Source organism: Paenibacillus sp. FSL K6-2859 (assembly GCF_038008265.1).
In the GTDB taxonomy this organism is placed as follows: domain Bacteria; phylum Bacillota; class Bacilli; order Paenibacillales; family Paenibacillaceae; genus Paenibacillus_AQ; species Paenibacillus_AQ nitricinens.
Genome location: NZ_JBBOYU010000001.1, coordinates 1,384,115 through 1,441,510, shown reverse-complemented (window position 1 = coordinate 1,441,510; position 57,396 = coordinate 1,384,115). Strand labels below are relative to the sequence as shown.

Genomic DNA, 57,396 nt, shown 5'->3' with positions numbered 1-57,396 from the left:
AGCCGCATTTCCGGAAAAAGTCCGGAAATGCGGCTTCGTAATGATATAAGTAAAAAATCGAAAAGATCTAGCGTTTACCAGGATCGTAAGGCTGACCTAATGCCTTAGGAGCAGCGGAACGACCTACAGCAGCTACAAGCACAATGACTGTCAATACATAAGGGATCATAAAGATGAACTCTTGTGGGATATCTTTTGACCACTCAAACAATTGAACATAGTTACGAATCGCTTGGGAGAATCCGAAGAATACCGCAGCACCAAAGGCACCGAGCGGATTCCATTTACCAAAGATCATCGCTGCAATCGCGATAAAACCTTGACCAGAAATCGTATTATGGCCAAAAGTTCCGGTTGTAGTTAGAGTGATTGTAGCGCCACCGATACCAGCCATCAATCCACTAAGCATTACACCGATATATCTCATCCGGTTAACCTTGACACCTAGGGTGTCTGCAGCACTAGGATGCTCACCTACTGCACGTAAACGCAGTCCAAATGGCGTTTTAAACAAAACAAAATAAATAACGATAACCAGCACGATGGCTAGATAAGTGGTCGGATAGGAATTGAATATCCCTTCACCGATCACTGGAATCTTGGAGAGTCCAGGAATTGCAACTTTGTTAAATCCATCGATTAGCGGAGTTTCAGCAGATCCATCAAATAGCAGCTTTACCATGTAAAGCGTACTACCTGCGGCTAAAAAGTTAATAACCGTACCACTGATCGTCTGATCTGATTTAAAGGTAATAGATGCAACCGCATGAATCAGTGAACCAAGTACTCCGACGGCCATAGCACATAGTACGCCAATCCAAGGAGCCCAGTCACCCATCCCAGCATCTTGAGCATAATAACCACCTACTGCTGCTGCAAAGGCACCAAACATCATCAAACCTTCAAGTCCAATATTTACGACACCGGAGCGTTCAGAGAAGATGCCGCCAAGTGAGGCAAAAATAAGCGCTGTGGAAAAAACAAGCGTTGTATTAAGCAGTTGACCTAACGTCTGCAGATCCATCTATAACACCTTCTCTTTCTTGCGCTTGAAGTAAAAGGGCTTAAGCACCCAGCGTACAATCCCTTGTGCCGCAATAAAGAATATGATTGAACCTATAACGATACGAATAAGCTCCGGAGGAACATCTGCAGCAAAACTCATTCCCGCAGAACCATAAGTCAACGTACCATAGAGAATCGCAGCTAGAACAACACCAAGTGGATGTGTTAAACCAAGAAGAGCTACTGCGATACCATCAAATCCATATCCTGGTGATGCCGCGAACACAGATTGATAATGGAATACACCCAGTACCTCTCCTGCTCCAGCCAACCCTGCAAACACTCCGCTTATGAACATTGCTTTTACAACGTTACGGCCAACATTCATACCTGCGTACTCGGCAGCATGAGGATTGTAACCAACAGCACGCATTTCATATCCTTGCTTAGTCTTCCATAAGTAGACATAGAAGAATACTGCTGCAGCAAGGGCGATAGCTGTTCCCCAGTGCAGACGTGCATTGTCAAATAACGAATTCAAGAATGTCATGGAAAGAGAAGCTGGAATATCCTCGGAACGATTCTGTCCCGGAAGTAATAGAAATGCTCTTACAATATAATTCGACAAGTATAGAGCAACCCAGTTTAACATGATTGTGGTAATAACTTCATTAATCCCACGTTTAGCCTTCAAATAGCCGGCGATACCAGCCCACAGACCTCCACATAACCCAGCTATAATAACAGCAAGCGGAACTAAGATGAATCCTGGCAAGGCTGCAAATTTAATACCCACCACGGTCGCAGCCGTCATACCAATCATCACTTGTCCATCTGCTCCGATATTAAACATCCCTGAACGAAATGCAAAGGCTACGGCTAAACCAGTGAGCATTAATGGCGTCATTTCGCGCACGGCTTCACCAAAGTTGTATAAGTTACCAAATACACGTGAGAACAGTGCGGAGTAAGCAGTTATCGGATCATAACCACCCATAAGCATAACTATTGCTCCCACAAGAAAACCAAGTACGATGGCGACAAGAGGAACGATATAGCTGTCAGTTGTGAAGATTTTTTTGAACTTATTCAACTGCCTTACCTCCCCGCTTCAAGCTGCCTGCCATCATAAGACCCAGTTCCTGGTCATTCGTATCCTGCGGGAACACTTCACCGACAATTTTGCCTTCATAGATAACAGCAATTCTGTCTGATACATTCATAATCTCGTCCAATTCAAACGAAATGAGCAATACAGCTTTTCCTTGGTCACGCTGTGCAATGAGCTGCTTTTGAACAAACTCGATAGCCCCAACATCTAGACCGCGTGTTGGTTGTGCTGCAATAAGTAATGTCGGATCTTTATCTATTTCCCGAGCAATAATCGCTTTCTGTTGATTTCCGCCGGATAAAGAACGTGCTTTGGTCTGAATTGAAGGTGTACGCACATCAAACTGCTCCACAAGACCTTCAGCATACTTATCAATGACATCATTTTGCATAAAGCCGTTTTTGTTATATGGACTCTTATAGTAAGTTTCCAGAACCATATTCTCACTTACTGAGAAGTCAAGCACCAAACCATGCTTATGACGGTCTTCTGGAATATGAGACACATTCATCTCCGTAATCTTGCGCGGGGATAAATTAGCAATCTCGTTCCCGGACACCTGAATAGAACCAGAATCAATTTTACGCAGACCCGTAATGGCCTGAATCAGTTCACTCTGTCCATTGCCATCTACACCGGCTATTCCGAGAATTTCTCCGGCTTTCACATCAAAGCTAAGACCGTCGAGCACCGAGACACCATCTTTACTCTTACTGTTCACATCCTTCAGCTCGAGTACAGTTTCACCAACCTCAGGGGCCTTCTTAGCTACCTTGAAGGTTACGCCGCGTCCAACCATCTTCTCAGCCAGTTCATTCGGATTAGTATCTGCGGTATTTACGGTATCGATTACTTTTCCTCGTCTAATAATGGTGACCCGATCAGATATTTGCATAATTTCTTTAAGCTTATGCGTAATCAGAATAATCGATTTTCCCTCTGCAACAAGCCGCTTCATAATCGCCATCAATTCCGTAATTTCTTGAGGCGTAAGTACTGCAGTCGGCTCATCAAATATGAGAATATCCGCTCCGCGGTACAGGGTCTTCATAATTTCTACCCTTTGTTGCATACCAACAGAAATGTCATGAATAACGGCATTTGGATTCACTTGCAGGCCATATTGCTCCGATAGCTTCCGAACCTGTTCCGCAGCGGATTTATAGTCAATTTTAAGACCTTTCTTCGGCTCCATCCCAAGAACAATATTCTCGGTAACCGTAAAAGGCTCCACGAGCTTGAAATGCTGATGCACCATACCAATACCAAGCTCGATCGCTTTATTGGGATTATCAATTACAACCGGTTTCCCGTCGATTTCAATACTTCCTTCATCCGGTTGATACAATCCAAAAACGATATTCATTAGGGTTGATTTACCTGCACCATTCTCACCAAGCAGTGCAAGAATCTCACCCTTCTTTAACGTCAAACTAATGGAATCGTTAGCAACAATACCGGGAAATCGTTTTGTGATTTGCTTCAACTCTACGACAGGAGCCGCAGCACTCATGGAATCACCCTCATCACAGAATATATAACTACCATGTAGACACGGATGTACCGCCCTTTTCAAGACGGTATAACTGTGTCTAACTTATCATAACCAGTGCTTTAACAAGGAATAAGGCCAGCACATAACCGGCCTTATTCCTTATTGCTTATTTCTTATTGTGATCCGATAAATAAAAGGGAGATCTTACTCGGTAGGAACTGTAATTGTTCCATCAATGATTTGTTTTTTGAAATCTTCAACTTTAGCCAAAATCTCTTCAGAAACGTTAACTTTAGATGTATCAGAGATACCTACACCATTGTCTTTCAAACCAAGAACAGTTGTAGTACCACCTTTGAAAGTACCATCGATTACTTCTTTGGAAACCTTCTTAACAGCTTCGTCAACGCGTTTGATCATAGAAGTCAAAGTTACGTCTGTACCAAATTCAATGGATTGGTCTTTGTCTACACCGATAACCCATACTTTAGCACCGCCAGCTTTGTTACGGGATTTAGCTTCGTTGAAGACGCCATTTCCTGTTGCACCAGCAGCAGGGAAGATGATGTCATTACCATCGTTATACAATGTAGCTGCAAGGGATTTACCAGTATCCGGTTTGTCGTATGCACCTGCATAAGTAATAGTAACTTTTGCATCAGGTTTAACTGCCGCAACACCAGCTTTGAATCCTACTTCAAAACGTTTGATTACCGGGCTTTCCATACCGCCAATAAAAGCTACTTTGTTAGTTTTTGTAGTCAAACCAGCAACCACACCAACCAAGAAGGAACCTTCATTCTCAGAGAAAGTAACGGATGCTACGTTAGGAGCCTCTACTACGCTATCGATAATTGCCAAGTTAGCGTTGGCGTTCTCACCAGCAACTTTCTTAATTGCGTCGCCAAGATCAAAACCAATACCCCAAGTCAAGTTATAGCCATCCTTAACGAATTGGTTAAGGTTTGGCTCATAGTCAGCATTGGATTTACTTTGCAAATATTTAACGGAAGAACCTGTTTCTTTTTCAAGAGCTTGTAGTGCTTCCCATGCGGATTGGTTAAACGATTTATCGTTTACGCCACCGATGTCAGTAACCATACCAAATTTGAAATCAGATTTTGCGGCATTTGTTCCGCCATTTGTTCCTGCATTCGTCTCGCCATTTGCAGCATTCTTAGCGTTGTTGTTTCCACAACCAGCCAAAACAACTGTTAATGCCAGCATCATTACAAGAGATAGTTTGAAGACTTTTTTCATTGAATGTGATCCCCCTTAAAATATTGGATGTCATCTGTGTTCTACTTGGACATTCCATAGATCAAATTATAACTGCAATAAAATCTAAAATCCAGTCCATAAATGACCTCAGGTCAATAATTATTTGTACTTTTTCGTAAGTAACCGCTTTCCATGACACGACGTGTTATCATCATGTTTGAATGATGTTAGAAAACCTTATTTATCTTTGTATAGTATTCCAACACAATACAAATATTATTGCACACTTATGTGTTTTCTATTATTATGATTGCTTAGTATTTGCATTGAAAGGAAGTTATCAGATATGACCGATGAAAAAAATCCACAAACGATGCCGGCTTTTAAATATTGCCGTGAATCCCGCGTTTTCAAAACCGGACGTGTTTTCCCTAATGATGTTAATAATCACAAGACATTATTTGGCGGCAAGCTCATGAGCGGCATTGACGAAGTAGCCTCCATCTCCGCTATGCGCCATTGCCGTGCCAATGTCGTCACAGCCTCTACAGACTCTGTTGACTTCTTAAGACCCATTCGACCTACAGACTCCGTATGCTTCGAATCCTTTGTTTCTTGGACTGGGCGTACAAGCATAGAGGTATTTGTAAAGATCATTTCAGAAAATTTATACACTGGTGAGCGCGCCGTCGCCGCCACTTCATTTCTCACCTTTGTCGCAGTCGAGGAGGATGGCACTCCAACTCCGGTTCCTGCCATTATCCCAGAGACCGACGAAGAAAAACTGATCAACGAATCAGCAAATGAACGTTCTGAGTTGCGCAAAGTGAGAAGAACCATCAGTAAAAAACTTGCTGCTGAGCTCAATACAATAAAATACTGGGAATAACTCTGCCTAAAGCAGAGTTTTATTCTCATTTTTATTGCGGCAGAGAATTCTCTCGCCATGCTTCACACTTCATACCACACAAAAAAGCACCGCTGCATGGGCAACCCGCAGGCGGTGCTTTTCTATTATGTCACAACACTTACGCGTTGATTTTCTCTTTAGCAATACCAGCCAAGGAGTTGAAAGCGTTAAGATCATTTACAGCCAGATCAGCCAGCATCTTACGGTTAACTTCTACACCAGCCAATTTCAGGCCGTATACAAGTTTGCTGTAAGAAAGACCGTTCAAACGAGCTGCTGCATTAATACGAACGATCCACAGTCTGCGGAAGTTACGTTTAGTTTGACGACGGTCGCGGTAAGCGTAAACCATCGATTTCATTACTTGTTCTTTAGCTGTTTTAAAAATGCGGTGTTTAGAACCGAAATAACCTTTTGCCAATTTCAACACTTTTTTATGTCTACGACGAACTACAAATCCGCCCTTAACTCTTGCCATATTAATAAACCTCCCAAAAATGTGTGATAAACTATTTCAAGTTAGCCAATCCTTGTTTCAAACGTCTTACATCCCCAGGGGCCATTACTGGATTACCGTTCAGAACGCGCTTAGCGCGTTTAGATTTGTGGGACAGCAAGTGGTTTTTGTGAGCTTTGTAACGTGTTACTTTACCAGTTCCGGTAATTTTAAAGCGGCCTTTCAGGCTGCTATGTGTTTTCATCTTAGGCATGGTGTTTCCTCCTTGAATATTATGCGGCGCCAAATTGCAGATAAGCAAGTGACTCCATATTTATTGGGCTTTAGGAGCCAAAATCATAATCATGCTGCGGCCTTCCAGCTTAGGCTGGCGCTCAACAACAGAAATATCAGCCACTTCGTTTTTAACACGCTCGAGGATTTTCTGGCCGATATTCGCATGAGTAATCTCACGTCCGCGGAAACGTACGGAGCACTTCACTTTATCGCCTTCACCCAAGAACTTGATCACATTGCGGAACTTGGTTTGATAATCATGTTCCTCAATGTTAGCACGGAACCAGACTTCCTTGATATCAACGATCTTCTGGTTCTTACGCGCTTCCTTCTCTTTCTTCTGCGTTTCATAACGGAACTTGCCGTAATCCATGATGCGGCATACCGGCGGCTTAGCCTGCGGTGCTACATTGACTAAATCTAGATTAAGATCGATCGCCATTTGCAACGCTTCGCGGATCGGTTTAATTCCGATTTGTTCGCCTTCCGCACCAACCAACCGTACCTCTTTGGCCCGAATTTCATCATTGATCATATGTTCCTTACTGATAACTCTCCACCTCCGGATCTTTTTAACAACTTTACTGCCATACTCCATAAAAAAGGGGTGCCGGTAACACCCGACACCCCGTGTTTGATCAACGTTCATGAACATTAACATTCATAAAGCATTGAGATCAAAACCAGCCGGCGAATATGCCAGTCAGGTGAGAAGCAGGTGCTTCTTCTTGCAATCCCTATGATTTGCGTACTTGAATACTATACACCACTCCAAACGGAGTGTCAATTCTTTTATTCAACATTCTGAAATGTCTTAAACCTGCTTGCTTTGCACTTCTTCAAGTCTTACGACACGCGTATGCTTGGTATGGCTCCACTGCTTGTTGTTCTGCGTGAAGAACGCATAGAACGTAATAGGATACCAAGAGATCAGGTAAATTGGGAAGAACACCAGATAAGCGTACACCTTCTTAAATTTAACCTTCTCCAAAGCCATCGCGATCCCAAAGGTCACCAGATTCAAACCGATCGCAAGGAAACCGAGCCAAACTGGCAAGCTTCCGTAAATATTAGCGATATTCGGGCCGTTAAAGAGAGCCATATCTACCCACATTACCGCCGTCATCAAGAAAGTGAGCAAAACAATGTACACATTTGCTCCGTAAAGAGCAAGGTCAAACTTCGTTAAGCTACGTTCTTTAATACTTTGCCAAAGTAATGGGAAAAAATAACGACGAGCTACAGTGAAGTGTCCTTGCATCCAGCGCAGACGCTGTCTTGAAGAGGCCTTGAAAGTTAGAGGCTTCTCATCAAATACCTTTGCGTCATAGTTGAACTTAGGATATACACCATGTGATGCACTGCGCATCGTAAACTCCAGATCCTCAACCAAGCTTGTAGCTCCCCAGCCCATCTCTTTAAGGAGATTGGTCTCGAAACACATTCCTGTTCCGCCAAGGAAGTTCGCCATATTCAAATTATGGCGTGAAAGTTGCCACAAACGGTTAATATACCAATACGAGACACCATACGCTGCAGTAATCCAGGAATCTTCTGGATTCTTGGTATCAATATAACCTTGAATAACACGCGCTCCTGAACAAAGATCATTATTCATCTCCATTAGGAATTCAGTATGTGCCAGGTTATCGGCATCAAACATTACAACTGCGTCATATTGACGCGGCATGCTCCAAAGCTCCTTGAGCATCCATTCAATGGCATAACCTTTACCACGTAGATTCGGGTTCGTACGGACACAAGCATTCATTCCGTGCTCTCGAACAATACGAGCTGTACCATCTGTACAATTGTCACAAATTACAAATACGTCAAACAGTTCTGAAGGATAGTTAAGCTGCTTCAGGTTCTCCATTAACGCGCCGACGACTTCTTCCTCGTTATGTGCAGCAACAAGTACTGCAAATGTTTTTTCTGGCTTATACTTTGTCTTTGTCTTTTTCTTGTGCAGACCAAATAACGAAAAGGTAAACTGATATACTGCGATTGCTGCCAAAATCACTTGGAGCGTAACAAACAGTGCGTCTGTCATGACCTTTTGATGCCCCCTTTTTTCACTCTCGGTGTTCTTTTTTTTTCTCTCTAGTTTGCTTGACGTTCCTTCTGACCCTTTTGTTGCATCCCTTAACAATAGACCAAGAGTATTCTTATTCTAGGCAGACTTCACAATTTTTATATGTGTTGTTTAAAAGAATTGTATGGATTCCATTATTTCGGATCCTTATTTATCTCTTACCCTTTTAAACATGTTTAGTCCGCTTGAATCATTGTAAGGCGTTAGCGGCTCTAAGTCAAAACTAGCAAATTTCTAGCAAAACTGAGCTTTTCCTTGAAATGGACTACCTTTAAAAAGTATGATTAAGACAGATCTAATGCAAAAGAACGGACTGCTCATAAGCACCTGTTATCGGTAGCCGACTGGCGGAGGGACAAGATATGAGACATTTATTCATGAAGCTACATCTCTGGGAGCGGCACCTTTTTAAGTGGATCAACGGACGAATGCATAATCGTTTTCTGAACTTTTGGCTCTTCTATCTCACTCATTTGGGTGGAGCTACAAGCACAATTGTTATCAACATATTGATATGGGTACTTGCTCCTCAGCCATGGAGAACCGCTAGCCTGCAAGCAATGACGGCTCTAGCTGTTAGCCATTTGCCAGTTGCTGTCGCCAAGAAACTGTATCCACGCATGCGGCCTTATCTGGCGTTACCGGATACGAACACATTTCGTAATCCATTAAAGGATCATTCTTTTCCTTCTGGTCATACTACAGCTATCTTTGCTTCAACGGTCCCATATATGGTAGCATTTCCTGCCTTGACCGTTATTCTGCTGCCACTGGCCTGTATTGTCGGGTTTTCACGCATTTATCTGGGATTACATTATCCATCCGATGTCTTTGCAGGCTTAGTGATCGGAACCAGTGTTGCAGCGGGCACCATAGCCTTATGGATCTGAAGTATATATGGTTAAACCGGGAAAACCTTTGAGAATAGGTGAATCAAAATTGCAAAAAAAAAGAATTTTAATACTTTCAGAAGGCTTTGGAGCAGGACATACTCAAGCAGCTTATGCGCTGTCGAGCAGTTTGCGCCAACTGTCACCTAATTTACAAACGAAGGTGCTAGAACTTGGGAACTTCCTAAATCCCAAAATGGCCCCCATTATTCTGTCCGCTTACCGTAAGACGGTAACGACTCAGCCAAAGCTGATGGGGTATGTCTATCGTCACCAAAAATCATTTAATCGTCTTACCACGCTTGCCCTGCATCGTATATTTTATACGCATACCAAAAATGTTGTTATGCAGTTGAAGCCTGACGTTATTGTCTGCACACACTTCATTCCGGGTGCTGTAGTATCTCGTCTTAAGCGAGTGGATCCCACCCTAAAGGTGCCACTCGTAACTGTTATAACGGATTATGACGCACATGCCAGCTGGATCAGTCCAGAGGTAGACCGTTATCTGGTATCAACACCAGAGGTTAAATCCAAATTGCGTATGCGAAACATTCCTGCTGCGAAAATTCAGGTTACAGGGATACCCGTACATCCCAACTTTTGGCAGCACCCTGGAAAGCAGGAGATTCGACAGCAATTCAATCTCAAGGATATGCCAACAGTACTAGTCATGGGCGGCGGCTGGGGGATCATGAACGATCAGGTTGTAAATGCCTGTCTGGCGGAATGGCGTGAGAAGATTCAGATTGTTTTCTGTCTCGGCAAGAATGAAGAGCTGCTTCAGGAAATGAAAGAAGACTCACGTTATAATCATCCTAATATTTCCTTGATCGGTTTTACGCGTGAGATTGACAAGCTGATGGAGGTGTCCGATCTGCTCGTCACAAAACCGGGTGGAATGACCTGCAGTGAAGGGCTCGCTAAAGGAATACCGATGCTTTTCTATAACCCTCTGCCCGGGCAGGAGGAGGAAAATTGCCGTTATTTTACCGCAGCAGGTTTCGGAGAGCCGATTGAGTCTTTAGACGTAGTCATAATGTGGATGGAGCGTCTCTTAAACAACTACGAGGATGTGCAGAATAAGCGAAAACTTCATCTCGAGGAAATCGCCCGTTACCACCCATTGCAATGTGCTCAGAGCATTATCGAATTATTGGAATAGTTAACAAAATAAAGCAGCAGCCTCCAAACCACTTGGAGGCTGCTACTTTATTATTGAAGCATGTCTTTAGGAGCAGTGCTTTGTAACTACAACCGGTATTTGTCCAAACGGGTAGCTTGATACTGCTTGAGCGCTTCCGCACCTACAATGGCCTCACAACGATGGATATTCACGCCGCGTCCGACAAATTTCGTCTCGTATTCTGTCATAATATGATCCTCATTTATGATCCCGTCCGCATGTAGGTCTAACGAGATATTTTTCATCTGTAAACCAAAGTCCGCAAATGCATTTAATGAGAATTCAAATAGGCTTCGGGAATCTGTTTTCAAATGAATTTCACCTAAGTCGCTTAGCAGCCCCCGATATTTGTCAAGAAAACGCGGGTGAGTCAAACGACGACGAGCATGCTTACTCTTCGGCCACGGATCACTAAAGTTAAGATAAATTCGTTCCAGTTCTCCTGGAGTAAATACTTCCTCTGCATAATCAATATTGGCGAGTGCCAATTTCAGGTTAGGCGGCGTCTCATGACCTGCCGGCTCCCATACCGCTCTAGCCTTATCTCCAGCACGGCGGATCAGCTCATCATACATATCAACGCCGATAAAATTAATATCGGGATATTTAAAGCTCATTTGACTGATAAACTGTCCCTTGCCCATTCCGAACTCCACATGGATCGGATGATCATTTCCAAACAGCTTGGACCACTCACCTTTATAACTCCGAGGGTCTAGAATGACTAGATCGGTCTGTTCTTCCAAACTTTCACGTATTCCTTTTCTTCCGCGTAAACGCATAGGTATTCCTCCGATTATCTCTTATACGATAACTGTCACTTGCAATATTGTGCCGAAATTGTCCCGAAAAGTAAAGGGATTGGGGTAAAAAAGAAAAAGGAATTCTCTGGTTCAGCTCTTAAATGAGCTATCCAGGGGAATTCCTTCGTTGTGTATATTTGGTATTAAGGCTCATTCTTATCCGGTAGATTAGGATCTACTTTGTGTTTGAGCTATTTGGCAAATGTCTTTTTTTCGAATGCGCTGCGAATTTTACGCTGTGCATCTGTCTTGATCTTAGGGTTGCCGTTAAATTCCACGCCTGTTAGTGCAAGGGCTTCATCTGGCGTTAAGTGGACTTCAATCGAATCTTTACCCTCAGCATATACCGTTTGAGAATTCATTGCTATCACCTCACGGTTATTATTATGGATCGGACGACACGAAATTATGAACTCCTGGCTGAATTTCTTTATGCCACAGCAGCGTTTCACACTCTGAATATAACATACTATGTAAGCATTTTCAAGTTGAAAGCGCCTTACTTTCGGCCTATTTTCATGCCAGTACCGTGAGTGAATGTTACGCCGAGCTCTGTTTTTTGATACAATGTATTGGGTTATAAGAAACGGCTGCGTGTTCTTTTATAAAGGATGCCATCCGTCTCAGAAAAATATAAGGATAAGGATACTTATCCATGTTTATATTTTCAGAAAGGAGCTCCTCGTGTCTAATCTTCAATACACTACTCCTCCGCAGCTTTGGGGAGATAAACGTTTTCATACCTGGAATTACGAAATGCGTGAACATTTGAACACCAAGGTATTCAAAGTTATGCTTGATGCTGGCTTTACCTGTCCCAACCGTGACGGCTCCATCGCTAAAGGCGGTTGTACATTTTGCAGTGCCAGAGGTTCTGGTGATTTTGCAGGAAGTCGCCGAGATGATCTCGTCACCCAATTTAATAACATCCGTGATAAGCAGCATCTAAAATGGCCAAACGCTAAATACATCGGATATTTTCAGGCCTATACGAATACGTACGCTCCGGTCGAAGAGCTTAGAGAATATTTCGAAGAGATTTTGCAGCAGCCCGGTGTCGTTGGACTTTCTATTGCTACACGGCCTGACTGTTTGCCAGATGATGTTGTCGAATATTTAGCAGAGCTAAACGAGCGCACCTATCTGTGGGTAGAAATGGGGCTTCAGACTATACACGACTCCACTTCTGAGCTTATTAATCGGGCCCATGATACCCAGTGTTATTTAGAGGCTGTTGATAAGCTGCGGCGTCACGGCATTCGTATCTGTACCCATATCATTCACGGCCTCCCACAGGAGACGCATGAAATGATGCTGGAAACGGTATCTGCTGTCGCTCGTATGGATGTCCAAGGAATTAAGATTCACCTGCTACATCTCATGCGTAAAACACCCATGGTGAAGCAGTACGAAGCCGGACTGCTGCGGTTCATGGAACAGGACGAATATGTGAAGCTGATTGTTGATTCACTCGAAATTCTGCCCCCTGAGATGATTGTACATCGCTTGACTGGTGACGCTCCTCGGGATCTCTTAGTCGGTCCGTTGTGGAGTCTCAAAAAGTGGGAAGTGCTAAATGCCATTGACGCTGAGCTTGTTGCTCGTGATACTTGGCAGGGTAAGTATTGGAGGAAAAGCTAATGGGCTTCATGTCCGTTCTAAGCTTTGCTCATAAATTAATCTCTGAGCGGCTAACTATAGGTGAGCGTGCTATTGATGCCACTGTAGGTACTGGTGCTGATACGCTTTTTCTAGCCAAAATGGTCGGAGCTCGCGGTGAAGTCTGCGGCTTTGACATTCAAGCTGCAGCGCTGAAGCTGGCTGAAGAGCGCCTGCGGCTTGCAAGAGAGGAAGCTCCCTCGCTCGCCACCGTCACTTTGCTGGAACGTAGTCACGCAGAAATGGCTGAAGCTGTTCCAGCGAACTGGCATGGCACCGTTGGTGCTGTAATGTTCAACCTAGGATACTTGCCTTCAGGAGATGCCGACAAGAACATCATTACTCAGCCAGGCAGCTCCATTGCAGCCTTGGAAGCTTCTCTCCAGTTACTGCGTCCAGGCGGGATCATCACGGCGGTTCTTTATCCCGGCCATGCTGGCGGAGATAAAGAAGCCGATGCCGTTGAATCTTGGGCAGCAGCTGTTTCCCAAAAGGTAGCACAAAGCATTGTTTATCGTCAGCTTCAGCGCACGGATTCACCTTATATGATTGCGCTTGAAAAGAAAAAAGGAATCCCCTCTTAAACTGTAAGCATCAAACAATTTTATATTTGGGAAGGAAGATGTAGTAATGACTCAACCATATCCTTTGAAATTTCAACCGGAGTTTAAAGAACGTGTCTGGGGAGGCCGCGCGCTGGAGAAATTCGGCCTAGATCTGCCAGAAGGACATATTGGCGAAGGCTGGATGATCGCCGATCACGCGAATGGAACGTCTTCAGTGGTAAACGGAGAGTTAGCCGGTCAAGGCTTAGATCAAATTCGTGAGCAGTTCGGCCATGAATGGTTCGGAAGCAAAGGGATTTCTGAAACGGGTGGAAGATTTCCTCTACTAATCAAATTGCTGGACTGCAACGACAATCTTTCCGTTCAAGTCCACCCTACAGATGATTATGAGGGATTGCCACAAGGTGAACTGGGCAAAACAGAGATGTGGTACGTGTTAGACGCTAAGCCAGGTGCCAAAATCATCTATGGTCTTAAAGAAGGCGTGGATCGTGAAACATTGCGCGAAGCACTGGAAAAAGGCACCGTTATGGATAGCCTTCAAGAAGTATCTGTCTCTGCAGGAGACTCCTTCTATATTCCAGCCGGAACCGTTCATGCGTTATGCGCTGGTGTCGTTGTAGCAGAGATCCAGCAAAATTCCGACACTACATACCGTATTTATGACTATGACCGTCCAGGCCTGGACGGAAAGCCACGTGAGCTTCATATTGAGGATTCACTTAATGTTACAGCTTATGAAGGCGCCGGGGCTACTTCGATGAAGACAGATAACGCAGTACCTGGAGAGTGGCTGCAACTTGCCGCTTCGCCATATTTCATCGTAGAAAAAGGAATCGTAAATGGTTCATGGGGCCTCACCACTACAGAAGACAGCTTCACTATTCTAGTCATCTGTGAAGGCAGCGGACATCTTACTTGGGATGGCAGCTCCCAGCCTTATGCTGCAGGAGAATGCTATCTGATACCTTCCAGTCTCGGCCGTTACGCTATCGAAGGTCATTCTACTGTGCTTCGCTCTTATTTACCATAAGTCGAGAACCTTTAGGAGGAATGGACCATGAAGGAAAATAGTTTTACTCTAACGGATCCCATAGGTGTAAATATCCATGTCTATGAATGGTTACCTGAATCCGATGTGCCAGTTAGAGGAATCGTGCAAATTTCTCACGGTATGTGTGAAACAGCTGTCCGTTATGCTCGTTTTGCGGAAGCCTTAACAGGAGTAGGTTATGCAGTATATGTCAATGACCACCGGGGACATGGTAAAACCGCTGGTCAAGTCGATCTGCTTGGCGATGTTGGGGAGGACGGATTCTATTGGATGCGGCGCAATCTGCTCCAGGTAGCAGCCAAAGCACTCTCCAAACATGAAGGTAAGCCTATCTTTCTATTCGCTCATAGTATGGGTTCCTTTCTGGCTCAAAAGCTGATGTGTGAAGAGGGTAACGAAATCTATGCAGGATTTATCCTAAGCGGTACAAATGGTCCTCGCGGTATGCTGCGCCTTGGAGAATCTCTGGCTAGTGCACAGCTCAAGTTAAAGGGTGAACATCACCGCAGTGTACTACTAAACAGCTTAGTATTCGGCAGTTATAACCGTGCTTTTTCTCCCGTAAGAACAGCATATGACTGGCTGAGCAGCGATGATGCGGAAGTAGATAAGTACATTTCCGATCCATTCTGTGGCGCTATTTGTACAACACGCTTTTTCCGTGGTTTTTTCCACCTCCTAAGGGAGATCCATACCGAGGAATCACTTAGGACATTATGTACAAGTAAGCCCATTTATATCTTTGGTGGGGATAAGGATCCTGTAGGGATGAGCGGACAAGGCATTCCTCGTCTTGCGGAGCTGTACAATAAGCGAGGGATATCGGACGTAGAGTATCGACTCTATCCAGGTGGCAGGCATGAAATGCTTAATGAGGTGAACCGGGATCAGGTTACGGCCGATGTGCTTAACTGGCTAGAACAGCATCTCCCTTCTGAGGTTACGACTACAAGTTAAGAGAAAAACGAGGTTTTTCGGAGCAGCCATCCTCCCGTTATTGGGGATCGCTGCTCTTCGTTTTGGGTTGTGAGCAATTTACCACACTCGTTAATCCTAGCCCCTCCCCTCTTTTTCGGATACATGGATGCTTTTAGGCAACCATTACTCCCCCACCATCATTTTCGGACTCACAATTGTGGAGAAATCACACATGTAAGGTCATACGGGCCCAATAACACTAAATTTAGCAGGTAAACCTTGCATATAAAACAAAAATAGACCGCCCCAAGGGAGCGATCTATATGGAACTATTACAAAGGTAACGTATAATACTGAGCGCGTTGGCTCTCGTTCTGCTGATACATTACAATTAGCAGCGTGCGACCATCGCGAACGGAAGTTGGTTCAGCTACGGCTACAGCAGAGCTTGTGGTTTGGACAGACTCTTCTAAACTACCCTCTGTAACTCCCAGTATTAATGACTCAGGAGAAGGTACAGCCCCATCGACAGCATTGTCCTCTTCCTCTTCCTCTGAACCCCCATCCGCCCGTAGACCGCTGATGGATTCGAGCACCGCTTCAAGCGAGAACGGCAGCACTTCAAGCACCGTGTACTTTTGCAGTTCTCTCTCACTAAGTCCGGCTTCTGCCAACTGTGCAGAGATTTGACCCGGATTAGCTGCGATATTCTTCAAGTAGCTCGACCAATCCGACTTATCCAGCACGAAATCCCACCATATTTTGCGAGGCTTATACTTGTGTCCTAGGAAATAATCAAGCTTCATTAGCCCCGTAATGATATCCATAGACGGTGTCCCACGATCAATCAAGAAGGACTGCAAACGGATAAAGAGATCTTCCAGCTGATGCCCAATCTTTTGCCAGCCTCTCTCCTCCCAATAGTCACCGAACTCCTGGAAGAAATCGAATGGCGAATCAAACACATGACGGATCAAATATTTGGCTGTATGGTCCATCCGGTGGCTGTTCCAGTATTTCTCCAGCACATCCTCAAGCCGCTTCAAGCGGATAATATCCGAGAAGGTCATCATATGACTGCTAAGGATTTCGTAAGGGGCATGTTCCATATACGTATACTCATATTTTGCCGCCTGTGCACGCAGACCCGTCCCGCGAAGCATTTTAAGGAAACCAAGCTGCAGCTCTTCTGGCTCCATAACGAATACATCATTAAACGTTTTGCGGAAGGTGGTGTAATCCTCCATAGGAAGCCCCGCGATCAAATCTAGATGCTGATCGATATTGCGACTTTCCTTGATCTTCATTACCGTACGAGACAGCTTCTTGAAATTCTGGCGACGTTTAACGAGCTCGTTCGTCTCATCGTTCGTAGACTGTACACCAATCTCGAACCTAAAGATGCCCGGTGGCGCATTATTCGACAGGAAATCCAGAACTTCTGGCCGCATAATATCTGCTGTGATTTCAAACTGGAACACACAGCCTTGATGATTATCGATCAGGAATTGAAACATCTCCATTGCATAGTTGCGGTTGATGTTGAAGGTGCGGTCCAGGAACTTGATGATTTTGGCACCATTTTCAATTAAATAGAGTAAATCAGACTTCACTCGTTCAATATCATAGTAACGTACGCCAACCTCAATACTGGATAAACAAAATTGACAGTTAAACGGGCACCCACGACTTGTCTCAAAATAAACAATACGTTTGCTCAAATCTGGAATATCCTCTGGAAAACGATGCGGTGTAGGCAGCGTATTTAGATCGCTTTTGGGACGAGGTGGATTTACAATGATCTCCTCTCCCTTACGATAAGCAGCTCCGTACACAAAATGAAATTTCCGGTCATCTCTCAACTCCTGCAGCAGATGATGGAAGGTCTCTTCTCCATCTCCGTTGACGATAAAATCAATGCCAGCTTCTCTCTTCATCCAATGCAGCGGCTCATAAGAAACTTCCGGACCTCCGAGAACAATCGTAACCTCGGGCATCACTTGCTTAAGAATTCCGATCAGCTTGAGTGTCTCCTCGATATTCCAGATATAACAAGAGAAGCCAATCACATCTGGCCGTTTCTGAAACAAGTCGGACACGATATTCATCACGGGATCTTTGATGGTGTACTCCACTAAATGAATATCATTAAATTCATGCTCACTGTAGGCTTTAAGCAAACGAATTGCCAGTGAGGTATGGATATATTTGGCGTTTAATGTGGTTAGGATGATTTTCATGCTACACGACCTTCTCTACATTTCATTTTGAAAAAACTCTAGGAATGCTTTACCGTACTTCCGGTATTTCACTTCCCCTACACCCTTCACTCTCAGCATTTCCGCTTCGGTCTGCGGGCAAACCACACTCATCTCACGCAGCGTAGCATCATTAAAAATGATATATGAGGGCACATGCTCACGTCCCGCCAACTCTCTCCGGATCAGACGAAGCTGCTCAAAGACGGTCTCATTGACCGCCGAAGGTGACAGGTCATGCCCACGACTACGAACTCGCGTGCCGGATGCCGCGCCTACTCGTGATGGACGTGCCACCCGCTGCGTGACCTCACGTTGTCCGCGCAGTACCTCAGCAGCTAAAGGCTGTAGCCGTACTACTGGATACTGTCCTTCCGACAAGACCAGATATCCCTCTGAGATCAGCACATTAATGCTCTCCGAGATTTCCTTCTCTGTCCGGCTCGACAATGCCCCATGGGTCGGCAGCTTATCAAAACCATATTGCATCACTTTCTGATTGCGAGAGCCTTTCAGCACAGAAGCCACTAATGCTACTCCATAACGTTCCCGCATACGGTGGATGCAAGAGAATATCTTTTGCGCATCTACGGTCATATCTATAAGCTCTCGTTCATCTGTACATGAGCTGCAAATGCCGCATAACTTGTCTTCATGCGCCTCACCGAAGTAATCTAGTTGGGCACTGCGCAAGCAGCGGGTAGTATAACAATAATCAATCATTTGCTGAAGCTTGCGATATTCGTTAGCTTTACGGTCCGTATCCTGCGGATTCTGCTCGATCAGGAACTTCTGTGTCATAATATCCTGCGCACTAAAGAGCAGGATACACTCACTAGGCTCACCGTCACGACCCGCACGACCCGCTTCCTGAACATAAGCTTCCATATTCTTCGGCATATTATAATGAATGACATACCGGACATTGGATTTATCAATCCCCATCCCAAAAGCATTTGTGGCCACCATGACCCGGATATCGTCATATAGGAAGCCTTCCTGGCTATCTGCCCGCTCCTGATCATTCATACCTGCATGATAGCGGCCTGCCGCTATTCCTGAAGCCTGCAGCCTTTGATATAGATCATCCACTTCTTTGCGTGTAGCCGCATATACAATACCCGGCTGATGAGAATGTGTCGCTGTGTAATCCATAACGAATTCCCGCTTATTCTCCCCACGTAACACAGACATCGCTAGATTATCTCTTCCGAGTCCAGTCATGAAAATACCCGGCTCGCGCAGACGCAGCAGCCGAACCATGTCCTCCATAACCTCCGGTGTTGCCGTCGCTGTAAATGCAGCCAAGATTGGCCGTTCTGGCAGCTCATTCACAAATGGCGACACCGACAAATAGCTTGTGCGGAAATCATGCCCCCACTGAGATACACAGTGTGCCTCATCCACAGCCACGCAGGAAATCGCCAGCTCAGCCATCTCCAGTCGGAACCAGTCCAGCTCTAACCTTTCGGGCGCGACATAAAGCAGCTTCAAATCACCGCGTCGGGCAGCACGAATCCGCTCATTTACTTCTTTCCCGCTTAACGTGCTATTAATAAAGGCAGCCGGAATACCCGCCGTGGTTAACGCATCGACCTGGTCCTTCATCAGCGAGATCAATGGTGAGATCACCAAAGTCAACCCAGGAAGCAGCAGTGCGGGAACTTGGTAGCAAATCGATTTCCCACCTCCCGTAGGAAGAATCCCCAGCGTGTCGCGACCTTCCAGCAAGTTCTGAACAATCTTCTTCTGACCATCCCGAAAATCTGGATATCCATAATATTTTTGCAGCTCAGCCTGCGCCTGTTCCATAGTAGGTGCTTGCATCATCATATCTCTCATAACCCCTTAAGCGTTTCTATCTTTAGTTTAGCGGTCAAAAGTGTATTGAGCAACACTCCTTAACTATCGCCACCCTGATCATCTTTTGAAATATTTACATAAAAGGTCTTCTTTTAAGCCAAGCTTTAATAAGCGTGATTTCATAGAAAGGTGGAGCGACCGTGCAAAATTGGAAACAAAAATATACCTCTTTTAAACAAAAGCCTGCACGCAAAGAGTCCTCTGCCCAGGACAATCGTCCAATAAAGCCACTGGATTCCAGCCTGGAGAGCAATATAAGCTTCATTCGACAAGTCTTTGGAGAATACAGCGATCTTATAGTCCGTAACTTCAAAGTGTATGGTAGACATGATGCGGCTATTATCTTTTTTTCTTCTGTGGTGGATCAGAATCAAATTCAGAACTATGTTTTAAAACCATTAATGAATGTTTCCTCCGACCCCTCAGAAATTCCAGAAGATCTTAAGGATCTACCTGATTACATTTGGAGTATGACGGTACAAGTAACACAAGGGAACCGAACTAAGGATCTAAATGCTTTAGCCTCCATCCTGTTGGAGGGAAATGTAGTTCTAATCGTAGATGGAATGGATCAGGCCCTGTATTTCAATCTGCGTAAAATTGAGCATCGTAGCATTGAGCAGCCTCAAACTGAACAAGTCATACGCGGTTCGCGTGATGGGTTTATCGAGAATTTACAATCCAATCTCTCCTTGCTTCGCTACCGACTGCAAACGCCGGATTTTCGTGTTGTAACTGCTCCTCTTGGCGTACGGACACGCTCAAAAGTAGCTGTTTGTTATATCGAAGGAATAGCTGATCCAGGACTGGTTCAAAAGGTGATGAAGAGATTGTCAGCTATAAATGTAGATGGCATCCTTGATTCGGGATATATCGAGCAATTCATAGAAGATCATCCCTTGTCCCCATTTCCGCAGGTTCAGCCAACCGAACGCCCGGATAAATCTATAGCCTCTTTATTAGAAGGACGAGTCATCATCCTTGTAGACGGCTCACCTTTCTGCCTCATCGTCCCGGCACTTTTCAATCAATTCTTTCAGACGACAGATGACTACACGGAACGTTTTATCGTAGGAAGCCTCCTACGAATGATCCGCCTGATTGCCTTATTATTCTCCCTTTTCTTTCCATCCTTATATGTGTCCATTATCTCTTTCAATCCTGAGCTACTACCGACGGAGTTCGCGGTAGCGATAACAGGTGCAAGAGCTGGCGTGCCCTTTCCGGCCGTATTGGAAGTTCTGATTATGGAGGTCTTCATGGAGGTGCTGCGTGAAGCAACCATTCGCTTACCGCAAATGATTGGCGGGGCACTTTCTATTGTAGGTGTGCTTGTCATTGGTCAGGCAGCCGTAGCAGCAGGTCTGGCGAGTCCAACTACCGTAGTTGTTGTCGCTATAACGACCATAGGGTCTTTTGCCACACCCGCTTACAATGCCGCTATCTCTTCAAGAATGCTTAGATTTCCATTGATCATATTGGCAGGCTGTTTTGGTCTGTACGGAGTAATGCTTGGTACGATTGTTATTGTTAACCACTTATTATTCCTGGAATCCTTTGGTGTTCCCTACATGACACCCTTTGTGCCTACGATATGGAAGGATCTTAAGGATAGTATCGTTCGGGCACCTTTATGGTGGATGCGAAGTCGCCCAAGCTTTCTCAATACACCTGATCCTGACCTTCTTGCCAAGGATATCCCCAAAATGCATACCGATCTGATTTTTAAGGAGAAAAGTGAAGCTGATGAATCGTAACCGCCCCATATCAACAATCCAAGTCATGGCTGTAATCATCAGTACGATTATAGGAATAGGAATCTTAAGTATTCCTCGTTATATGGCTGAAGCCGGAGACAGTGGTGCACCACTCGTAACTGCTTCTGGCGTACCTATTGCTTTTTTGGGTTGCTGGTTTACAGCGGCTGTCTGCCGAAAATTCCCGAACGAAACGTTATTCGTATTCAGCCGCCGCCTTCTCGGAACTTGGCTCGCGGATATATTCTCCATTCTTATCACTTTGCTCTTTGCTTTCTCTGCCGGGATCACCATGCGCCAATTCGGTGAAGTATGTGTTGCGGTTGTCTTTAAAAAGACGCCTATAGAAGCAGTAATTCTCTTAATGCTCCTACTGGTTGCCTTATCAATCCGTAGAAATGTTGTAAAATTTACTTATGTACATGTTTTTTATTTACCTTTTATTCTATTATCTGTTATCGCAATTACATTGGTAGCTATGAAAAATGTTGATGTTCTGAACTTACTTCCCCTCACCGGAAATTACACCACCTTTTCAAGCTTTTCCAAAGGAACGATTACGTCTGCCGCCCTTTATCAGGGCACATTTGTCCTAACACTATTAGTTCCTCTAATGAAAAAACCTCAACAAGCCCTTAAAGCAGGCATTTTTGCACTTTGTTTCATTGGATTCATTTATGTAATGATCGTTTGGGTCAGTTTAGGCATGTTTGGAGCTCAAGAATCCAAAATACTTTCCTATCCAACCCTAGAAGCAGCTCGCTCCATATCCATCGGTGCAGGATTATTAGAACGGTTTGATGCTCTTTTTATAATCATTTGGGTGATTTCTATCTTCACTACCATCTTTACGAACTACTATCTAGCCGCATACTCTCTGCAACAAGTACTGCGACACAAGGATCACCGCCTGATCTCCAATTTCTTATTTCCGCTTATCTTTATTTTTTCACTTTTTCCGAGAAACATATTTCAGGTCAATACATTTGCCAGCGTTACAGCGATTATCGGTTTGGTTTTTTTGACCTTCTATCCTCTTTTATTATGGTTAGTCTCTCTAATCCGGCATAAAGGAGCCATTTCTCATGAGTAAAAAAATTTACAAGCGTGTAGTTCTTATGTTTATTCTCTCACTCCTGTCTGGATTGCTCGCAGGTTGCTGGGACCAGCTCGAAATTGAAGATCGTGCATTGGTGCTAGGGCTGTCCATTGATTCCGTCCCTCCAGACAGCAAAACAAATGATGATCAAACCACTCATCTGAAGAGCGCAAATATTAACCTGCCCAAAATCCGTGTAACTGCCCAAATTGCGGTTCCGGGAAGAGTTCCACTCGGACCAGGCAGTGGGGGTGAAGGCGGGGGTGGAAATCAAAATCCAGTATGGGTCGTAGAAGTATATGGATACACATTAGATGACGCCATGAACAATTTACAGCAGCAAATTTCCGATCCACGTTATCTGATTCATTTACGAGTAATTGTTATTAGTGAGGATATTGCAAGAAAAAGCATGGATGACTTAAATGATTATTTGCGGCGTAATCCAGAAGTTCGTCGCCGAACCTGGCTGCTAGTATCCGAGGGCGAAGCTGCTAAATTTATGGATATTAATCCTCCGCTGCAGAGAGTGCCGACCCTTTACATCCTCTCCACCATGGAAAAAGCAGTAACATCAGGAAAATTCCCCGCCAATTATATCGGCGCATTCTGGTCAGATGAATCCAAATGGGGGGAAAGTGGTTATCTGCCCTACGTCTCTTTGCATCAAGAGGACAATATCATGATTAAAGGCTTAGCTTACTTTAGCGGTGGATTAATGGTGGGTTCCACGACTCCTATTGAGATTGGCGCATATATGGCCATGAAGGGCATTAATCCCGGGGGATACTCTGATCTTTTCAATGCTGAGGAGTTCGGTCCAGTAATGCTCAAGATCAACGACCGTTTCACGAGAGTGAAAGTTCAATTCAAAGAAGGTAAACCTCATATCATCTATAACATCTCTTTAGAGGCGGCTCTAGATGAGCATTTACGCAATGATATCCATGTCGATACCAGCCGTTCTCTAGAAAAGATTGAAGATATCTTTCAAAAGAGAGTACTAAGTATCTTCAACCAGCTCATCCAAGAAACGCAGCAAGCGCACTCTGATGTTTTTGGCATGGGTGAATATATTCGTGCATATGCTCCCTCCTACTGGAAAGCCCATGTTCGTGACAAGCATGACTGGGAGCAGCAGTATTCCAATCTCAGTATAGAAATCAAATTGAAAACGCACATCGACAGAGTAGGCCTGAAAGAAGAATAAATGATATTTATAGGAGGCTCTGCTATGATCTATCACCAGCTAACCTTTGTAATTGTTGCGATGCTGATCTCCGGTGTTCTGTTGCTTACTGTGGATACTAAAATATATGCGGTCAATGCTATGCACCGGGAAAAGAAATTCGCTAAAGTGATAGGTTGGATATATCTCAGCTTATTCCTGCTTATTGGACTAGCTCAGCTATTCTATCTATAAATCGAATGCGTTTCTTGCTGCCCTTCACATAGTATTTCTTAACCGCCCATGGTATATTGAGGAGTACAATATTAAAGGACGGAGAATGCAGTCATGAACTCAAGAAAAAATTCTAAAGAAACAGCCAAAAGAGGTACTCGTTCCCACAGCAAGCCAAATGGCAAGCTTAATCATAAAGCTAAAGCACCTGCAGCACCTAAGTCTTTTACTGTAAATGAACCTTCTGAGCTGTTGCCTTTCTTACTCACCCACATCACAGGTCGTGGACGAAATGCGATTAAATCCATCCTTTCGCGCGGACAAGTATCTGTGAACGGCAAGGTCGTCACACAACATAATTTCCAATTACACTCGGGTCAAACTGTGACGATAGATCAAGAGAAGCCTGTACAAACAGCAGAAATGATCGGACTTACCATTGTGCATGAGGACGATGATCTAATCATTATTCAGAAGGATGCTGGACTGCTATCCATTGCCACTGCGGAAGAAAATGAATTGACAGCTTACCGCCAGCTTATGGAGCATGTCCGCACCAGCAATCCTAAGAACCGTATCTTTGTTGTACACCGCTTGGATCGCGATACTTCTGGAGTGATGATGTTTGCCAAAAGCGAACGGATCCAGCAAGCCCTGCAAACTACGTGGAAGGATACGGTTAAAGAACGTTCTTACGTCGCACTAGTCGAAGGCGCCGTCAAAAGACCTGAAGGTACAGTGAGCTCTTGGCTAAAAGAAACCTCTACCCTGAAAATGTACTCCAGTCCACATGAAGGCGATGGTCTACATGCAATCACACATTATAAGCTCATTCAGGCGAACCGCCACTTCTCGTTGCTTGAGGTAAAGCTTGAAACTGGACGCAAAAATCAGATTCGTGTTCATATGGCAGATATCGGGCATCCAATCGCAGGAGACAAGAAGTATGGTGCAGAGACCAAAACGGTGGGCCGTCTCGGTCTGCATGCTCGTGTACTTTCTTTTATTCATCCTACTACAGGAGTGTTAATGACCTTCGAAAGTCCTATTCCGAAGACATTCCTGAAATATACCGCACCTGAACCTGCGAACTAACAAGTTCACAGAGAATACCCATTCATCCTAAGGGGGCTGATTACGGTGGAGCTTACTACACTACAATCGCTACAATAACTTAACAAAGAATGGGTGATTAGCCATGACAACAGCACATCATTATGAATGTATTGAGCGTATGCCCACGACTGAGGAACATGCCTCCTTATGGGAAGCTGTCGGTTGGGGGAACGTGAATACAGCAATGACCGCAGCCTCTCTGGCTCATTCGGTGTATGGGATGGTCGTTGTACAGGAAGACAAGGTTATCGGTATGGGGCGGATCGTCGGCGATGGTCATATGTATTTCTATATTCAGGACGTAGCCGTGCTTCCCCAATTTCAGGCCCAAGGCATTGGTAATGTCATTATTGAGCAGCTACTACGCTATATTCGATCTCATTGTTTTACAGGGGCTTTCGTAGGACTATTTGCATCACACGGCAATGATACCTTTTATGAGCGATACGGCTTTCAGAATCACGCCCCCGGCATGACGGGTATGTTCAAGGTTATGGAGTAACACACAAAAGATGCCCGGTCCATATGGTCCTTGGGCATCTTTTTCACTTCTATTTAGATCATGTTACAATACTAATAAACAAAGAAGGTGCCATTATTGTTCCATCCTACTGTTTTCGATAATATTAAAATTGCTTTTGAGAACCACATCTATGACTATGATAACCTGGACGGAATTTTGGTAGTTACGGATCGTTCCGACCTTCTCAATATGGCTTTGATGTCCAGAGAGTTCAGCCTCTCCTTCCAATTAACTGCTGGCAGAAGCGTAACCGCCGAAGTCTTCCTAACTTCCTCTGTGAAAGATCTTAGCGATGAAATATTGGAAGTGCCTAACATGGATCCCGGCTGCAATCTTTCGTTACGTTTTTATATGGAAATTGAAGATATCCCCACTGAATGTCAGGCAATCGAGAGTATTCTCAAAGCCATCTGGGGGCCTGAATTCCAGCCTGTACAGTCATTAAGCTTCATTTATGGTCAAGAAGGCGAAACCTACAATAACTGCATTGAGCTGCGATTCAAAAGACAAATCACTGAGGAGCAAATGGACGACATTCCGAACCTGCTGAATCATCTTCTGCAAAGTGTAGAAGAGCTGGAATCTTTCTCCGTATAATTCCTGCTGCACACCGTTTTTACTTTGGATAAAGAGGTGAGCAAGAAATGAAATTCCTGCCTGCTGCCAAAAGTAATCGCTGGTTGATCTGGATGGCTGTTTATGGTGTTGTTCTATGGATGCTCTTCATAGTGCACAGATTTGTAATGATGGCTCACGCTTGGGATGTCACACTCTTACTTCGCTTCGCACTTTTTTCTGTTGTCGTATCTGGTATCGTCAATGCTTTAGGGTGGCTCGGCGCTCGATTACTCTGGTTCATCACTACAACAGGAATACTTATCGGTTCGGTACTTATGCTAAGCTACACCTATAGAGAGATGTCCGGTTGGGAGGATCTCGCGGGATTCCTAGCTTTTTTCTTTTTTACATGTGGCGGATTTGCACTTGGTTTGTTGGCAGAAGGCATTCGTCTACTGGTTAAGCAGTGGCCAAAAGCTTGAATGGAGGAGATGATAGAACGTTGTCCAATTCTTTTCTCACCAAAAATGCATTGTCTCATTCCTTAAAAGAACTAATGGAACATACATCGCTCAATAAAATTACAGTCAAACAGCTCGTGGACCATTGCGGACTAAATAGACAAACCTTCTATTATCATTTTCAGGATATATTTGATTTACTGGGTTGGATCTATAAGACCGAGGCTGTAGAGAGCATCGCCCAGTATCGTAGCTACAGTACGTGGACGGACGGTTTTTATAGAATTTTCTGCTATATCGAACGAAATAAAACCTTTTGCTGCAACACCTTGAACTCACTGGGCAGAAATCATCTGGATGCGTATCTATACGAAGTGACGAACGATCTCATTATGGGTGTCATAAACGAACTGTCCGCCGGGATGGAAGTTAGCCACGAAGATAAGCATTTTATTGCTAACTTTTATACACTGGCGTTCACAGGCCTCGTCATTCAGTGGATGAGAGATGGTATGAAAGAGCATCCTGATCACATTATCGAGAAGCTGAGTGTACTTATTGAGGGGAATTTTCTAAAAGCTTTGCACAAATATGAGAATAAGCCGTTGTAACCTTTGGGTTCAACGGTTTTTTTGTCTAAAAACTAGACATATGGACCGTAATGACTAAAAACCATACACTCTAAAAGGATTGATTATACCTTCGAAATTGGAGTTGATTTACATTAAGAGTGTGATTATTTCAACAACAACTTGGAGGCGACCATTGTGAAAAAAGAGTACGGTAATAAACAGGTTTATTTTGTCGGTGGCGGAATTGCATCCTTAGCGGGCGCGGCTTACCTGGTCAGAGACTGTGACTTTCCGGGACAGAACATTCACATTATTGAAGAGATGAAGATTCTCGGTGGCAGCAACGACGGCGCAGGTGACGCTGAGCACGGTTATGTCATTCGCGGTGGCCGGATGCTCAACGATGAGACCTATGAGAATACATGGGATTTACTCATGTCGATTCCCTCCCTCGACCATCCAGAGAAATCCGTTAGAGAAGAGATTATAGAATTCGATACCGCCAATCCAACACATGCTAACGCTAGACTCGTAAACCGCAACGGTGAGGTGGAAGATGTATTATCCATGGGCTTTGATATGGCTGACCGGCTTGCGATGGGTAAATTGATTATTACACCAGAAGAAAAAATGGGAAAAGCCCGGATTAACGACTGGTTTGGTCCACACTTTTTCACTACGAACTTCTGGTATATGTGGGCTACTACTTTCGCCTTCCAACCTTGGCATAGCGCTGTAGAGCTTAAACGATATATGATTCGCTTCGTTCATGAGTTTCCAAGAATTCAAACCCTGGAAGGCGTAACCCGCACTCCATATAACCAGTATGATTCTATCATCTTACCTATGCACAAATATCTTGAAGGCTTCGACGTAGACTTTACACTGAAATGTACAGTAACCGACCTGCAGTTCAAAGATGGAGATGGCATTACCGTCACCCAAATGAACGTCCTACGCCAAGGTGTAGCCGACGTTATTAACATAAATGAAGACGATATCGTAATCGTCACGAACGGCTCTATGACCGAAGGCTCCAGCCTAGGTTCCATGACCTCTGCCCCACGTCTCAACGGCAAGGGAAGCTCGTGGAAATTATGGGAGAACATCGCCGCCAAAAAACCTGGACTTGGCAATCCATCATCCTTCGATGATCATGTCGATGGTTCGAAATGGGAGTCCTTTACCGTGACCTTCCAAGATTCCAAATTCTTCGATCTCATGGAGAAATTCACTCGTAATCGTGCAGGTACTGGCGCATTGGTTACCTTTAAAGATTCGAGCTGGTTAATGTCCGTTGTCTTAGCTTTCCAACCGCATTTCCGCAATCAACCAGACCATGTAAAAGTATTCTGGGGTTACGGTTTGTACCCTGACAACGTAGGCGACTTCGTGAAGAAGAAAATGAGCGAATGTACCGGTGAAGAAATTATGGAAGAATTAATCGGTCATCTTCATTTCGAAGAACATAAGGACGAGATTATGGCAACCGCCAATTGTATTCCATGTATGATGCCTTATATCACTTCACAATTCATGCCTAGATTAAACAGTGACCGACCTAAAGTAGTTCCTGAAGGCTCCACTAACCTTGCCTTCGTTGGACAATATTGCGAAATTCCAGATGATGTTGTATTCACCGAAGAATACTCTATCCGAGCAGCAAGAACTGCAGTGTACACACTGCTTGGTATTAATCGGCCTATCGAGCCAATTAATCAGCATCAGTACGATGTCCGCACGTTGTTCACAAGCTTTATCACTTCTTTTAGATAAACACCTCATAAAGAGACAAGCGCTCCCGAATCTATCCGGGGGCGCTTGTCTTTGTAGTGTGTAAAACAGAGCAGCGTTTCGGAACTAAAAAAAGAAGAAATGGATACTTCTCCATCTCTTCTTCTCCACACTATTTGAACTTTATATGCTGCAAGATCCATCTGCGCAGCCATCATCTGTGGATGCATCAGATTGTCCTTTGCCCACCACTTGCAGTGTTGGCCCTGCTTGCTCTTCTGCCCACACGGTATCCAATACCTCTGTAAATACAGGTCCTGGCTGTGCACCGGATAACGCATATTTATTGTTGAACACGAAGAATGGTACACCGGTAATATTCAGACGGCTTCCTTCTTCGATATCACCATTCACTTCAGCTGTATAAGCATCCGTCTCCAGCATTGCTGTTACTTCTGCCTCATCCAGCCCTACCTCAGCAGCAAGTGTAGCAAGTACACTGCGGTCTCCAAGATTCAATGAATCCGTAAAGTAAGCACGTAGCAGACGTTCGGACATTTCTGCCCCTTTTCCCTTGGAGCTTGCAAAGTGACTTAGGCGGTGACTATCAAAAGTATTCGTATGCTTCATCGTATCGAATTGGAAATCCAATCCCACATCTTGGGCTTGCTCAGTCAGCTGTGCGTTCATTGCTTTTGCTTTTTCAATCGTCATTCCGTATTTGGAAGCCAGCATCTCATGAATACTCTGAGTCTCATTCAATTTTGCATGTGGATCCAGTTGAAAACTACGGAATACCACCTCTACTTGATCTCTGTTCGGGAACTGACTCAGCGCATTCTCCAAACGTCTTTTACCAATATAACAAAATGGACACGCATAATCGGACCAAATATCTATTCTCATGAAAAAAACCTCCTATTATTATTGTTCATTTGTAACTGCTGAATAAGATTGATAACTAAATATTCGTCGCTTACTATTATATAGTTAAAAACCGAAAAACACAAACTTAACTTTTATTAAAATAATTTCATTTAGACCTGAGCTGCACTAAAAGTATACGAAAGTGGTATATACGCTCTTCTTCAGGAACGATAGAATCAAGGTAACCACATTTCGCCGGATAACTGCATTCAGGTGAGCGGACAAAAGAAGTCCTGAAGGGAGATTAAGATATGCATGATCTATCTATAGTGATTCCTACTCGCAACCGAATCAATGACCTTACGGTGTGCATAGAGTCCATTGGCAAGCAGACAAATCTTAAAGATATCTCTATCGAGCTATGGATTATGGACGACGGTGAGATCCCTAAAGACAGATTAGCTTATTATTCTGAAATACTACAAGGATTACCACAGGCTGAACTCCATTATCATCGCAAAACTAAGCCTGGTCTCTGGCTTTCCCGTTACGAAGCGCTAGGGCTGATCCATGCAGAAATCGTGCTCCATTTAGATGACGATGCAGAATTAAATGACCCCTTATATATTCGACGATTGTTAGATACTTATACAGCCGACGACTCTATTGTTGGTGTAGGTGGTGTAGCCAAAGGTATACATAGCAGCATGCCAAGCAGGCTATTCGGTATGCTAACCGGACAAATGTCCGGGTCACCAGGCAGATTGTCGGCAAGTATGTTTGCAGGCTCGCAATTCCTTTGGGGAGAGAAGAAGCAGGTATTTGAAACTGATTTTTTTCACGGCTGCAATATGTCCTTCCGGCGCTCGGCACTGCGTGATATTAAGCCCTATCCATGGATGACAAGCTATTCCATAGCCGAGGATATTTATCTATCCCATTTAGCCAGCCGCTATGGCAAGCTTGTGATTAATCCCGCCATGAAAATCATCCATCATGAGTCGCCAGGCTCTCGCGATAAAGTGGGCGTTGTAGCACAAGCTACAGCCATTAATCACTACTATCTACTCAACTTGCGAAAAGCTCCATTAATGAATTATGCTGCCTTGATCTGGACATTGTCTTGTCTGACGGTTAAAGCAACCCTAAAACGGAATTTCAAAGCCGTTAGCGGATATGCCAAAGGTATCCTCTTCGTATTAAACCCTCGCAAGAACAAATACAGTGAATATATGCTCGATTAAATAGCATCGTTTTATTCTAAATCTACAGCGCTGCTCCGAATCAGGATACGGGGCTTTTTTTGTTATGCTGACCGACTTATCCCTTAATATGTCATGAATTTGATTTCCATCAACTTGTTATCTGGGGTATGATATAAATAATGTGATTTGTTTTAGAAACTAACTTTATGGATGGTGGAATATGTTCAAGAACAAAAAAACGACGCTGATCCTCGTTGTAATCGTCATCGTCGTCATTGCTGTCGGCGCTTGGCTAATTACTAAAGATAAGGACGATAAGACAGCGGGAACTACGGGTAGCGCAACAACATCCGGAAAAGGAGAGGAAAAATCTCTTTCTCAGACCTTTTATATTTATGACACTGTTGTGAATATCAAAGTGTTTGGTGCTACTGTAGAACAGAAAAATATGGACGATATCCAGCACATGCTGGAGCGAATGGATATGGAGCTTAGCCGCACCAAAGAAGGTGGAGAGACATACGCAATCAATCAGGCAGCAGGAAAAGAAGCGGTTGTTGTTTCTGACGAAACCCTGGATGTAATTAAACAATCCATACAATACGCAAAGGAAATGGACGGGCTGTTTGATCCTACAATCGGTCCGCTAATCGATCTTTGGAATATCGGTAGTGGCGGAGATAAAGTTCCTCCCCAAGCAGATATTGATAAAGCCAAGAGTCTAACCAATTACAAGGACGTTGAAATTGATGAAGCTGCGAAAACTGTAAAGCTAATGAAGGAAAATATGGTGTTAGATCTAGGCGGCATTGGTAAAGGTTATGCTGCAGACCGTATCGCTGATTATTTGAAAGAGCAAGGTCTTAATAGCGCTATGATTAACCTCGGAGGCAGCAGTATTATTGCCCTCGGTAAAAAGCCAAACGGAACGGAATGGAATATCGGATTGCAGGATCCAGATCAAAGCCGTGGTACTCAGCTAGGAACCATTAAAATCTCAGATGAGGTCATCGATGCTTCTGGTGTTTACGAACGGTATTTTATGCAGGACAATGTTCGTTACCATCATATCCTTGATCCACGCACAGGATATCCTTCACAGAACGGTCTCAAAAGCCTTACCATTATGAGCCCGAATGCAACAGATGCAGATGCCTTATCTACTGGGGTATTCTTGATGGGAATTGAAGAGGGTATGAAATATCTTGAAGCTTTACCTGAAGGTGTTGAAGCTTTCTTTATTACCGACGACAACAAGATCTATGCTACTAAAGGCATAAAAGAAAGAATGAACCTTACAGATCCAACATACAGCTTCGCAGAGTAAACGAAAAAAGCTTGTCCCTTAGAGCCGAGTTGGCTTCTAGGGAGCAAGCTTTTTTAATAGACACACGTAAGATTTGAAGAAGAAAGAACTGTGTTTTAATGGGGATTTGTCCTACAATGGTACACATCTACCATCAACTAAGGAGCGAAATTTATGAACCTTGTGAAAACCCTACCCTCCATAGCAGCGGGTTATCGTCATACCGCCCTGCTTAATTCGGACGGCACGGTGACGGCTGTGGGTGATAATAAATATGGCCAATGCGATGTAAGCAGCTGGTGCGATATGATAGCGGTTGCTGCGGGTAATGCTCATACCGGTAATGCTCATACCGTCGGGCTTAAATCAGATGGTACGGTGGCAGCTGTGGGTTGGAATAAATATGGCCAATGCGATGTAAGCGACTGGACTAATATTGTGAGGGTTGCCGCGGGTTGGCGTCGTACCGTCGGGCTTAAATCGGATGGTACCGTGGTTGCTATAGGTCGAAATAATGAAGGCCAATGCAATGTAAGTGACTGGCGTGATATAGTAGCAGTTGCGGCTGGTGATTGGCATACAGTCGGTCTTAAATCGGACAGTACGGTGACAATTGTGGGTAATAATCGGTATGGCCAACGCAATGTAAATGATTGGCATGACATAATGGCTATAGCGGCGGGTTACCTTCATACAGTCGGTCTTAAATCGGACGGTACGGTGATTGCTGCGGGTCGAAATCATGAAGGCCAATGCAATGTAAACGGCTGGCATGGTATTGTGGCTATAGCGGCAGGCAGTCATCATACCATCGGTCTTAAATCAGATGGTACCGTGGTTGCTGTGGGTTGGAATAAGTACGGCGAATGCAATATAAGTGACTGGCGCGATATGGTGGCCGTAGCGGCAGGTTGCACTCATACCATCGGTCTTAAATCGGACGGTACCGTGGTTGCTGTGGGTAATCACGAACAGGGTCAATGCGACGTAAGCAGGTGGCGCGGCATTCAACTCCCCGGAAATTAGTTATAAAATAATGAAAGCCATGCGCAGATTTCTCTCGCATGGCTTTCTAATATCTTTGGAGTACTTGTTCTCTCACACCAAAGGAAGCTCCCCAAATTCCTTATAATTAGTAAAAATATAACTAGGCTTATGATCCGTAGCTGGTTGTCTTCCTCTCGGATTGTACCAACAAACCTTCCATCCAGCCGCAAGTGCTCCAACTACATCGTTAGCCCAAGTATCCCCTATATAAAGCGAATTGTCCGCCAAAGTACCAGTTTTTTGGTTTACGTGTATGAATATTTCCGGGTCCGGTTTAGCAAGACCTACAGCATCAGAAATAAAGATCATGTCCTCGGGAATAATCTGATCTAAGCCTAGTCCACGAATCTTACTCATCTGATGATCCTTCGGTCCATTCGTAATAATGCCTACCTTATGACCGTCCGCAATAAATCGTTCAAGATGCTCACGCACGCCATCAATCATCTGAATCGTATATTGACGTCCAATATATGCCGCTTGAACCGCTGCGGCTTGATCACGATCAATCTGCAAACCATACTCGGCAAAAGCAAGCTCCAACCGGCGCACCCTCGTCTCTTCAAGCGGAATCTCACCGCGCAAATACATCGGCCACAACACATCGCTATGATGTCTCACTTTATAGAATAATTCCGCAAAGTCCAGACTACTCTCATCTGGGCTGAGCACTTCCCGTACCGCTTCTTTAAATGGTACCAGATGATCATACAACGTATCATCGAGGTCAAAAAAGATTGCTAACTTATGACTTGTTTCCACTTTAACGCCCCTTACTCGTCTTTCTCTCTAGCTGCTTTAGAAAAAAAGGTTATAGGTAAAAAATTCATCATCTCGAATGTAGCCATGCGCTTCATATAACCGCTGCGCCCCCACATTCTCCGTCATCGTTGTCAGGGATAAGCCCTTCGTATTCGTAGAGACCGCATAATCTCTAGCACTTTCCAGTAGCATAGCTCCTAGCCCTTGCCCACGGATTTCAGCAGTAACGAACAAATCATTTAGTATCCAGAGGCGCTCCATCGTAACCGATGAAAAAGAAGGATAGAGCTGTGTGAAGCCCCACGCGCGTTTCTCATCGCCTTCCCCCTCAACCACCATAAGGATCACAGATTCATTCAGCTTTAGTCTGTCGGCTAAGAAGGCGCGTGCACCATCCTGATCTGAGGCTGCTCCATAAAATACTCGATACTCATCAAATAATGGGATAAGCCGTTCTAAATCATCCCGAACCACTCGTTCTATACGATAATTCTTCATCATCAGCGCTCACTTTCTGGCTTCGCCCGTTTTAACCTCATTGTAAAGGGTTACCGAGCCGTTCACCATGGAGAGAACGCCGAATGATTTGGACAATCGAACCTTATTCCTTTGAATCGTAGAACACATGCCGGGCACTAACTTTACCCGCTTCGATATCTAAAATTCCGAAAGAATACAATTTCTCACGCCGCTTATCTGTAGGAGAACCTGGATTAAATAGCAGGATACCATTCTCCTCTCTTAGCAAGGGCTGATGTGAATGACCAAAGAGAATACAGTCCACCTCATCATTCGCAAAAGCAAGCAGTGCGTTTCCATCCGTTCCTTTACGGGAATGTGGCGTATGTCCATGTACCATGCCAATCCGGATTCCTTCAAGGGTAATGATCTTGCGCTCTCCGAAACGCGCGATGATCTCATCCCCATCATTATTTCCGGCAATCCCCTCTACCCGTGCTAGTTCTGACAGCAAATCATAGATTCCCATACTCACCCAATCACCAAGATGCAAGATTAAATCCACATGTTGAAACTCTGCAATCAGTGCCTTAGGCAGAGACTTAGCCATTCTTGACATATGTGTATCAGATACGACTCCTACTTTCATAGATCTCAGCTCCTAATCTATCATACTCAACCTTGGTTATGACATATATCCATAAATCTAATATTCAAATAATTGTACGATTTGCTTCAGCGAGAAGCAAGTTCTGTGACTTCTTTACTCCGCCGCTAGTTCTCTCTATCCTGCCAATTCCATAACCTTACTTCCCCGACATGCATGTTGCTAACCCATCTCTCTTCTTTCAGTTTAAGCAGTTCTTTCACCGGACCGGTTACAACCGCTCCATAGAGCTTAACTCCATTCTTCTCTATATATCTAATGGAATCATCCAGATCAATGAATGGAATCACCCTTTTGGAGATGGATTTATACTCCTGCACCAAGTGCAGCGTCTTAAGGAAGTTCGCATTACGCAGTTCACCCTCCCCATATGACTCAACAGATGGAGAAATACTCGAACGGCTGGTCACCCCTCCGAACCATCCTCGCTTCTCCCTCAAATCCTGTGTCACTTTCATATCATCCGCATGCCAAATTGGCATATATGGAAAACCTAATGGATCATTAACTACTGGCTGTCGTGTTCGTGGACCTGTATCTGCCGCAAACCACAAAGGCTGAAGATTCTTTGGCTCTAACTTCTTCAACAGCTCATCTGTCGTAAATAATTGGTCAAAAGACAAATATGCTTCCGCTACCGTCCCCTCAGGGAGCTTCTCTAATCTCTCCCACTCACTGCCATCATCCATACTATTTGCCGCATTATTCTTCCCCTGTGGATATACAAAGTAATAACCAATACTTCTACTCTCATTCGTCCAGGAATAGTTGTAGAGCCTAGCCCAGCCAAATAGAAGCTTCATTGAATAATCTCCGACAGTGATTTGTTCATCTCCCACTTGTTTCTCTATCTTACTTGTCAGATTCATACTGAAAAATGGACCGGTACCACTGCTCAAATGTACAATCGTATTCGGCTGTGAGACAGCAATAGCGGAAGAAACAACATCACGGTATTTCTCTACTCTCTCCCCAGTACCATAAAATATCGCACTGATAATACTGCAAATAATCAAGAATATTAAGAACGCAGAAATTACCGTTAAAGTATTCGATATACGGGCTCTCCATTTACCGCGGCGGATGATCTTTTTTTCTTTGCCGGGTTTGTTTCTCTTACCTTTTCCGAATTCTATATTCTTCTTCTCGCCTGAAGATGGCTTTTCTTCACCCATGAGTTCATCCAGATAAGCCTGATAAGCTTCCATCTTCTCCAGTTCGCGCTCCACTTCATCCCTATCCTCGTCAGTAAGAGTACCTTCGCCGTACCTTCTTAACTTCTCCTTGAACGCCTCACTCATGTTCATTCCGCCTCCGCTCTGCTTCACGCAGCTTCTGTCTAGCTCGAAAGATTAAGATCTTATATTGGGACAGACCCACATTCATAATGTCCGATGCCTCCAGATAACTAAGACCATGAAAATCATGTAGTAGCAGTGCATGCCTCTGATTGTCCGGTAGCTCACCTATCGCAATTCTCATCTCTTCCCAACGTTCCTGCCGAAGCAGCGTGCTTTCCGTGGTATCTGGATGGGCAAGCTGTTTAAAAAACTCCTCGCTCTGAACGGTGCTGCGCCCTTCCTTCCGCTTGTAATCTATAAAGGCGTTGTACGCGACACGGAACAACCATGGCTTAATCTTCTCGTCTTTACAATCCTCCAAATATAAATAAGCACGGTAAAAGGTCTCCTGCATTAAATCTTCGGCCGCGTGATGATCACCACAAAGGGAGCGCAAATAGCGGTAAATATCCATCACATACATCTGATATATTTCATCCAGTGAATTTCGCTTCATGCACTCCCCCCTTAACCTAACCACGTATACTCGCATAAAAAGTTACAGCTAAATTAAGCAACTAGTATGAATATACCAGTAATTCTATGGAAAAAAGCAAAAAAAAGCCTGCTGACAAGGAGTATTACTCCTGCCAACAGGCCTTCCCAAGTTACTCTGCTTACAGAACAACTTCAACTTCTTTGAGCATTTCGCTAACAGAGATTAAACCGCCACCGGACAAGTACCAGTAGTTAGGATCAAGATAAATGATTTTACCGTTTTTAAAAGCATTTGTGTTCTTCACGAGATCGTTCTCAACTGCATCCTTCGCTGAACCGGATTTGCTGCCGTCACTCTTCACAGCCGCATCTCTATCTACTACGAACAGATAATCCGGATTCTTGTCGGCTACATATTCATAAGATACGCTTTGACCATGAGTGGATACTTCGATTTTATCATCCGCTTGTGCAAATCCGAATACATCATGGATAATACCGAAACGGGAACCAGAACCATACGCACTGATTTTTCCTTCATTGGCGAGAATAATAAGAGATTTTTTACCATCTGCTTTAGCTTTCTCATTCAGAGCTTTAACGGAGTCATTAATAGCAGTAAGTTCAGTCTCTACTTCAGCTTCCTTGCCAAAAATTTGGCCCAGCGTCTTCACATTTTTCGTGAAAGATTCCATGTAATTCGCATTATCTACAGCAACGTACAATGTAGGTGCAATTTTGCTGAATTCATCATAAGAATCTTGCTGTCTGCCGGAAATGATGATCAGATCAGGAGAAAGACTATTTATTTTTTCGAAGTCAGGCTCTTTCAAACCACCGACATTCTCATATTTGGCATCACTATATTTAGAGAGATAAGAGGGTACATTACTTTGAGGCACTCCAGTCACCTCTACGCCCAGTTTATCCAAAGTATCGAGTGTACCGAAGTCAAATACAACCACTTTCTGCGGGTTACTCTTAATCGTAATTTCTCCAAGTTCATGCTTAATAGTAAGCTCTTTGGATTCTGTATTCGGTGCAGTAGTAGCCTCTGTATTGCCTGCCGCTGCTGTATTATTATCTGAAGTTGCTGCATTATTGGAGCCACAGGCCGCCAAGATTACGGCAAGAAACACTGTCATGATTAGTAAAGATACGTTCTTCTTCAAAACATTCACCCCTATAATTTATAGTCAAGCTATTTGAATTATTCGCGTATACGTCAAGGAAGCTGGCGCCTTTCACTTCATGCGTTACGTCATAATAATTTCCGAATGGAAGCGGCGTCTTGTTTAAAAATAGACACCAATTTTACGACCACCTATTGTTTCTATAGGGATATCCATGTCATATACATCCCTAAGCACTGCTGTATCAATAATTTCATCCACCGTACCCGATGAAGCTACCCGCCCATTCTTGAGCGCTACAATGTAGTCAGAGTAACAAGAAGCGAAATTAATATCATGAATGACGAGCACAATCGTCTTGCCCTTCTCTTCTACCAATCGGCGTAACACCTTCATAATTTGTACAGAATGTTTCATATCCAGATTGTTGAGTGGTTCATCGAGCAAAATATACTCCGTATCCTGGGCCATAACCATTGCAATATATGCTCTCTGGCGTTGTCCACCGCTTAGCTGATCAATATATTTATCCTGCATCTCTTGAAGGTCCATATAAGCAATCGCTTCGTCAACGAACGCCCGATCCTCAGGTGTGAGCTTTCCCTGTGAATATGGGAACCTTCCGAAAGAAACAAGTTCCTTCACAGTAAGACGAACGCTGATATGATTGGACTGCTTTAGCACCGATATTTTACGAGCAAGCTCATTACTCTTACAGCTGCCAATTTCCTTCCCTTCGATCAGTACTTCCCCCGCGTCTTTAGAGATAAGTCTACTGATCATGGAGAGCAACGTGCTTTTACCAGCGCCGTTAGGGCCGATAAACGAGGTGATTGCACCCTTTTTAATGGATAAAGACACATCGTCAACAACGGTAACTCCGCCATAACGCTTGGTTACATGCTTAACTTCTACCACGACTTATTCTCCTTTAACAGCAGATAGACAAAGTAGACGCCACCTGCAAAATTAATGATTACACTAACCGTAGTAGTGAATCCAAACACACGTTCAACTAGAAACTGTCCCCCGACAAGCGCAATAATACTTAGCAAAATCGTGCCGGGAATCAGATAGGAATGCTTATACGTACGGAACAACTGATGCCCCACATTGGCCACTAGTAAACCCAAGAAAGTGATCGGCCCTACTAAAGCCGTTGATATCGAAACGTAGATGGATACAATAACTAACAGCCTTTTGACTACATAGTCATAATTGATCCCTAAGTTAATGGCTTCATCTTTTCCTAAAGAAATAACATCTAAATACTTCACAAATCTCATGAAATACAGCGTAGTTAACGCTAGTACAACTGTAGACAATATCAGTAGATCACTGCTGACGTTGTTGAAGCTGGCGAACATTTTCCCTTGTAGAATCAGGAATTCATTCGGATCAATGAGCACTTCCATAAAAGAAGATGCACTCTGGAACATCGTTCCCATGATAAGTCCTACGAGCAGCAGGAAGTATATGTTTTGACCTTCTCTGCGGAACATTAGCTTATACAGCACACCTGAGAACAGAACCATGATGCAAGCTGAGAACAAGAAATTCACATTTTTATTCATAAACGTCATATTTGATGAGCCTAAGGCGTATACACCGAACGTCTGGATCAACATGTACAAAGAATCTAGCCCCAAAATACTAGGTGTCAAAATCCGGTTGTTCGTAATGCTCTGAAAAACTATGGTAGAGACAGCTATCACCGCTCCGGTAATTAAAATGGCCGCCAGCTTTCTTCCCCGACTGGGCAGAACATAATCCCAATTTCCCATAACATGATAGGTCATAAACAAGACGATGAGAGCAACAGCGCTTAAGGATAATATAGTTAATTTCGTCTTCATCACTAATTCGCCTTTCTTCTCATCAGCAAGTAGATAAACAGACCACTTCCGATGACGCCTACCGTGAGACTGATGGATATTTCGTATGGATATATAATGAGCCTGCCCAGAATATCACAGAACAGGAGGAACACCGCACCGAGAATGGCTGTATGCGCCAGATTTTTTTTCAAGTTATCGCCTATGTATAGCGTTACTATGTTAGGTACAACAAGACCCAGGAATGGAATCGTACCTACGGTTAAAATAACAACAGAAGAGATTAACGCTACAATCACCAATCCTACGTTTACAACCGCTTTGTAGTTCATACCGAGATTGACAGAGAAATCCTCCCCCATACCGGCTACGGTGAACTTATTGGCGAAAACATACGCGAGAATGACAAGGGGAATACTGAGATAGATTAATTCGTACTGTCCCTTAATAATCGTTGAGAAATCGCCAAGCATCCAAGATGAGATATTCTGAACCAAATCATTTTTGTAAGCAAAAAATGTAGTAATCGAACCTACAATGTTCCCGAACATGAGTCCGACCAGCGGGATAAAAATACTATCCTTGAACTTGATCCGATCTAAGATTCTCATAAATATAAATGTTCCCAGTAGGGCAAAAACAAAAGCAACGAGCAGCTTCTGCATCGGTGTCGCCCCTGTGAACAGCATCAGGGACACGAGAATACCGAATTTCGCAGAATCCATCGTGCCCGCTGTAGTTGGAGAAACGAATTTATTTCGTGATAATTGCTGCATAATTAATCCGGCAATACTCATGCTTACACCAGCTATAATCAGTGCAGCTAAGCGTGGAATCCGGCTGACTAGCAGAGTCTGCATCTGAGATTCCGTAAGCGAAAAAAGATCCAAAGGTGAAATGTCTTTTACGCCTATAAACAAAGATATAAATGAAAAGACTATTAGAAGTAGGGACAAATATTTTAGTTTCATGAGTTGTTCCTTATCTGTTTAATAGTTAAATCGTTTGGGAAATAGATGATAGTATCGGCATTGATAATGATTTTCATTTGCACTATGTTCGATTATACCTAAGCCCACTTTGAGGGTCAACCCTTTCGTATAGTAAATTTTAAAACAATTGAATTTTATAAATAACATTAAAAAAAGAGACACCCACGTGGGCATCTCTTTATCTCATGATCTATTTTCGCTAGCTATAGTAGTTATTTATACTTACTCCAATCCTGATTACTGTTCTCCAGCAGATGTGCAAAATCATTCTCAAGCCGCTTTTGTTCAGCTTTTCGCTGATCCTCGACCGCCTTACGAGCAGCTTCCTTTCGGTCATTCTCTTCCGCTTTCAGCGCATCAGACTGTGCCTTCAGCTTTCCTAGAACATCACTGCTCAGCAGGTCTTTTAGCGTAGCTGGTCCATCGGTCGCAGCAGGACGCGGAGTGGTTGGCATTTTCTTTTTTTTAGCCACGGTCAATCATCCCTTCTAGTAATGAATTAATTTGGAATTCGTTTAAATTATTGGTCTTTTCGTTTATAATGTTCACTAAGAGGTGAGCCATATGAAGTCCACTGATTTATGTCCCCAACTACAAAAAAGTATGGATATTATCGGCAGGCGTTGGACAGGTTTGATCATCTACCAGCTCCTCCAAGGACCGCAACGTTTCAATGTGATTGAAGCAGCTTTGCCCATCAGCGGAAGGTTACTCTCCGAACGGCTTAAAGAGCTGGAACTGGAAGGAATCGTTCTTCGAGAAGTATTCCCTGAGACACCTGTGCGGATCCAATATTCCTTAACGGATAAAGGACTTGCCCTGGAGACCGTTATCCGAGATTTGCAGCGTTGGTCAAAAATATGGATTGATTGTGACACAAATAACGTAAGCTCAACACTTGAAATGTAAGCGTTTCAATTATGGCTATTAGATTTTAAGTCCTACGATCACCAAATCACGTTCTATACCATCCAGTTCAGCCACACCAGGCAGCAATCCCCACTCTTCAAAACCAAATTTCTTCAGTAAGCCGAGGCTTGGATCATTATGTCCAAACACAAAGCCAACTAAGTTCTTAATACCAAGACTAGGGGCTTTCTCAATAGCCTCTGTAAGAAGAATTCTACCGGCTCCACCACCACGGAACTTTTCACTTACGTATACACTAATTTCTGCTGTTGCATTATACGCTGGACGACCGTAGAAGGATTGAAAGCTGAACCATGCCGCAATTTCATCCCCCTGCTTAAGTACCCACAAAGGGCGATGATGGCTGTTATGTTCAAGGAACCATTTTTCTCTGTCTGCAACAGTAATTGGTTCCAGATCCGCAGTGACCATCCGTCCAGCAATCGTTGAGTTGTAAATCTCCACAATAGCTGCTAAGTCTGCAGGTGTTGCATCTTCAATCCTGCTATTCTCCCATTTCATCCCTTGTTTCCTCCAAATGTGTTAATTACTTAGGCCGACCTGCTCCTGGCTCCATAGCCACAGCCGTTCGGCCTCTTGTCTATTCTGCGCTCTGGGAGACAGCTGCTTAATCTTTCGTCGATAATAATATTGACCGGTTACCTCTTGCAAATCCGGTTCTGTAGCCAAATAGATCGCAGTATCGGCTCCTTGTTCAGGAGTTAAAAAGAAGTATGACAGCAGCTTAAGGATCGACTTGCCGAAGCCTGTCTCCCGGTTAACACCTATATTTGTGCCCACTGCTCCTGGATGCACGCAATTCACCGTTACTCTTGTCCCTTGCAGGCGTGCTGCCAACTCTTTCGTGAACAGTATATTGGCTAACTTGGATCGAGCATAAGCTTTTGCGGGATTGAAACGGCGTGCGAGGGTTGGATCTTCATAGTGAAGTGCACCTATTTTGTAAGCACCGGAAGCAACCACAACGATACGGCCTTGCTCTGCAGCTTTTAAAGGCTCCAGTAACAGATTCGTTAGCAAAAAATGACCCAAATGATTCACACCAAGATCCATCTCAAAGCCGTCCTTCGTAAGCTGACGCTTAATCGTGACTACCCCAGCGTTATTGATGAGTATATCTAGAATCGGATATTTCCGGGTGAATTCCTCCGCAAAACTGCGAATGCTCTCCAGCGAGGCCAGATCACAGAACATCAGCTCGATATCCTCGGAGTGGCTCTTTTGCTTGGCGGCAGCCAGTGCTTCCTCTCCACGCTGGCGATTACGGCATACCATAATGACTTTGGCTCCCTTGCGAGCCAGTTCAACTGTCGTCGCTAGCCCCATACCGGAATTTGCTCCAGTTACAAGTGCAATTTTACCTCTCATCCCAAGAATCACTCCTCTCTCAACAACCGTACCCCAATAAGCTTCCGCCTAACCTTGCAAGAAGTATATTAAAGATTATGTTACACCAACTAGTAGGCTCAAGAAAAGCTTCTTGTCAGGTTTTAAAAGTATAGGTGATCCAATATGCATCATTGTTTACGGAATGCTTGCGAATAGGCATGTTAGGATTAGCCAACGATAGATGTACTCCGTCTCGTGCGTCTAGTCTATTTTTGATCTATAATAGGAATATTGCAGTTCTAATCGTGAAGTTGAAAGGGGAACACCAACTATGAATAATGCTCTGACAAGCCTAGAGCAGCAAATGGCGGGCGAAGGCCTTGATGCACTGCTCGTAACAGATCCCAAACATGTCTACTACTTAACCGGATTTGCCAGCGATCCGCATGAACGTTTTCTCGGTCTGCTGTTGATACGCGGAGAAGAGCCAATGCTCATTCTACCCGCACTAGATGCAGAAGCGGCTCAAGCAGCTTCTTCGGTCACCAAAATCATAACCCATAGTGACACTGATAATCCTTATAACCTGCTTAAAGATTGTTTCGGCAGCAGTAAGCTAGGTACTCTTGGTATAGAGAAGGAACATTTCTCAGTAGCCCGTTTTGAGCATCTAACCGCAGCCGTTCCAGCAGAACGTTTTAGTGATATAGGTTCATTGCTGCGCAGCATGCGCTCCAAAAAGACCCCCGATGAAGTTAAGCGCATGAAACATGCCGCTGAGCTAGTTGAGGAAGCTTTGCGCCGCGTGCTTACCCATGTAAAAACAGGCGTTACAGAAAACGATTTAGTAGCGGAACTGGAATATCTAATGAAAAAGGTTGGCGCTTCCGGCCCTTCCTTCGATACTATGGTGCTTTCTGGTCCTAAAACTGCCCTGCCTCACGGTGTTCCAGGCAACCGGGTCATTCAGCCAGGCGACTTCCTGATGTTTGATATTGGGGTGTATGCTGATGGTTATGCTTCTGATATTACACGTACCTTTGCTATTGAATCCGTGGACGACAAGCTAATCACGATCTATAACACCGTGCTGGCTGCCAACGAAGCTGGAATCGCCGCTTCCAATCCTGGAGCTCCCTTCGGTTCTGTCGACAAAGCTGCGCGTGATGTGATTGAAGAAGCCGGATTCGGGGAGTATTTCTTGCATCGTGTCGGACACGGACTGGGAATGGATGTTCATGAATATCCGTCACTTCATGGTCAGAACGATGACATTATCGAGATCGGTAATGTGTTCACCGTTGAGCCAGGAATTTATGTGCCTGGACTAGCAGGTGTGCGTATCGAAGATGATTTAATTATTACTGCTGAAGGTGCAGAGACCTTAACAAGCTTCCCTAAGGAACTGACTATTCTTCATTTGTAGAAAAGAAAAATATTAAAATCAAAGAAAGTTCATCCCTAATAAGTTGAAAAAGAATCCCTTTCAACTTATTGTGATGGGCTTTCTCTTTTTCCCGCACCCTACTCGACTTGTTCAGACCTTTTCATGAATAAAGGTACACACTTTATAGAATCCGCTTTTCCCGTATACATGAATAGCCTTTAAATTATTGCTCTCTGGATCAATTAGTAATGCTGATACTTGATAGTCTAGAAAATTTTGAAATTCTTTTATAGTTAGATACGATAATCCTTTTCCTAAATATTTCTTATTACCAATCCCCTTTTATTATTCAAAATGTTGTTAGTAAAGTTATTCCATGTATACTCATCTGTCTCCTAAAACTTTGTCTATATTCATACTGGGGGTTTAATTGTTAGGAGAAATAAAATTTCTAGACTGAAAAATAAAGTGTTAGATTGACGATGCTTCATTAAGATAACGGGCAGGAATAGTCAAAAAGAGTAAAATCAGTGACAAGAAAGTTGGAACAATAACAATGTAAATAATAGTATTCCTTTCTGAGTGCCAGATAATAAAAAGTTTGAAATCAAAATAAAGTCGAAAATAAGCCGTCCTAAGGCCATAGGGCGGCTTATTTTCGACTTTAATGTGAGTTAATGGGGGAATATATAGTTTTGTGGTTTTTATTCTATAGACATGTACACTTTTTAATAAAATGAAGAGCAAGAATTTTACAAAGTCAAATAATAAAAGAACGTCCATATTTCGGGGGAAAGTAACTTGTTGCTGTTTTAATATGAAAGTTTGCAACTTTTTTGAAAAATACGATGAGTGAGGCAGAGAAAAATACATAACTAATTATTCGTGATCTAACTATTCAATCCGGCAGCAGTGAAAGGACCTTTCACAGTGATCGTAGCTAGAATATGGGCTAATTCCGCTGGAGATTCCTTTCCTTCGCCATTAAGCCATTGCTCGATAACTCCAATATGTGCTGAGACTAAATAGGCAATTAAATACTCACTCGGGACAAGCAAATTCTCTTGCTTAACCAGAGGGAATTCTTTTCTTACAAACAATGTTTTCCATAAGAACTCTTTCATCCTCGTTTGGAAAGACATATCGCCTTTGGGACCGGACACTGCTCTCATGAACATCCGGTTTTGATCCAAATACTCAAATAATGTGACCATGACATTAAAGGGTAGCGTTGGGGGAATATTTGAATGATTGTTATCCGCTTCAGTAATGTTCTGTTTAAAGATCTCTTTCATCTTGTCCATATACTCTTCTTGGCATTGGGTCATTAAATCAAATTTATCCTGATAATGTGAATAAAAAGTTCCACGATTAATTCTTGCCCTCGTCGTAATGTCTCTCACTGTAATGGCATCAAATCCTTTTTCATCGATTAAATCAATCAATGCTTCCCGAATTAACGCTTTCGTTCTAATAACTCTTAAGTCTTTACTCGCTTCTCGCATTATTGGCCCACTCCTTTAGGGATTAAAATGTACACAATTGTAGAAAGTGCTGGATATCCATCACTATGGGCGAATCTGATTATTGTTGTACTTTTGTTTAATCATTATAATAAATTATATGAATATAAACAACACGGTGTCGATTTACAGAGAGGTGGAGAGGGCTATTCAATAATGTCCATCATTGAAATCATGTATTTGTTAAAGACTAAGGTTATCAGCGTGGGATTTCCGACATGTCGCATCCCCGGGCATTAATCTCGAATTAGAATTGAAGAACGGTTAAGCAAAGCGTAGGGGATTCGAACCTCAAGCCATACATTTAATTTAACGAATTAAATTCCTAAATGAAGGAGTTGTAACTATGGGGAAAGATGAAAAATTAAACTTAGCTTCGGCTGAGACGTTCTCCTTGCGGGCAATTATCCCGCAATTATTGGCCATTATCGTGGGTATGATTATGGTTATTCTCGATAGTACGGCCATGAATGTTGCCATACCAAGCCTTGTGAAGGATCTGAATTCAGATTTGGATACGATAAAGTGGACGATCACAGGTTATACGCTTGCTATGTCTGCCGTTATTCCCCTTGCCGGATGGTTGTCGGATCGCATTGGGGCAAAACGAGTATTTTTAATTAGCATCACTTTGTTCACGATCGGGTCAGCATTATGCGCAATAGCGCAATCACCGTCCGAACTGATTGTGTTCCGCATGCTCCAAGGTCTTGGAGGAGGTATGGTGGCCCCTGTAGGGATGGCTATGGTCTTTAGTCTGGCACCTCCGGAGAAACGTGGGGCAGTCATGGGGTTTCTGGGGATTCCCATTCTGTTGGGGCCAGCTCTTGGACCAATCTTATCGGGATACTTAGTGGAATACCAGAGCTGGCATTGGATTTTTCTCATTAACCTGCCGGTCGGTATTGCGGCCGTTATTATGATTCAGTTCCTCATACCGAAATCGAAGCGGAGTGAGAAGATCCCTCATCTTGATTGGAAGGGTATGATTCTGGCGCCGATTGCTTTTGCAATGCTCGCATATGGTATAAGCGAAAGTGGAACGAGCTGGACTTCAACCTCCACATTAACGGGGCTGATTGTCGGAGGCATAGCGCTAATCCTGTTTATTATTTCGTCATTATCACAAAAGCAGCCGCTATTAGAATTACGAGTCTTTCGTTCCTCGGATTTCACCCGTAGTATTTTGCTCTTATGGGTGGTTATGTTCGCTATGTTCGGAGTCATGGTCATGGTACCACTCTTTCTGCAAAATGTGAAAGGATATTCAGCCCTTGAGACCGGGGTCATGTTGCTTCCGCAGGCATTGATGGCAGGACTATGCATGCCAATTAGTGGTAAGCTATTCGATAAAATCGGAGCAAGACCGCTCGCACTGATTGGCCTTAGCTCTATAACTGCAGCTATGTTCGTCCTTTCCAGTGTCACAGTGGATACAGGGAAACTGGTAATTCTGATTGCATTGGGGCTCATGGGGGTGGGAATGGGATTCACAATGATGCCGCTCAATACTCATGTTATGAACTCAAGCCCTCGTCATTTGGTCAGCCGCGTAACCTCGCTCACGACCGCGGCGCAGCAAGTTGTCGTTTCCTTTGCTGTTACAGTATTGACTACGTACTTGACTTCGCAAGCCGCAGAGCATCTTAAGACTGCTGGTAATGCCGCGAACCCGCTAGAGTCCATGGTACAAGGCTTCGGGGACACCTTTAACTTGGTCGCTTGGATCGCAGCAGCCGGAATTCTGTTTGCGTTGTTTCTCCGAAAACCTAAACAAGCTCCAGATGAAGGGGACGGCCAGAATACTCCCTCAGTAATGATACATTAATGATCTAAACAGTGAGCAAGTATAAATAAACAACCAGGCAACTGGACAAGAAAAACGAGTTCCTAATCAAAAAGGAGTGGAAGGTACATGAATCTTTCGGGAAATACTATACTTATTACTGGTGGAGGTTCCGGAATCGGGTTAGCCTTTGCGGAACGTTTTATCAATGAAGGAAATCAAGTCATCATTTGCGGACGGCGCGAGGATACTCTTAAACAAGCTAAAGAAACTTTGCCAAATGTTATTACACGAGTATGTGATTTGACGATTGAATCCGAACGTTCAGCCTTGTTTGACTGGGTAATCACTAATTATCCCGAAGTAAATGTATTAGTTAACAATGCAGGAATTCAGCAGCACTTCAATATTCTAAAAGCAGATGCAAAGGAAAACTGGTCTTTTTTCAACAAAGAAATTCAGTCTAATATTGAAGCGCCTATCCATCTTTCTATGTTGTTTGCACCTTTCTTTGCTGAAAAGGAAAAGGCTGCAATTTTAAACGTAACTTCAGGATTGGGATTTACTCCAGCAATGTCTGCACCAATTTATTCAGCCACAAAAGCGGCACTTCATTCATTTACTATGAGCCTGAGAAATCAGCTTCTCGAATCATCAGTAGAAGTGATTGAAGTTGTTCCTCCGGCAGTGAATACAAATTTAGGGGGATCTGGCTTACACATATATGGCGAACCGTTAGATGCCTTCACAGACGGTATATTCAAGGGACTGAGCGAAGGCAAGAAGGAAATTGGATACGGGACTTCTGCAAGAGCGATGCGCATGTCCAGAGATGAGATTGACGAAATGGGCGAAAAAATGTACGGCATAATGAAAGACATGCTTAATAAATTGGAATAATAATGACATCCGTAGAAATCCAGGCAATGGACTAATTACAATTTTTACCTCATCGTTAACTCGATGAGGTGTTTTGTTATTTTGGACTTGAGCAATGAGATAGCCTATTGAAACATTAATCAAATAAATTGAGAAACTAGATTTAATAGCTTCTATAGGGGGTTGATTAAGCTAAAGGAAACGTTAGATGAATAACAACAGAGGCAGTCTAAGACTTTATTTATCAAGTCTTAGACTGTCAATGCTTCATTTTCATTTAATGGATCAGTCTAAAACTTATTTTTCAAAAACTAACGATTCTTTAATTCAAAAACGTTGTTAAACCAACGATTCTAGTCTAATACTTTATTTTCACAGAACATTAATTACCTTAGGACTATCCTGCCCGTTAACACAACAAGGCTGCCAATCGTACTGGCAGCCTTATCATGGTTGAACTATCGTGTCCCGTTAGTTCAACGTCAATTACCTTGATTAGGTTTCTAACTTATGAATCGAATACTTCCCTATTTGCTTTAACAACATTTTGAATGGAAAATCACCATCTGAAGCTACCAGCTTTTCCATCACCTTGTCACCTAGAAATGGTGCTTTTTCTTTATTCGCTTTAGTTAAGGCTATTTCTAGTTCCTCTTTTGTAGGTACGGTGCAGTACGCCGGAGTTCCTGGTTGTTGTCTCCACGAATCGCTTAAAGAACCGCTATCTACGGCATCGAAGCCTAGTTCGTTTGCTACACTCATGATGATTTGTTTATGGGATAGGTCATTGCCAGCGACCGCTATAGCAATGCGTCCATCCGTCCCTTCAGGAGTCCCATGATGCTCTAGCGTATAGGCTAAGAAATTGTTGAATGCTTTAATGATTGGTCTTCCTAAATGACGCTCTTGGGACTAGATGGAATTCTGCTGTTCCAGCCATCTCAAAATCGCTTTATTTGATTCCTCCGGCTTTTCTTCCTGGATCCAATGACCGCAATCCAGATTGACCACTTCCACATTGGGCACGAACTTTGTCAGGTTTTCAGACTTCGCAACCATATCCCGATCGCCGTAGATCATGAGGGTCGGCTGCTGGATGATTGGGTTCACCTCCGCCAACAAGTGCCAGTTGCGGTCAAGGTTCCTGTACCAATTTATGCTGCCCGAGAACCCTGATGTTTCAAAAGCGGAGACGTAAACGGCCAGCTCGCTTTCGCTCATTACGGGCTCACCGAGCGGTGTTTCCGCGTTGGCGAGATTGATCAACGCCATACCTGGCTCAGGTGCTCTGAGAGGCTCGTTCTTCCGGTACAGGTTACGAAGGAACCTGTACGTATTGTCTTCGAATACGGCGTCCGCGACGCCTGGCTGTCGATTGAAGTGGACGAAATAGAAATTGCCGCCAAGTATTTCTTCCATGAACTCGATCCAGGGTTTTTCTCCGCGCTCTTGGTAAGGCAAGCTCAGATTTATCACTTTATTGACGCGGTTTGGATGCAACAAGGTCAGTCCCCAAACGACGAATGCACCCCAGTCATGACCGACAAAGGTAGCGTCTTCGTATCCGTAGTGATCGAGAAGGGCGACGAGATCACCCGACAAGTGTTCAATGTCATAGTCTGTTACTTCGGTCGGACGGGATGAGTTGCCGTAACCCCGCTGGTTGGGGACGATGACATGGTAGCCCGCTGCAGCAAGTGCGTCCATCTGATGGCGCCAAGAAAAGGCATGCTCTGGCCAGCCGTGGCAGAGTACAATAGGTTTTCCTGCGTTTTCTCGGCCTGCTTCAAACACTTCGAGTTCCACACCGTTGACTGAAATAAGGGTGGGTTTAGGAAAATTGGTTGAATTAAACATTGAATTAATACCTCCTTCTTGTGATACATGTAGTATAATGGATAAACGGTGACATCTTATTGTCACCGTTCTGAAATCATGTAAAAAAGAGGGCAATTATGGACAAAGTGGAGAGACTCATTTCAATTATCATGATATTGCTGAAAAAAGAGGTTGTTGCGGCAACGGAATTCTCACAACTATTCAATGTCTCCAAAAGAACGATCCTTCGCGATATGGAAACATTGGGCTTATGTAACATCCCCATCTACTCTGTCATTGGGGTCAAAGGCGGCTTTGGCATAATGGATGAATACAAGGTGGATAAACGCTTATTAAGCAGCTCCGATTTACAGAATATATTAACTGCGCTGGGTGGATTGGAACAAATTCTCCTTACCGAAGAAGTTGAAAGAACGATAAAAAAAATAGAGGCAATGGTTAGTCCATTGTCTCTTAATCGTTCCATTCAACTATCGTTTTATGATTGGGAAGGTCGGTCCGAAATTCTTGAAACCGTAAAGACATGTCAAAAATCCATAACAAAGAAAAAGCTGGTTTCGTTTAATTATACAGATAAAGACGGGGCTGTAACGGATAGAATGGTTGAGCCCTATGAGCTGCATTTCAGCGAATCGAGTTGGTACTTGAAAGGATTCTGTTTACATCGACAGGGATCTCGAACATTCAAGTTATCCCGGATCGATCATATTTCTATGGATGAACGCACGTTTCATCCAAGAGACGATTGGTCTGAGCAAGGACACGAAGCAAGTTATCTACCGCAATTCGTCACCATTAAGGCATGGATATCGACTAGCATAAAAGATCAAATCATCGAAAGGTATGGTCGAAAAAGTATTGAAGACCATGGTCCTGGACTTTTATTAGCAACCATATATGTCCCTCAAAATTATATGGGATTTCAACTTTTAGCAAGCTTCGGCACTCATCTAAAAGTTGTAGAGCCCAAAACCTACGTTGATGACTTTCGAAATTATTTATCTCAAATGATGGAGAACTATTCCTGATCAAGGTCTCGTCACGGCCTATATGACCTATTTCACATGAGTTGGGGCTTTACGCGCTTCTTCATAGATTTAGCATCAAAGCTTCGACCTCAACACGGAATCGAATTACCAAACGTGGTTCTCGGCAACTTCGTTATGCGCTAGTTATGGCCGTCCAGTGTGGACTCATCCGTTCTCGTAATCTGCGACTTAAAGATTTTTATGATCGCAAAAGAGGCGAAGGAAAGCCACATAAAGTAGCTTTAATTGCATGCGCAAATAAGCTGGTTCATTGGCTTTATGTCATCCTTAAAAGTAAAAAATCCTTCCGCACTGCCTGACCATTTTATATTGGTATAACCTTCCAAGATAAAGGGATTGGAGGGTTATTTGTCATGCCTATTTTTTACTATACCACATGACTTAAGTTCATTTTACTGGTAATCTTGACAAGCTATTAGCTGGTATAGCTTAAAGCCATTACCGCAAAGGTACCATCGACAGCAATATTAATACTCCTGTTTAATTTTTGATAATATATCATAAAAAAAACTATCGAATGGACTTGTCGACAGTCTTTTTTGGGCTATTATTTGAATGGACGCATTGTTGCAGCTATTCCTTTAGGGCATCCACATATTGCTTCGCTTCTAATAGTGACAAACCAAGCACTTCTCTCGCTTTTTTAACAGCTGCTACTTCCTTGCCGTTACGTACGAGCTGGAGAACCTCATTTTGAACAAGATGTGGGGGCAGACCTTCAGACTTGGCAATTTGGTCAACGTTTACCTGCATTGTTTTGATACGAGCTTCCATGGCACTTACTTTGTTATACACAGTTAAACATACAACTAAGGACACAAGTGATATCGTAATTGATAGGTATTCCATTTGCGACACTCCCTTTTATCTCTTCTTTTATTCTAAATGAAGATGTCTGGTTAAACAAATTTATGTCGTGTCCTATTGAACTAACCTGCCCGTTAGTTGAACAAATAAAAAAACGGCTGCCTAAGCAACCGTTTTTCCACTAACGTATCCCTTGAGCTCAATGATCTGAAGAAATTGTTTCACTCAAGCTATTCCTCAGAAATCTCTACGTACTATCTTAACCCAATTTGACGCCGAAATTAGGCATTAACCTTGCCTAGGGCGAATATCTTAACGGGGAAATACATTAAAAAAAATGAGGTGAAACACTTGGGATACTTCGTTACTGTGGAACCGGGCGTAAAAGTATTTATAGAGGACATCAATCCGAAGGGAAATAAAACGATACTTTTTATTCATGGCTGGCCGCTAAACCATAACCAGTTCGAATATCAGTTCAATTTCCTTCCGAAGCTCGGATATCGTTGTATCGGAATAGACTGGAGAGGATACGGCAATTCGGATAAACCATTCGATGGTTACGGCTTCGATAGATTAGCAGATGATCTTCGTATAGTCATCGAAGCGTTACAGCTAAAAAACATAACACTTGCAGGACACTCTACCGGAGGAGCGATCTCAATTCGTTATATGGCTCGTTATAAAGGGTACGGGGTATCAAAACTCGTCCTGATCGACGCTGCGTCTCCATCAAGCGTTCCAAAAGAATTTACGAATAAAATCATCGAAGAGACAAACAATGACCGTCCGAAAATGCTGCAAGACCAAACGGGAATTTTTTTCTTTCAGTACATTTCTGAAGCGAAATCCGAATGGTTCTTTCTAATGGGTTTACAAGCTGCGAATTGGTCGACTTCCGCCATTATGGTCACGCTAAGAGACGAAAATGTTTACAACGATCTTGGACAGATCGATGTGCCCACATTAATTATTCATGGAATTCATGATAAAGTCGTTCCGTTTACCCAAGCTCAGGAAACAAATAAGCTGATTAAAAATTCGCAATTAGTTCCATTCCAATACAGCGGCCATTGCCCTTTTTTGGAGGAGCGTGATAGATTCAACCAATTATTATCTTCTTTTGCATAACGTCTCGGATTAGCGGCACCATCGCTCCCCATAAATTTAGTCCGATAAGCATCCTCACGCCTGTGTTCCCCACATCCCGCGAATCGACTCTGCCTCTTTGACCATCCTGCCCATCAGTTCCGAGACTGTAGGGATATCATGGATCATCCCTGTCACTTGGCCTGCCCAGCCAATGCCCTCTTCTTTGACATCATCATAAATCCAGCGCTTGTTGGCTGCACCGCTAATATATTCTTTTAAGGCTTCATAGGTCGGAGTCACACGCTCAATGTCGAGAATCTTATCTATGTACTCACTACGCAGCACTCGCGCGGGTGCTCCAATAGAGCGTTTGATTACGACTGTATCTGACTCTGAGCTTTCTACTAGGGCTTTTTTATAAGAAGCAGCTGCATGAACACATTCAACCGTAGCAACGAATCGTGTGCCCATTTCAATTCCCTCAGCCCCCAGTGCATGGGCCGCCATCCATCCGCGGCCATCCCCGATCCCGCCTGAAGCAATCACAGGAATATCAACCGCATCCACTACTTGAGGAACGAGTACCATAGTCCCTACATCATCACGCCCCAAGTGGCCTCCTCCCTCCTGCCCAACAACAATAACCGCAGAAGCACCTAATTGTTCAGCTTTTTGGGCTTGTCTGCGTGAAGAGACGAGCACGAGCGTTTTAATATCCGTGTGCTGTAGCATTTCCAGTATAGGGGCCGGATTCCCACCAGTGAGACTCACCACGGGAACCTTCTCGTCGATGGCGACCTGCACCCGATCTTCATAACCGATACCATGCACACCGATGGCAAAATTAACGCAAAATGGATTGTCGGTCAAAGTACGAACCCGTTCTATTTCTGAACGTAAAGCCTCTGCGCTCGGAAGACTCATCGCTGTAACCTGACCCAATCCACCGGCATTCGAAACGGCAGCTGCAAGGTCTGCATAACCTAAATAAGCAAGCCCGCCTTGAATAATAGGATACTCTATCTGCAATAACTCCGTAATACGGGTATTCCATTTCATATTCATCTACACCTTTCCTATCTTTAACCACAGCAGAATCACAGCAAATAAAAGAGCAATTCCCCCTGCCAGATAATCCATTTGCTGAAATTGTAATACCCTATAAGAAGTTCTTCCTTTACCATTTCCATAAGCACGCGCATCAATCGCATAGCTTAGCTGTTCAGCACGTTGAATCGTCGTGAAGAGCAAAGGAATAATAATCGGGACATAAGCAAATATCCGTTTAGGCAGTGATAATGCTGTAAGATCATACCCCCTAGCCTTTTGTGCGAGAAGAATACGATCCAGCTCCTCCTTGATGGTAGGAATAAACCGAATCGCAATCACTATCATTAAGGAGAATTGTTCTACAGGTACCCCCATTTTGGATAGAGGTGCAAGCAGCTTTTCAAGACCATATGCTAAGTCTAGCGGTTTAGTTGTTAACGTTAATACTGAGGCTAATAAGATGAGCAATACAATACGCCAAACAAAACGTAATCCTGTTCGCAGTCCCTCTTCAGTTACCTCAATAAATGACCAAGACCAGAGGATAATCGTTCCTTTGGTGAACACGGCATTGTACATGAAGGTAAACAGCAAAATAAATAATAGCGGCCGTAGTCCTCGCCAAAAGAATTGAATAGGAACCTTTGACAACAGTAAAATTCCGATTACAAAAAAGGTTGCAACTGCATAGCTAAGCCCTGTTCCAAGCATCAGAAAGCTAAGCATGAGAATCATGATACTAACAAGTTTTGTACGGGGATCTAAACGATGGAAAATCGAATGCGTCTCCACATATTGACCCACAATTACGGAATCAGTCATGTTGACGCCCCCTCGAATGCCAAATGGGCAGAACAGCATCGAAGATATCCTGCTCTTTACAGCTAGCAATCTCAATTTTTTGAGCGGATAATTCCTCTACTAGCTTCAAAAGCTGTACGGGTTCAGGTATGGACAAGCCCAGCTCCACCAATAATTCTTCCTTTTCTATAAATAGTGTTCTGGGGTCAAAATGTCCTTCCAGCTGACCTTTATGGAAAACCAAAACCTCATCCGAGTACTCAGCAACATCCTCCATCTGATGCGAAACGAAGAGAATGGTGCGCTGATTTTGTTGCTGCCAAGTCTTCAGTAGCTTCAGTAAAGATACTTGGCTAGCTGGATCTAGCCCCGCTGTCGGTTCATCCAAAATTAGCAGCTTCGGATTCGTCATCAGCACGGAGGCAATGGCCACACGGCGCTTTTCTCCACCGCTTAGTTGGAATGGATTTAACGGGAGCATGCCCTCTGACAGACCCACTTGCGGTAAAATCCTTTTAATCGCCTCCGTGATTTGCTGGCGTGAAGCACCCTGCAGATTCAGAGCAAAAGCAAGCTCCTTTTGCACTGTGGTTTCGAATAGCTGATGCTCTGGATATTGAAACACGAAGCCCAGCTCCGGGACCACCTTTAATTGTCCTTTGGCATCTCTGGGAGCAGGCTGCTGATCAATGGAGTAATCTCCTTTTACGGTGGGAATCAAGCCCTTCAGCACTTTGACAAAGGTAGACTTTCCTGCGCCCGTGGGACCGATAATCGAAATCCATTTGCCCGCAGTAATAGTGCAGTTAATATTGTGTAAAGCTATATGATCAGCATAGTTTACACTTAAATTATCTAATTGGTAGACCATTGTGATCGAATGTTCCCCTTCCAATCTGCTGTTGGCGGCGCTGCTGAATGTAGCAATGCATGTACGCGCACGGCAAAGGGTAGTTGTAATTGATAGTCCGCAACAGGCATCATTTCAAAAAAGGCCAGTGGAGCACCATCATACTCAAGTCGCCCTTGATGCAGGAGTAATAATCGTTCTGCTGAAAGCACTTCCTCCATATGGTGAGTGATCTGAATAATGGTCAGACCTTGACGATGCAGCTCTTGCATAATAGCAAGCACCTGCTGCCTTCCCTGAGGATCAAGCATAGAGGTGGCTTCGTCGAAAATAATGACTTGCGGGCGCATCGCCAATATAGCCGCAATAGCGACACGTTGCTTCTGACCTCCAGAGAGCTGATGTGGCATCGCGTCCAGATAATCCTCCATATGAACAGCCTGCAAGGCATGCTCCAATCGGCTGCGCATTTCCTCCCTTGGCACACGAAGGTTCTCCAAACCAAAAATCACCTCATCCATAACGGTTGTGGTGATAAATTGATCCTCTGGATTCTGAAAAACAAAGCCAATTTGTTGATGAATATCTGCAAGATCAGCTGGCTTTGTGGTGTCTAGGCCCTTAAACTGTACAGCCCCTTTTCGCGGCAGCAGCAGTCCGTCCATGAGCTTTGCAATGGTGGATTTGCCAGAGCCATTCGCGCCAACAATCGCCACAAACTCACCTGCATTTATCGTAAAGCTGATATCTTCTAGGACAGGCTGATCCCTTTTATAATAAAAATGAACTTGATCGAAGGTAAGCATTTATTCACTCCCCTTTTGACGGTGCCACGTAGCGAAAAATGCCCCGATGCTGTTCTCAGAAAATGCAGGTGCAGGCTTCTCCCATTTCGTCACTTTTGATCCATTCACAGCAAAGATTTCACCGGTTAAATCCGCATCGTTCTCGCTCAATAATGCATTTACGAAAGAAGCAATATCCTCTGGAGCACCTATTCGCCAGAACTCCGGGAACGGTTCATTACGGCTGGC

Annotated in this window: 59 protein-coding genes and 2 pseudogenes (1 of these 61 running past the window's edge); 27 read left to right on the top strand and 34 right to left on the bottom strand. The window is 43.8% G+C overall.

Annotated elements, in window-relative coordinates; translation table 11 throughout:
- Window positions 1-67 precede the first annotated feature (67 nt).
- The 4 genes from MHB64_RS06455 to MHB64_RS06440 all read right to left on the bottom strand — a co-directional run bounded on the left by MHB64_RS06455 (window position 68) and on the right by MHB64_RS06440 (window position 4,871).
- Entirely contained in the window at window positions 68-1,024 is a 957-nt protein-coding gene (locus MHB64_RS06455) for an ABC transporter permease (protein WP_094869940.1), read from the bottom strand.
- The gene (locus tag MHB64_RS06450; protein ID WP_042125082.1) at window positions 1,025-2,098 is read right to left on the bottom strand and encodes an ABC transporter permease; all 1,074 of its coding nucleotides are present in this window, start codon (window positions 2,096-2,098) and stop codon (window positions 1,025-1,027) included. It lies immediately after the preceding gene.
- Window positions 2,091-3,629 (bottom strand): ABC transporter ATP-binding protein, encoded by a 1,539-nt coding sequence (locus MHB64_RS06445; protein WP_094869939.1) that lies wholly within the window; start codon window positions 3,627-3,629, stop codon window positions 2,091-2,093. The genes MHB64_RS06450 and MHB64_RS06445 overlap by 8 nt, the downstream gene beginning before the upstream one ends.
- A gap of 186 nt (window positions 3,630-3,815) precedes the next feature.
- Window positions 3,816-4,871 carry a BMP family lipoprotein gene (locus tag MHB64_RS06440; protein ID WP_094869938.1) on the bottom strand — a complete coding sequence of 352 codons (1,056 nt, stop codon included), beginning with the start codon at window positions 4,869-4,871 and terminating at the stop codon, window positions 3,816-3,818.
- Between the two features lie 307 nt (window positions 4,872-5,178).
- Here MHB64_RS06440 and MHB64_RS06435 point away from each other — a divergent pair, with 307 nt between their 5' ends.
- The gene (locus MHB64_RS06435; RefSeq protein WP_256989794.1) at window positions 5,179-5,721 is read left to right on the top strand and encodes an acyl-CoA thioesterase; all 543 of its coding nucleotides are present in this window, start codon (window positions 5,179-5,181) and stop codon (window positions 5,719-5,721) included.
- 139 nt (window positions 5,722-5,860) lie between these two features.
- Here the strand turns inward: MHB64_RS06435 and rplT are convergent, their stop codons facing one another.
- The 4 genes from rplT to MHB64_RS06415 form a co-directional block, all read right to left on the bottom strand.
- Window positions 5,861-6,220, bottom strand: a complete 360-nt coding sequence (gene rplT, locus MHB64_RS06430) for a 50S ribosomal protein L20 (RefSeq protein ID WP_042125073.1) — start codon at window positions 6,218-6,220, stop codon at window positions 5,861-5,863.
- 31 nt (window positions 6,221-6,251) lie between these two features.
- Window positions 6,252-6,452: a 50S ribosomal protein L35 gene (gene rpmI, locus MHB64_RS06425; RefSeq protein WP_036679507.1), complete on the bottom strand. Its 201-nt coding sequence runs from the start codon at window positions 6,450-6,452 to the stop codon at window positions 6,252-6,254.
- Window positions 6,453-6,512: 60 nt separating this feature from the next.
- Window positions 6,513-7,010 (bottom strand): translation initiation factor IF-3, encoded by a 498-nt coding sequence (gene infC, locus MHB64_RS06420; RefSeq protein WP_042125071.1) that lies wholly within the window; start codon window positions 7,008-7,010, stop codon window positions 6,513-6,515.
- 279 nt (window positions 7,011-7,289) lie between these two features.
- A complete protein-coding gene (locus tag MHB64_RS06415; protein ID WP_094869936.1) occupies window positions 7,290-8,528 on the bottom strand; it encodes a glycosyltransferase family 2 protein in 1,239 nt (412 codons plus the stop codon).
- A 404-nt stretch (window positions 8,529-8,932) separates the two neighbouring features.
- Here MHB64_RS06415 and MHB64_RS06410 point away from each other — a divergent pair, with 404 nt between their 5' ends.
- A complete protein-coding gene (locus MHB64_RS06410; RefSeq protein WP_094869935.1) occupies window positions 8,933-9,460 on the top strand; it encodes a phosphatase PAP2 family protein in 528 nt (175 codons plus the stop codon).
- A gap of 49 nt (window positions 9,461-9,509) precedes the next feature.
- Entirely contained in the window at window positions 9,510-10,625 is a 1,116-nt protein-coding gene (locus tag MHB64_RS06405; protein WP_094869934.1) for an MGDG synthase family glycosyltransferase, read from the top strand.
- 86 nt (window positions 10,626-10,711) lie between these two features.
- On the opposite strand, the gene trmB is transcribed toward MHB64_RS06405, so the two are convergent.
- A complete protein-coding gene (trmB, locus tag MHB64_RS06400) occupies window positions 10,712-11,428 on the bottom strand; it encodes a tRNA (guanosine(46)-N7)-methyltransferase TrmB (RefSeq protein ID WP_094869933.1) in 717 nt (238 codons plus the stop codon).
- A gap of 212 nt (window positions 11,429-11,640) precedes the next feature.
- Complete coding sequence (locus MHB64_RS06395) at window positions 11,641-11,811, bottom strand: hypothetical protein (RefSeq protein WP_179281578.1); 171 nt, start codon at window positions 11,809-11,811, stop codon at window positions 11,641-11,643.
- Between the two features lie 322 nt (window positions 11,812-12,133).
- Here MHB64_RS06395 and MHB64_RS06390 point away from each other — a divergent pair, with 322 nt between their 5' ends.
- From MHB64_RS06390 to MHB64_RS06375, 4 genes are read left to right on the top strand one after another with little or no spacing between them, the layout of a single operon-like run.
- Window positions 12,134-13,090, top strand: a complete 957-nt coding sequence (locus tag MHB64_RS06390) for a TIGR01212 family radical SAM protein (protein WP_094869932.1) — start codon at window positions 12,134-12,136, stop codon at window positions 13,088-13,090.
- The gene (locus MHB64_RS06385) at window positions 13,090-13,692 is read left to right on the top strand and encodes a class I SAM-dependent methyltransferase (protein WP_341133977.1); all 603 of its coding nucleotides are present in this window, start codon (window positions 13,090-13,092) and stop codon (window positions 13,690-13,692) included. The genes MHB64_RS06390 and MHB64_RS06385 overlap by 1 nt, the downstream gene beginning before the upstream one ends.
- 46 nt (window positions 13,693-13,738) lie before the next feature.
- Window positions 13,739-14,707 (top strand): type I phosphomannose isomerase catalytic subunit, encoded by a 969-nt coding sequence (locus MHB64_RS06380; protein WP_341133976.1) that lies wholly within the window; start codon window positions 13,739-13,741, stop codon window positions 14,705-14,707.
- A gap of 27 nt (window positions 14,708-14,734) precedes the next feature.
- Window positions 14,735-15,685: an alpha/beta hydrolase gene (locus MHB64_RS06375; RefSeq protein ID WP_341133975.1), complete on the top strand. Its 951-nt coding sequence runs from the start codon at window positions 14,735-14,737 to the stop codon at window positions 15,683-15,685.
- Window positions 15,686-15,978: 293 nt separating this feature from the next.
- Here MHB64_RS06375 and MHB64_RS06370 read toward each other — a convergent pair whose 3' ends face one another.
- Window positions 15,979-17,886, bottom strand: coding sequence for a B12-binding domain-containing radical SAM protein (locus tag MHB64_RS06370; protein ID WP_341133974.1), 1,908 nt, complete (start codon window positions 17,884-17,886; stop codon window positions 15,979-15,981).
- A gap of 15 nt (window positions 17,887-17,901) precedes the next feature.
- Window positions 17,902-19,737 carry a DNA helicase RecQ gene (gene recQ, locus MHB64_RS06365; RefSeq protein ID WP_341136052.1) on the bottom strand — a complete coding sequence of 612 codons (1,836 nt, stop codon included), beginning with the start codon at window positions 19,735-19,737 and terminating at the stop codon, window positions 17,902-17,904.
- Window positions 19,738-19,907: 170 nt separating this feature from the next.
- On the opposite strand from recQ, the gene MHB64_RS06360 reads away from it, so the two are divergent.
- The 10 genes from MHB64_RS06360 (at window position 19,908) to MHB64_RS06315 (ending at window position 29,031) form a co-directional block, all read left to right on the top strand.
- Window positions 19,908-21,524: a spore germination protein gene (locus MHB64_RS06360; RefSeq protein WP_341133973.1), complete on the top strand. Its 1,617-nt coding sequence runs from the start codon at window positions 19,908-19,910 to the stop codon at window positions 21,522-21,524.
- Window positions 21,514-22,617, top strand: a complete 1,104-nt coding sequence (locus tag MHB64_RS06355) for a GerAB/ArcD/ProY family transporter (protein ID WP_341133972.1) — start codon at window positions 21,514-21,516, stop codon at window positions 22,615-22,617. The genes MHB64_RS06360 and MHB64_RS06355 overlap by 11 nt, the downstream gene beginning before the upstream one ends.
- A complete protein-coding gene (locus MHB64_RS06350; RefSeq protein WP_094869925.1) occupies window positions 22,610-23,833 on the top strand; it encodes a Ger(x)C family spore germination protein in 1,224 nt (407 codons plus the stop codon). Before MHB64_RS06355 ends, MHB64_RS06350 begins: the two co-directional genes overlap by 8 nt.
- A gap of 24 nt (window positions 23,834-23,857) precedes the next feature.
- A complete protein-coding gene (locus MHB64_RS06345; RefSeq protein ID WP_094869924.1) occupies window positions 23,858-24,046 on the top strand; it encodes a CLC_0170 family protein in 189 nt (62 codons plus the stop codon).
- 93 nt (window positions 24,047-24,139) lie between these two features.
- Window positions 24,140-25,120: an RluA family pseudouridine synthase gene (locus MHB64_RS06340; protein WP_094869923.1), complete on the top strand. Its 981-nt coding sequence runs from the start codon at window positions 24,140-24,142 to the stop codon at window positions 25,118-25,120.
- A gap of 103 nt (window positions 25,121-25,223) precedes the next feature.
- Window positions 25,224-25,643, top strand: coding sequence for a GNAT family N-acetyltransferase (locus MHB64_RS06335; protein ID WP_094869922.1), 420 nt, complete (start codon window positions 25,224-25,226; stop codon window positions 25,641-25,643).
- A 96-nt stretch (window positions 25,644-25,739) separates the two neighbouring features.
- Window positions 25,740-26,261, top strand: a complete 522-nt coding sequence (locus MHB64_RS06330; protein WP_341133971.1) for a hypothetical protein — start codon at window positions 25,740-25,742, stop codon at window positions 26,259-26,261.
- 47 nt (window positions 26,262-26,308) lie between these two features.
- The gene (locus tag MHB64_RS06325; protein WP_094876772.1) at window positions 26,309-26,704 is read left to right on the top strand and encodes a hypothetical protein; all 396 of its coding nucleotides are present in this window, start codon (window positions 26,309-26,311) and stop codon (window positions 26,702-26,704) included.
- Window positions 26,705-26,724: 20 nt separating this feature from the next.
- The gene (locus MHB64_RS06320) at window positions 26,725-27,294 is read left to right on the top strand and encodes a TetR-like C-terminal domain-containing protein (protein ID WP_042125036.1); all 570 of its coding nucleotides are present in this window, start codon (window positions 26,725-26,727) and stop codon (window positions 27,292-27,294) included.
- 156 nt (window positions 27,295-27,450) lie between these two features.
- A complete protein-coding gene (locus MHB64_RS06315; protein WP_094869919.1) occupies window positions 27,451-29,031 on the top strand; it encodes an oleate hydratase in 1,581 nt (526 codons plus the stop codon).
- 141 nt (window positions 29,032-29,172) lie between these two features.
- On the opposite strand, the gene MHB64_RS06310 is transcribed toward MHB64_RS06315, so the two are convergent.
- Window positions 29,173-29,895 (bottom strand): DsbA family oxidoreductase, encoded by a 723-nt coding sequence (locus tag MHB64_RS06310; RefSeq protein WP_094869918.1) that lies wholly within the window; start codon window positions 29,893-29,895, stop codon window positions 29,173-29,175.
- Window positions 29,896-30,167: 272 nt separating this feature from the next.
- On the opposite strand from MHB64_RS06310, the gene MHB64_RS06305 reads away from it, so the two are divergent.
- From MHB64_RS06305 to MHB64_RS06295, 3 genes are all read left to right on the top strand, one after another.
- Entirely contained in the window at window positions 30,168-31,100 is a 933-nt protein-coding gene (locus MHB64_RS06305; RefSeq protein WP_341133970.1) for a glycosyltransferase family 2 protein, read from the top strand.
- A 181-nt stretch (window positions 31,101-31,281) separates the two neighbouring features.
- Window positions 31,282-32,388, top strand: coding sequence for an FAD:protein FMN transferase (locus MHB64_RS06300; protein WP_094869916.1), 1,107 nt, complete (start codon window positions 31,282-31,284; stop codon window positions 32,386-32,388).
- A 153-nt stretch (window positions 32,389-32,541) separates the two neighbouring features.
- On the top strand, window positions 32,542-33,393 hold the full coding sequence (locus MHB64_RS06295) for an RCC1 domain-containing protein (protein WP_341133969.1): 852 nt from the start codon (window positions 32,542-32,544) through the stop codon (window positions 33,391-33,393).
- A 72-nt stretch (window positions 33,394-33,465) separates the two neighbouring features.
- Here the strand turns inward: MHB64_RS06295 and MHB64_RS06290 are convergent, their stop codons facing one another.
- The 10 genes from MHB64_RS06290 to MHB64_RS06245 form a co-directional block, all read right to left on the bottom strand.
- On the bottom strand, window positions 33,466-34,176 hold the full coding sequence (locus tag MHB64_RS06290; protein ID WP_341133968.1) for an HAD family hydrolase: 711 nt from the start codon (window positions 34,174-34,176) through the stop codon (window positions 33,466-33,468).
- 36 nt (window positions 34,177-34,212) lie between these two features.
- Window positions 34,213-34,677, bottom strand: a complete 465-nt coding sequence (locus tag MHB64_RS06285) for a GNAT family N-acetyltransferase (protein ID WP_341133967.1) — start codon at window positions 34,675-34,677, stop codon at window positions 34,213-34,215.
- Between the two features lie 100 nt (window positions 34,678-34,777).
- Window positions 34,778-35,284, bottom strand: a complete 507-nt coding sequence (locus MHB64_RS06280) for a metallophosphoesterase family protein (protein WP_341133966.1) — start codon at window positions 35,282-35,284, stop codon at window positions 34,778-34,780.
- Between the two features lie 125 nt (window positions 35,285-35,409).
- A complete protein-coding gene (locus MHB64_RS06275) occupies window positions 35,410-36,603 on the bottom strand; it encodes an anti-sigma factor (RefSeq protein ID WP_341133965.1) in 1,194 nt (397 codons plus the stop codon).
- Window positions 36,596-37,099 carry a sigma-70 family RNA polymerase sigma factor gene (locus MHB64_RS06270; protein WP_094869910.1) on the bottom strand — a complete coding sequence of 168 codons (504 nt, stop codon included), beginning with the start codon at window positions 37,097-37,099 and terminating at the stop codon, window positions 36,596-36,598. The genes MHB64_RS06275 and MHB64_RS06270 overlap by 8 nt, the downstream gene beginning before the upstream one ends.
- Before the next feature lie 160 nt (window positions 37,100-37,259).
- Complete coding sequence (locus tag MHB64_RS06265; RefSeq protein WP_280788796.1) at window positions 37,260-38,252, bottom strand: siderophore ABC transporter substrate-binding protein; 993 nt, start codon at window positions 38,250-38,252, stop codon at window positions 37,260-37,262.
- A 123-nt stretch (window positions 38,253-38,375) separates the two neighbouring features.
- Window positions 38,376-39,131 (bottom strand): iron ABC transporter ATP-binding protein, encoded by a 756-nt coding sequence (locus tag MHB64_RS06260; RefSeq protein ID WP_094869909.1) that lies wholly within the window; start codon window positions 39,129-39,131, stop codon window positions 38,376-38,378.
- Complete coding sequence (locus MHB64_RS06255) at window positions 39,125-40,069, bottom strand: iron chelate uptake ABC transporter family permease subunit (RefSeq protein ID WP_094869908.1); 945 nt, start codon at window positions 40,067-40,069, stop codon at window positions 39,125-39,127. Before MHB64_RS06255 ends, MHB64_RS06260 begins: the two co-directional genes overlap by 7 nt.
- A gap of 2 nt (window positions 40,070-40,071) precedes the next feature.
- On the bottom strand, window positions 40,072-41,019 hold the full coding sequence (locus MHB64_RS06250; RefSeq protein WP_280788797.1) for an ABC transporter permease: 948 nt from the start codon (window positions 41,017-41,019) through the stop codon (window positions 40,072-40,074).
- Window positions 41,020-41,252: 233 nt separating this feature from the next.
- Window positions 41,253-41,513, bottom strand: coding sequence for a YqkE family protein (locus MHB64_RS06245; RefSeq protein ID WP_076121701.1), 261 nt, complete (start codon window positions 41,511-41,513; stop codon window positions 41,253-41,255).
- A 91-nt stretch (window positions 41,514-41,604) separates the two neighbouring features.
- Between MHB64_RS06245 and MHB64_RS06240 the strand changes: the two genes are divergently transcribed.
- A complete protein-coding gene (locus MHB64_RS06240) occupies window positions 41,605-41,949 on the top strand; it encodes a winged helix-turn-helix transcriptional regulator (protein ID WP_076121703.1) in 345 nt (114 codons plus the stop codon).
- A gap of 18 nt (window positions 41,950-41,967) precedes the next feature.
- Here the strand turns inward: MHB64_RS06240 and MHB64_RS06235 are convergent, their stop codons facing one another.
- On the bottom strand, window positions 41,968-42,471 hold the full coding sequence (locus MHB64_RS06235) for a GNAT family N-acetyltransferase (protein ID WP_094869906.1): 504 nt from the start codon (window positions 42,469-42,471) through the stop codon (window positions 41,968-41,970).
- A gap of 21 nt (window positions 42,472-42,492) precedes the next feature.
- Window positions 42,493-43,338, bottom strand: a complete 846-nt coding sequence (locus tag MHB64_RS06230; RefSeq protein WP_094869905.1) for an SDR family oxidoreductase — start codon at window positions 43,336-43,338, stop codon at window positions 42,493-42,495.
- 292 nt (window positions 43,339-43,630) lie between these two features.
- Here MHB64_RS06230 and MHB64_RS06225 point away from each other — a divergent pair, with 292 nt between their 5' ends.
- Window positions 43,631-44,725, top strand: coding sequence for a M24 family metallopeptidase (locus MHB64_RS06225; RefSeq protein WP_341133964.1), 1,095 nt, complete (start codon window positions 43,631-43,633; stop codon window positions 44,723-44,725).
- 851 nt (window positions 44,726-45,576) lie between these two features.
- Here the strand turns inward: MHB64_RS06225 and MHB64_RS06220 are convergent.
- The gene (locus MHB64_RS06220; protein WP_094869902.1) at window positions 45,577-46,191 is read right to left on the bottom strand and encodes a TetR/AcrR family transcriptional regulator; all 615 of its coding nucleotides are present in this window, start codon (window positions 46,189-46,191) and stop codon (window positions 45,577-45,579) included.
- 364 nt (window positions 46,192-46,555) lie between these two features.
- Here MHB64_RS06220 and MHB64_RS06215 point away from each other — a divergent pair, with 364 nt between their 5' ends.
- Window positions 46,556-48,037: an MDR family MFS transporter gene (locus MHB64_RS06215; protein ID WP_341133963.1), complete on the top strand. Its 1,482-nt coding sequence runs from the start codon at window positions 46,556-46,558 to the stop codon at window positions 48,035-48,037.
- 87 nt (window positions 48,038-48,124) lie between these two features.
- The gene (locus MHB64_RS06210) at window positions 48,125-48,895 is read left to right on the top strand and encodes an SDR family oxidoreductase (protein ID WP_341133962.1); all 771 of its coding nucleotides are present in this window, start codon (window positions 48,125-48,127) and stop codon (window positions 48,893-48,895) included.
- A 487-nt stretch (window positions 48,896-49,382) separates the two neighbouring features.
- Here the strand turns inward: MHB64_RS06210 and MHB64_RS06205 are convergent.
- Both MHB64_RS06205 and MHB64_RS06200 read right to left on the bottom strand, forming a co-directional pair.
- Window positions 49,383-49,774, bottom strand: a pseudogene (locus MHB64_RS06205) (NADPH-dependent F420 reductase); the annotation flags it as partial.
- A 12-nt stretch (window positions 49,775-49,786) separates the two neighbouring features.
- Entirely contained in the window at window positions 49,787-50,731 is a 945-nt protein-coding gene (locus tag MHB64_RS06200) for an alpha/beta fold hydrolase (RefSeq protein WP_144991251.1), read from the bottom strand.
- A 98-nt stretch (window positions 50,732-50,829) separates the two neighbouring features.
- Here MHB64_RS06200 and MHB64_RS06195 point away from each other — a divergent pair, with 98 nt between their 5' ends.
- Entirely contained in the window at window positions 50,830-51,741 is a 912-nt protein-coding gene (locus tag MHB64_RS06195) for a helix-turn-helix transcriptional regulator (RefSeq protein WP_341133961.1), read from the top strand.
- 86 nt (window positions 51,742-51,827) lie between these two features.
- Window positions 51,828-52,061: pseudogene (locus MHB64_RS06190) on the top strand (transposase); the annotation flags it as partial.
- A 274-nt stretch (window positions 52,062-52,335) separates the two neighbouring features.
- Here MHB64_RS06190 and MHB64_RS06185 read toward each other — a convergent pair.
- The gene (locus tag MHB64_RS06185; protein WP_042189381.1) at window positions 52,336-52,611 is read right to left on the bottom strand and encodes a hypothetical protein; all 276 of its coding nucleotides are present in this window, start codon (window positions 52,609-52,611) and stop codon (window positions 52,336-52,338) included.
- Window positions 52,612-52,920: 309 nt separating this feature from the next.
- Between MHB64_RS06185 and MHB64_RS06180 the strand changes: the two genes are divergently transcribed.
- The gene (locus MHB64_RS06180; protein ID WP_094870616.1) at window positions 52,921-53,700 is read left to right on the top strand and encodes an alpha/beta fold hydrolase; all 780 of its coding nucleotides are present in this window, start codon (window positions 52,921-52,923) and stop codon (window positions 53,698-53,700) included.
- Window positions 53,701-53,754: 54 nt separating this feature from the next.
- On the opposite strand, the gene MHB64_RS06175 is transcribed toward MHB64_RS06180, so the two are convergent.
- The 5 genes in view from MHB64_RS06175 to MHB64_RS06155 are tightly spaced (at most 6 nt apart) and all read right to left on the bottom strand, a layout consistent with a single transcriptional unit that may run on beyond the window.
- Entirely contained in the window at window positions 53,755-54,720 is a 966-nt protein-coding gene (locus MHB64_RS06175) for an NAD(P)H-dependent flavin oxidoreductase (RefSeq protein WP_341136051.1), read from the bottom strand.
- Between the two features lie 6 nt (window positions 54,721-54,726).
- Window positions 54,727-55,533: an energy-coupling factor transporter transmembrane component T family protein gene (locus tag MHB64_RS06170; protein WP_094876755.1), complete on the bottom strand. Its 807-nt coding sequence runs from the start codon at window positions 55,531-55,533 to the stop codon at window positions 54,727-54,729.
- Complete coding sequence (locus MHB64_RS06165) at window positions 55,526-56,383, bottom strand: ATP-binding cassette domain-containing protein (protein ID WP_341133960.1); 858 nt, start codon at window positions 56,381-56,383, stop codon at window positions 55,526-55,528. The genes MHB64_RS06170 and MHB64_RS06165 overlap by 8 nt, the downstream gene beginning before the upstream one ends.
- Complete coding sequence (locus MHB64_RS06160; protein WP_341133959.1) at window positions 56,368-57,168, bottom strand: energy-coupling factor transporter ATPase; 801 nt, start codon at window positions 57,166-57,168, stop codon at window positions 56,368-56,370. The genes MHB64_RS06165 and MHB64_RS06160 overlap by 16 nt, the downstream gene beginning before the upstream one ends.
- A protein-coding gene (locus MHB64_RS06155; protein ID WP_341133958.1) for an SDR family NAD(P)-dependent oxidoreductase crosses the window boundary here: on the bottom strand, window positions 57,169-57,396 show its 3' portion. It continues 594 nt past the right edge of the window; the window shows 228 of its 822 coding nt (coding positions 595-822); its start codon lies off the right edge, out of view — the gene reads right to left on this strand; its stop codon occupies window positions 57,169-57,171.

Bases quoted from the DNA above. Each gene is read 5' to 3' on its own strand.
- MHB64_RS06455 (WP_094869940.1), bottom strand. From the start codon at position 1,024: ATGGATCTGCAGACGTTAGGTCAACTGCTTAATACAACGCTTGTTTTT.
- MHB64_RS06445 (WP_094869939.1), bottom strand. From the start codon at position 3,629: ATGAGTGCTGCGGCTCCTGTCGTAGAGTTGAAGCAAATCACAAAACGA.
- MHB64_RS06440 (WP_094869938.1), bottom strand. From the start codon at position 4,871: ATGAAAAAAGTCTTCAAACTATCTCTTGTAATGATGCTGGCATTAACA.
- MHB64_RS06435 (WP_256989794.1), top strand. From the start codon at position 5,179: ATGACCGATGAAAAAAATCCACAAACGATGCCGGCTTTTAAATATTGC.
- rplT (WP_042125073.1), bottom strand. From the start codon at position 6,220: ATGGCAAGAGTTAAGGGCGGATTTGTAGTTCGTCGTAGACATAAAAAA.
- rpmI (WP_036679507.1), bottom strand. From the start codon at position 6,452: ATGCCTAAGATGAAAACACATAGCAGCCTGAAAGGCCGCTTTAAAATT.
- infC (WP_042125071.1), bottom strand. From the start codon at position 7,010: ATGATCAATGATGAAATTCGGGCCAAAGAGGTACGGTTGGTTGGTGCG.
- MHB64_RS06415 (WP_094869936.1), bottom strand. From the start codon at position 8,528: ATGACAGACGCACTGTTTGTTACGCTCCAAGTGATTTTGGCAGCAATC.
- MHB64_RS06410 (WP_094869935.1), top strand. From the start codon at position 8,933: ATGAGACATTTATTCATGAAGCTACATCTCTGGGAGCGGCACCTTTTT.
- trmB (WP_094869933.1), bottom strand. From the start codon at position 11,428: ATGCGTTTACGCGGAAGAAAAGGAATACGTGAAAGTTTGGAAGAACAG.
- MHB64_RS06395 (WP_179281578.1), bottom strand. From the start codon at position 11,811: ATGAATTCTCAAACGGTATATGCTGAGGGTAAAGATTCGATTGAAGTC.
- MHB64_RS06385 (WP_341133977.1), top strand. From the start codon at position 13,090: ATGGGCTTCATGTCCGTTCTAAGCTTTGCTCATAAATTAATCTCTGAG.
- MHB64_RS06380 (WP_341133976.1), top strand. From the start codon at position 13,739: ATGACTCAACCATATCCTTTGAAATTTCAACCGGAGTTTAAAGAACGT.
- MHB64_RS06375 (WP_341133975.1), top strand. From the start codon at position 14,735: ATGAAGGAAAATAGTTTTACTCTAACGGATCCCATAGGTGTAAATATC.
- MHB64_RS06370 (WP_341133974.1), bottom strand. From the start codon at position 17,886: ATGAAAATCATCCTAACCACATTAAACGCCAAATATATCCATACCTCA.
- recQ (WP_341136052.1), bottom strand. From the start codon at position 19,737: ATGATGATGCAAGCACCTACTATGGAACAGGCGCAGGCTGAGCTGCAA.
- MHB64_RS06355 (WP_341133972.1), top strand. From the start codon at position 21,514: ATGAATCGTAACCGCCCCATATCAACAATCCAAGTCATGGCTGTAATC.
- MHB64_RS06350 (WP_094869925.1), top strand. From the start codon at position 22,610: ATGAGTAAAAAAATTTACAAGCGTGTAGTTCTTATGTTTATTCTCTCA.
- MHB64_RS06345 (WP_094869924.1), top strand. From the start codon at position 23,858: ATGATCTATCACCAGCTAACCTTTGTAATTGTTGCGATGCTGATCTCC.
- MHB64_RS06340 (WP_094869923.1), top strand. From the start codon at position 24,140: ATGAACTCAAGAAAAAATTCTAAAGAAACAGCCAAAAGAGGTACTCGT.
- MHB64_RS06335 (WP_094869922.1), top strand. From the start codon at position 25,224: ATGACAACAGCACATCATTATGAATGTATTGAGCGTATGCCCACGACT.
- MHB64_RS06325 (WP_094876772.1), top strand. From the start codon at position 26,309: ATGAAATTCCTGCCTGCTGCCAAAAGTAATCGCTGGTTGATCTGGATG.
- MHB64_RS06310 (WP_094869918.1), bottom strand. From the start codon at position 29,895: ATGAGAATAGATATTTGGTCCGATTATGCGTGTCCATTTTGTTATATT.
- MHB64_RS06305 (WP_341133970.1), top strand. From the start codon at position 30,168: ATGCATGATCTATCTATAGTGATTCCTACTCGCAACCGAATCAATGAC.
- MHB64_RS06300 (WP_094869916.1), top strand. From the start codon at position 31,282: ATGTTCAAGAACAAAAAAACGACGCTGATCCTCGTTGTAATCGTCATC.
- MHB64_RS06295 (WP_341133969.1), top strand. From the start codon at position 32,542: ATGAACCTTGTGAAAACCCTACCCTCCATAGCAGCGGGTTATCGTCAT.
- MHB64_RS06285 (WP_341133967.1), bottom strand. From the start codon at position 34,677: ATGATGAAGAATTATCGTATAGAACGAGTGGTTCGGGATGATTTAGAA.
- MHB64_RS06280 (WP_341133966.1), bottom strand. From the start codon at position 35,284: ATGAAAGTAGGAGTCGTATCTGATACACATATGTCAAGAATGGCTAAG.
- MHB64_RS06275 (WP_341133965.1), bottom strand. From the start codon at position 36,603: ATGAGTGAGGCGTTCAAGGAGAAGTTAAGAAGGTACGGCGAAGGTACT.
- MHB64_RS06270 (WP_094869910.1), bottom strand. From the start codon at position 37,099: ATGAAGCGAAATTCACTGGATGAAATATATCAGATGTATGTGATGGAT.
- MHB64_RS06255 (WP_094869908.1), bottom strand. From the start codon at position 40,069: ATGAAGACGAAATTAACTATATTATCCTTAAGCGCTGTTGCTCTCATC.
- MHB64_RS06250 (WP_280788797.1), bottom strand. From the start codon at position 41,019: ATGAAACTAAAATATTTGTCCCTACTTCTAATAGTCTTTTCATTTATA.
- MHB64_RS06240 (WP_076121703.1), top strand. From the start codon at position 41,605: ATGAAGTCCACTGATTTATGTCCCCAACTACAAAAAAGTATGGATATT.
- MHB64_RS06235 (WP_094869906.1), bottom strand. From the start codon at position 42,471: ATGAAATGGGAGAATAGCAGGATTGAAGATGCAACACCTGCAGACTTA.
- MHB64_RS06230 (WP_094869905.1), bottom strand. From the start codon at position 43,338: ATGAGAGGTAAAATTGCACTTGTAACTGGAGCAAATTCCGGTATGGGG.
- MHB64_RS06225 (WP_341133964.1), top strand. From the start codon at position 43,631: ATGAATAATGCTCTGACAAGCCTAGAGCAGCAAATGGCGGGCGAAGGC.
- MHB64_RS06220 (WP_094869902.1), bottom strand. From the start codon at position 46,191: ATGCGAGAAGCGAGTAAAGACTTAAGAGTTATTAGAACGAAAGCGTTA.
- MHB64_RS06215 (WP_341133963.1), top strand. From the start codon at position 46,556: ATGGGGAAAGATGAAAAATTAAACTTAGCTTCGGCTGAGACGTTCTCC.
- MHB64_RS06210 (WP_341133962.1), top strand. From the start codon at position 48,125: ATGAATCTTTCGGGAAATACTATACTTATTACTGGTGGAGGTTCCGGA.
- MHB64_RS06200 (WP_144991251.1), bottom strand. From the start codon at position 50,731: ATGTTTAATTCAACCAATTTTCCTAAACCCACCCTTATTTCAGTCAAC.
- MHB64_RS06195 (WP_341133961.1), top strand. From the start codon at position 50,830: ATGGACAAAGTGGAGAGACTCATTTCAATTATCATGATATTGCTGAAA.
- MHB64_RS06185 (WP_042189381.1), bottom strand. From the start codon at position 52,611: ATGGAATACCTATCAATTACGATATCACTTGTGTCCTTAGTTGTATGT.
- MHB64_RS06175 (WP_341136051.1), bottom strand. From the start codon at position 54,720: ATGAAATGGAATACCCGTATTACGGAGTTATTGCAGATAGAGTATCCT.
- MHB64_RS06170 (WP_094876755.1), bottom strand. From the start codon at position 55,533: ATGACTGATTCCGTAATTGTGGGTCAATATGTGGAGACGCATTCGATT.
- MHB64_RS06165 (WP_341133960.1), bottom strand. From the start codon at position 56,383: ATGGTCTACCAATTAGATAATTTAAGTGTAAACTATGCTGATCATATA.
- MHB64_RS06160 (WP_341133959.1), bottom strand. From the start codon at position 57,168: ATGCTTACCTTCGATCAAGTTCATTTTTATTATAAAAGGGATCAGCCT.